48 protein-coding genes (2 of these 48 running past the window's edge) are annotated in these 57,671 nt (G+C 65.9%); 27 read left to right on the plus strand and 21 right to left on the minus strand.

Translation table 11 applies throughout. The features are described 5' to 3' along the window. Positions 1–2,033, minus strand: the 5' portion of a protein-coding gene (locus tag A8950_RS16700) for a YhdP family protein (RefSeq protein ID WP_133614818.1). Its footprint begins 1,210 nt before the window's first position; the window shows 2,033 of its 3,243 coding nt (coding positions 1–2,033); it begins with the start codon at positions 2,031–2,033; its stop codon lies off the left edge, out of view. Positions 2,034–2,205: 172 nt separating this feature from the next. Between A8950_RS16700 and A8950_RS16705 the strand changes: the two genes are divergently transcribed. From A8950_RS16705 to A8950_RS16715, 3 genes are read left to right on the plus strand one after another with little or no spacing between them, the layout of a single operon-like run. Continuing rightward, a complete protein-coding gene (locus A8950_RS16705; protein WP_133614819.1) occupies positions 2,206–5,211 on the plus strand; it encodes a bifunctional [glutamine synthetase] adenylyltransferase/[glutamine synthetase]-adenylyl-L-tyrosine phosphorylase in 3,006 nt (1,001 codons plus the stop codon). Then, positions 5,186–5,668, plus strand: coding sequence for a thioredoxin-dependent thiol peroxidase (bcp, locus tag A8950_RS16710; RefSeq protein WP_243735682.1), 483 nt, complete (start codon positions 5,186–5,188; stop codon positions 5,666–5,668). The genes A8950_RS16705 and bcp overlap by 26 nt, the downstream gene beginning before the upstream one ends. Beyond that, positions 5,668–6,471: a ferritin-like domain-containing protein gene (locus A8950_RS16715; protein ID WP_133614820.1), complete on the plus strand. Its 804-nt coding sequence runs from the start codon at positions 5,668–5,670 to the stop codon at positions 6,469–6,471. Before bcp ends, A8950_RS16715 begins: the two co-directional genes overlap by 1 nt. Here A8950_RS16715 and dapB read toward each other — a convergent pair. After that, a complete protein-coding gene (gene dapB, locus A8950_RS16720) occupies positions 6,465–7,280 on the minus strand; it encodes a 4-hydroxy-tetrahydrodipicolinate reductase (protein WP_133614821.1) in 816 nt (271 codons plus the stop codon). The genes A8950_RS16715 and dapB overlap by 7 nt on opposite strands. A gap of 169 nt (positions 7,281–7,449) precedes the next feature. Between dapB and A8950_RS16725 the strand changes: the two genes are divergently transcribed. From A8950_RS16725 to A8950_RS16760, 8 genes are all read left to right on the plus strand, one after another. Continuing rightward, entirely contained in the window at positions 7,450–8,835 is a 1,386-nt protein-coding gene (locus A8950_RS16725) for an aspartate aminotransferase family protein (RefSeq protein ID WP_133614822.1), read from the plus strand. A gap of 1 nt (position 8,836) precedes the next feature. After that, positions 8,837–10,060: a 5-aminolevulinate synthase gene (hemA, locus tag A8950_RS16730; RefSeq protein ID WP_133614823.1), complete on the plus strand. Its 1,224-nt coding sequence runs from the start codon at positions 8,837–8,839 to the stop codon at positions 10,058–10,060. Between the two features lie 241 nt (positions 10,061–10,301). Next, positions 10,302–11,396, plus strand: a complete 1,095-nt coding sequence (locus A8950_RS16735; protein WP_133614824.1) for an ABC transporter ATP-binding protein — start codon at positions 10,302–10,304, stop codon at positions 11,394–11,396. A gap of 192 nt (positions 11,397–11,588) precedes the next feature. Then, positions 11,589–12,626 carry an ABC transporter substrate-binding protein gene (locus tag A8950_RS16740; protein WP_208109905.1) on the plus strand — a complete coding sequence of 346 codons (1,038 nt, stop codon included), beginning with the start codon at positions 11,589–11,591 and terminating at the stop codon, positions 12,624–12,626. A gap of 87 nt (positions 12,627–12,713) precedes the next feature. After that, entirely contained in the window at positions 12,714–13,952 is a 1,239-nt protein-coding gene (locus A8950_RS16745) for an ABC transporter permease (RefSeq protein WP_133614825.1), read from the plus strand. Between the two features lie 7 nt (positions 13,953–13,959). After that, positions 13,960–14,790: an ABC transporter permease gene (locus A8950_RS16750; RefSeq protein ID WP_166645240.1), complete on the plus strand. Its 831-nt coding sequence runs from the start codon at positions 13,960–13,962 to the stop codon at positions 14,788–14,790. Between the two features lie 74 nt (positions 14,791–14,864). Next, positions 14,865–16,673, plus strand: a complete 1,809-nt coding sequence (ggt, locus tag A8950_RS16755; RefSeq protein ID WP_133614826.1) for a gamma-glutamyltransferase — start codon at positions 14,865–14,867, stop codon at positions 16,671–16,673. A gap of 26 nt (positions 16,674–16,699) precedes the next feature. Continuing rightward, on the plus strand, positions 16,700–17,887 hold the full coding sequence (locus tag A8950_RS16760) for a class I SAM-dependent rRNA methyltransferase (protein WP_133614827.1): 1,188 nt from the start codon (positions 16,700–16,702) through the stop codon (positions 17,885–17,887). A gap of 3 nt (positions 17,888–17,890) precedes the next feature. Here the strand turns inward: A8950_RS16760 and A8950_RS16765 are convergent, their stop codons facing one another. The 3 genes from A8950_RS16765 to A8950_RS16775 all read right to left on the minus strand — a co-directional run bounded on the left by A8950_RS16765 (position 17,891) and on the right by A8950_RS16775 (position 21,958). Then, positions 17,891–19,279, minus strand: coding sequence for a sensor histidine kinase (locus tag A8950_RS16765; protein ID WP_133614828.1), 1,389 nt, complete (start codon positions 19,277–19,279; stop codon positions 17,891–17,893). 69 nt (positions 19,280–19,348) lie between these two features. Further along, entirely contained in the window at positions 19,349–21,289 is a 1,941-nt protein-coding gene (locus tag A8950_RS16770) for a CHASE2 domain-containing protein (RefSeq protein WP_133614829.1), read from the minus strand. A 24-nt stretch (positions 21,290–21,313) separates the two neighbouring features. Then, entirely contained in the window at positions 21,314–21,958 is a 645-nt protein-coding gene (locus tag A8950_RS16775; protein WP_166645241.1) for a FecR family protein, read from the minus strand. A 376-nt stretch (positions 21,959–22,334) separates the two neighbouring features. Between A8950_RS16775 and A8950_RS16780 the strand changes: the two genes are divergently transcribed. From A8950_RS16780 to A8950_RS16790, 3 genes are all read left to right on the plus strand, one after another. Next, positions 22,335–22,859, plus strand: coding sequence for a PAS domain-containing protein (locus tag A8950_RS16780; protein ID WP_133614831.1), 525 nt, complete (start codon positions 22,335–22,337; stop codon positions 22,857–22,859). Further along, positions 22,834–24,141, plus strand: coding sequence for a methyl-accepting chemotaxis protein (locus A8950_RS16785; protein WP_133614832.1), 1,308 nt, complete (start codon positions 22,834–22,836; stop codon positions 24,139–24,141). The genes A8950_RS16780 and A8950_RS16785 overlap by 26 nt, the downstream gene beginning before the upstream one ends. Positions 24,142–24,308: 167 nt before the next feature. Continuing rightward, entirely contained in the window at positions 24,309–25,019 is a 711-nt protein-coding gene (locus tag A8950_RS16790; protein WP_133614833.1) for a hypothetical protein, read from the plus strand. 3 nt (positions 25,020–25,022) lie between these two features. Here A8950_RS16790 and A8950_RS16795 read toward each other — a convergent pair whose 3' ends face one another. Further along, positions 25,023–25,784: an SDR family NAD(P)-dependent oxidoreductase gene (locus A8950_RS16795; RefSeq protein WP_133614834.1), complete on the minus strand. Its 762-nt coding sequence runs from the start codon at positions 25,782–25,784 to the stop codon at positions 25,023–25,025. A gap of 116 nt (positions 25,785–25,900) precedes the next feature. On the opposite strand from A8950_RS16795, the gene A8950_RS16800 reads away from it, so the two are divergent. Beyond that, positions 25,901–26,773 carry a YicC/YloC family endoribonuclease gene (locus A8950_RS16800; RefSeq protein WP_208109906.1) on the plus strand — a complete coding sequence of 291 codons (873 nt, stop codon included), beginning with the start codon at positions 25,901–25,903 and terminating at the stop codon, positions 26,771–26,773. Positions 26,774–26,839: 66 nt separating this feature from the next. After that, positions 26,840–27,445: a guanylate kinase gene (gmk, locus tag A8950_RS16805; RefSeq protein WP_133614898.1), complete on the plus strand. Its 606-nt coding sequence runs from the start codon at positions 26,840–26,842 to the stop codon at positions 27,443–27,445. A 5-nt stretch (positions 27,446–27,450) separates the two neighbouring features. On the opposite strand, the gene rsmA is transcribed toward gmk, so the two are convergent. Continuing rightward, positions 27,451–28,296 carry a 16S rRNA (adenine(1518)-N(6)/adenine(1519)-N(6))-dimethyltransferase RsmA gene (rsmA, locus tag A8950_RS16810; RefSeq protein ID WP_133614836.1) on the minus strand — a complete coding sequence of 282 codons (846 nt, stop codon included), beginning with the start codon at positions 28,294–28,296 and terminating at the stop codon, positions 27,451–27,453. Beyond that, positions 28,293–29,597: a peptidylprolyl isomerase gene (locus tag A8950_RS16815; RefSeq protein ID WP_133614837.1), complete on the minus strand. Its 1,305-nt coding sequence runs from the start codon at positions 29,595–29,597 to the stop codon at positions 28,293–28,295. Before A8950_RS16815 ends, rsmA begins: the two co-directional genes overlap by 4 nt. Positions 29,598–29,988: 391 nt before the next feature. On the opposite strand from A8950_RS16815, the gene A8950_RS16820 reads away from it, so the two are divergent. The 4 genes from A8950_RS16820 to A8950_RS16835 all read left to right on the plus strand — a co-directional run bounded on the left by A8950_RS16820 (position 29,989) and on the right by A8950_RS16835 (position 33,412). Further along, entirely contained in the window at positions 29,989–31,488 is a 1,500-nt protein-coding gene (locus tag A8950_RS16820) for a leucyl aminopeptidase (protein WP_133614838.1), read from the plus strand. 28 nt (positions 31,489–31,516) lie between these two features. After that, entirely contained in the window at positions 31,517–31,987 is a 471-nt protein-coding gene (locus A8950_RS16825) for a DNA polymerase III subunit chi (RefSeq protein WP_133614839.1), read from the plus strand. A gap of 217 nt (positions 31,988–32,204) precedes the next feature. Further along, positions 32,205–32,825: a TadE/TadG family type IV pilus assembly protein gene (locus tag A8950_RS16830; RefSeq protein ID WP_166645242.1), complete on the plus strand. Its 621-nt coding sequence runs from the start codon at positions 32,205–32,207 to the stop codon at positions 32,823–32,825. Between the two features lie 5 nt (positions 32,826–32,830). After that, the gene (locus tag A8950_RS16835) at positions 32,831–33,412 is read left to right on the plus strand and encodes a TadE/TadG family type IV pilus assembly protein (RefSeq protein ID WP_133614841.1); all 582 of its coding nucleotides are present in this window, start codon (positions 32,831–32,833) and stop codon (positions 33,410–33,412) included. A 311-nt stretch (positions 33,413–33,723) separates the two neighbouring features. Here A8950_RS16835 and A8950_RS16840 read toward each other — a convergent pair whose 3' ends face one another. Continuing rightward, entirely contained in the window at positions 33,724–35,526 is a 1,803-nt protein-coding gene (locus A8950_RS16840; protein ID WP_166645243.1) for a TadE/TadG family type IV pilus assembly protein, read from the minus strand. Positions 35,527–35,677: 151 nt separating this feature from the next. After that, a complete protein-coding gene (locus A8950_RS16845) occupies positions 35,678–36,256 on the minus strand; it encodes a pilus assembly protein N-terminal domain-containing protein (RefSeq protein ID WP_166645244.1) in 579 nt (192 codons plus the stop codon). A gap of 164 nt (positions 36,257–36,420) precedes the next feature. Between A8950_RS16845 and A8950_RS16850 the strand changes: the two genes are divergently transcribed. Next, the gene (locus A8950_RS16850; RefSeq protein WP_133614844.1) at positions 36,421–37,200 is read left to right on the plus strand and encodes a tetratricopeptide repeat protein; all 780 of its coding nucleotides are present in this window, start codon (positions 36,421–36,423) and stop codon (positions 37,198–37,200) included. Between the two features lie 19 nt (positions 37,201–37,219). Here A8950_RS16850 and A8950_RS16855 read toward each other — a convergent pair whose 3' ends face one another. From A8950_RS16855 to A8950_RS16895, 9 genes are all read right to left on the minus strand, one after another. Then, positions 37,220–38,188: a type II secretion system F family protein gene (locus A8950_RS16855; RefSeq protein ID WP_133614845.1), complete on the minus strand. Its 969-nt coding sequence runs from the start codon at positions 38,186–38,188 to the stop codon at positions 37,220–37,222. A 10-nt stretch (positions 38,189–38,198) separates the two neighbouring features. Then, positions 38,199–39,212 carry a type II secretion system F family protein gene (locus A8950_RS16860; RefSeq protein WP_133614846.1) on the minus strand — a complete coding sequence of 338 codons (1,014 nt, stop codon included), beginning with the start codon at positions 39,210–39,212 and terminating at the stop codon, positions 38,199–38,201. Next, positions 39,205–40,635, minus strand: coding sequence for a CpaF family protein (locus tag A8950_RS16865; RefSeq protein ID WP_133614847.1), 1,431 nt, complete (start codon positions 40,633–40,635; stop codon positions 39,205–39,207). The genes A8950_RS16860 and A8950_RS16865 overlap by 8 nt, the downstream gene beginning before the upstream one ends. A gap of 66 nt (positions 40,636–40,701) precedes the next feature. Next, positions 40,702–41,907, minus strand: coding sequence for an AAA family ATPase (locus A8950_RS16870; RefSeq protein ID WP_133614848.1), 1,206 nt, complete (start codon positions 41,905–41,907; stop codon positions 40,702–40,704). Beyond that, positions 41,908–42,582: a CpaD family pilus assembly protein gene (locus tag A8950_RS16875; protein ID WP_133614849.1), complete on the minus strand. Its 675-nt coding sequence runs from the start codon at positions 42,580–42,582 to the stop codon at positions 41,908–41,910. It lies immediately after the preceding gene. A gap of 11 nt (positions 42,583–42,593) precedes the next feature. Beyond that, the gene (locus A8950_RS16880) at positions 42,594–44,063 is read right to left on the minus strand and encodes a type II and III secretion system protein family protein (protein ID WP_133614850.1); all 1,470 of its coding nucleotides are present in this window, start codon (positions 44,061–44,063) and stop codon (positions 42,594–42,596) included. A 33-nt stretch (positions 44,064–44,096) separates the two neighbouring features. Beyond that, positions 44,097–45,065: a Flp pilus assembly protein CpaB gene (gene cpaB, locus A8950_RS16885; RefSeq protein WP_166645245.1), complete on the minus strand. Its 969-nt coding sequence runs from the start codon at positions 45,063–45,065 to the stop codon at positions 44,097–44,099. Between the two features lie 304 nt (positions 45,066–45,369). Continuing rightward, positions 45,370–45,852 (minus strand): A24 family peptidase, encoded by a 483-nt coding sequence (locus A8950_RS16890; RefSeq protein ID WP_166645246.1) that lies wholly within the window; start codon positions 45,850–45,852, stop codon positions 45,370–45,372. Between the two features lie 85 nt (positions 45,853–45,937). Beyond that, a complete protein-coding gene (locus A8950_RS16895) occupies positions 45,938–46,123 on the minus strand; it encodes a Flp family type IVb pilin (protein WP_133614853.1) in 186 nt (61 codons plus the stop codon). 307 nt (positions 46,124–46,430) lie between these two features. Between A8950_RS16895 and A8950_RS16900 the strand changes: the two genes are divergently transcribed. After that, positions 46,431–48,248 (plus strand): hypothetical protein, encoded by a 1,818-nt coding sequence (locus tag A8950_RS16900; protein WP_133614854.1) that lies wholly within the window; start codon positions 46,431–46,433, stop codon positions 48,246–48,248. A 110-nt stretch (positions 48,249–48,358) separates the two neighbouring features. Then, positions 48,359–49,288: a diguanylate cyclase domain-containing protein gene (locus A8950_RS16905; RefSeq protein WP_133614855.1), complete on the plus strand. Its 930-nt coding sequence runs from the start codon at positions 48,359–48,361 to the stop codon at positions 49,286–49,288. Here the strand turns inward: A8950_RS16905 and A8950_RS16910 are convergent. Further along, a complete protein-coding gene (locus tag A8950_RS16910; protein WP_133614856.1) occupies positions 49,285–50,226 on the minus strand; it encodes a LysR substrate-binding domain-containing protein in 942 nt (313 codons plus the stop codon). The two genes, A8950_RS16905 and A8950_RS16910, sit on opposite strands and share 4 nt — an antisense overlap. Positions 50,227–50,341: 115 nt before the next feature. On the opposite strand from A8950_RS16910, the gene A8950_RS16915 reads away from it, so the two are divergent. The 4 genes from A8950_RS16915 (at position 50,342) to A8950_RS16930 (ending at position 57,036) form a co-directional block, all read left to right on the plus strand. Then, complete coding sequence (locus A8950_RS16915; RefSeq protein ID WP_133614857.1) at positions 50,342–51,880, plus strand: trimethylamine methyltransferase family protein; 1,539 nt, start codon at positions 50,342–50,344, stop codon at positions 51,878–51,880. 15 nt (positions 51,881–51,895) lie between these two features. Further along, entirely contained in the window at positions 51,896–54,310 is a 2,415-nt protein-coding gene (locus A8950_RS16920; RefSeq protein ID WP_133614858.1) for a GcvT family protein, read from the plus strand. A gap of 14 nt (positions 54,311–54,324) precedes the next feature. Next, positions 54,325–56,364: an oxidoreductase gene (locus tag A8950_RS16925; protein ID WP_133614859.1), complete on the plus strand. Its 2,040-nt coding sequence runs from the start codon at positions 54,325–54,327 to the stop codon at positions 56,362–56,364. 177 nt (positions 56,365–56,541) lie between these two features. Beyond that, complete coding sequence (locus tag A8950_RS16930; protein WP_133614860.1) at positions 56,542–57,036, plus strand: Hsp20/alpha crystallin family protein; 495 nt, start codon at positions 56,542–56,544, stop codon at positions 57,034–57,036. A gap of 70 nt (positions 57,037–57,106) precedes the next feature. Here A8950_RS16930 and A8950_RS16935 read toward each other — a convergent pair whose 3' ends face one another. Then, positions 57,107–57,671: the 3' portion of an alkene reductase gene (locus A8950_RS16935; RefSeq protein ID WP_133614861.1), read on the minus strand. Its footprint extends 506 nt past the window's final position; 565 of the gene's 1,071 nt are visible here — the last part of the coding sequence; the start codon falls outside the window, past its right edge — the gene reads right to left on this strand; it ends in the stop codon at positions 57,107–57,109.

Below are 57,671 nucleotides of genomic sequence, written 5' to 3' on the forward strand. Positions count from 1 at the left end.
GGCAGTTCGAGCCTTGCCTGGGCTAGGTCAAGCTTGCCTTCCAGCCGCGCCTTGCCATCGGCAAAGGTTGTATAGAGGAAATCGCACATGCACTGGCCGGTGACCCAGGTGCGATAATCGAAGCCGAGCAGGGCCAGCTGGTCGGCGTCGATCGTCCCTACCGCATGCAGCCTCTCATCGAAGGCGGCGCTGTCGGTGAAGGTCTGTGTCCAGTCCAGCTGCAACGGCGCCCCGGCAAAGACGATTGGTCCGGTGATGTTCATCCCGCTCTCGTCCAGCGAGATATCGAGCGTGCCGTCGGTGACATCCTGGTCGAAGCGCATCTTGCGGATCGCCACCTTCTCCAGCCGGGCGTCGACCTTCAGCTTTACGTCATCGAAAGCGAGGTTCTTTGCAGCCGGAAAGTCGAACAGGATGCTCGCCTTGGCGTCGCCGGCGGTCGTTTTTGGATCGATGCCGAGTTTCGCCGCATAACCCAGGCGCGGGTGGTCGAGCAGCACCAGCGCGTCCGAAAGCGGCGCTTCCAGATCGCCGCCGACCTTGATGAACTGGTCCTCGACATCAAGACCGGTTATTTCCAGCGCGCCCTTGGTGACCTTCACATTGCCGACCGCGCCGCCCGAGATCGTCGCCCGGAAGGTCTTGGCGTCGAACTCGGCCGTTGCCACGCCATTCTCGATGGGGGGCATCGGCCGCAGGTAATGGACGGTCAGGCCGGTGGTCGACAGGGTGCCGCTGACCGATTGCAGGGCGATCCCGGACCCGCCGATCGGCAGGCGCATCAAGAGGTCTGCGCTCGCCTCCTCGACCATCCCCGCCGGGATGTTCGGCACCACCCAGGCGCGCGTGTCGGCGGCGACTTCTTCCGGCCAGAAGGGATCCAGCCGGTCCGCCGGCAGTTTCGTCACCTGCAAGTCGGCGGCCAGAAGCGGCGCGCCGCCGTCCCAGGCCTGGCCGGTGAAGGCTCCCTGCCATTGCGCGTTTGCCTCGATTCGCGGCCCGCCGAGATCGATGTTGAGCGAGCTCAGCATGATGTCGCTGCGCCGGTCGAGCCGACCTTCGGCTGCGAGGCTCATGATCGGCAGCGGTTCCTTGAACCAGCGCGGCAGGTCGAGTTCGCCGGCACCGCCCGACAGGCTGAAATCGATGACGCCGACATCGCCGACATGATCCTCCGAGACCGTGATCGCAGTGGTGACCTTGGCCGAGACCGCGAGGTCAACGGTCGACAATTCCGAGAGCGCCGGCTCGATCAGGCCGAGGGCCGACAATTGCAGTGCGCCGACGCTGGATTCCAGGCGCAGCACGCGGGTATCGCGGTTGTAGGACAGGCTGGCGCTGAGAATCGCCGGATCGCCCAATTGCGGCAGTGCCGCAAACATGTCGCCCACCAGGCCGTCGACGTCGCGCCTGGCCTCGGCACCAAAGCCCTCCGCCTGCCAGGTCAGGCCGGTGACGTGGTCGATCATCTGCACCGATCCGTTGAGGATCGCCGCCGAGGTCAGATATCCGGTCGGGCGGTTGTAATCGGGCGGCCCCAGCATATCGTTGGCGAAGAGGAACAGCGCCTCGAAGCTGCCGTCGCCGCCGGCTGTCACCGCTTCCGGCGCCAGAATACCGCCCGGGCCGAAGGCGATCGACCCGTCGGCATTGCGTACCAGGGTCAGGCGGGGCCCGATGATCTCGATCTTCGACGGTGCGACCAGGCCCTTCAGCATGGCCCGCGCGCTGAAGGTGAATGAAACTTCGGGCAGTGTTGCCAGTTCGCGGCCGTCGCGGTCACGCACCCGCAGATTGATGGCACGCACGTCGAGATTGCGGTCCCAGCCGGCCCAGGTCAGTACCGTGTCTTCGATCGAGATCAGATAGGGCTGATCGGCACGCGCCAGCGCCTGCTCGACATAGCCTGACAGGAAGCGCAGGTGGATCGGGCCTTCCTGGGTCAGTCGCCAGGTCAGGAAGGCAAAAAGGATCGCCGCGCCGGCAAGCACCGCGCCCAGCACTTCGAAGGTCAGCCGGACCGTGCGGCGCATCAACGCGACACCGCCCCGGCACCTTCTGCCGTGCAACCGGTTGGCCCGGCCTCCCGTTCCGGCCGGCGATTCGCCGTCTCCGGCCGAAGCGCAGCACCATGCATGTGCTTGACCGGAACGCTCAGCCTCATCACTCTCTCGCCAGTCCTTGCCCGTTCCAGAAGCGCCATCCGTGACGATATCGCCGCTTGCCGCACTTGATCCTTCCAGTCTGCCACGACCCAGCGACCCGCGTCAGGTGGAGTTGCACCGCGACATGCTGCGGCAGAACCTGTCGGCTGAGGACAACGCGACGCTGGCCGCTTCGCCGATCGCCGCCTCGCTCCTGGCGGCATTGTGCGGAAATTCGCCCTTCCTCGGCCGATGCCTGCTGGCTGAAACCGGAACCTTCCTCGAACTTTTAGCCCAGGATCCCGATTCTGTCTTTAACAATGTCGTGACCGCTGTCACACCCAAGTCATTGGAAGGGCTGGCAGAAACGGAACTGATGAGTGCCCTGCGTCGCGCCCGGCGGCAGGTGGCGCTGATCGTCGCCACCGGTGATGTGAGCGGCCTCTGGCCGCTCGAGAAGGTGACGGCGGCCCTCACCAGATTTGCCGAAACCGCCCTCTCGGCGACGCTCTGCCACCTCCTGCGCCAGCTCGCCGCCAGCGGCGAAATCGAACTGCCGCATCCCGACGACCCGGAGCTGGATTCCGGCTTTATCATCCTCGGCCTCGGCAAGCTGGGGGCCCGGGAACTCAACTATTCTAGCGACATCGACCTTATCCTGTTGTTCGAACGGGAAAAGGTCCGTTACACCGGGCGCAAGACGGCGCAGGAGTGCTTCGTTCGCCTCGCCCGCAACATGGTCCGCATCCTCCAGGACAGTACCGCCGACGGCTATGTCTTCCGGATTGATCTCCGCTTGCGGCCAGACCCCGCTTCCACACCTTTGGTGATCTCGACGCTCGCCGCCGAGACCTATTACGAGGGCATGGGGCAGAACTGGGAGCGTGCCGCTATGATCAAGGCTCGCGTCGTTGCCGGCGACCAGGAGGCGGGCTCGCTCTTTCTCTATCGCTTGCGCCCCTTCATCTGGCGCAAGCACCTCGATTTCGCCGCCATCCAGGACATCCACTCGATCAAGCGGCAGATCCACGCGGTCAAGGGTCATCGCCAGGTCGCGGTCGGCGGCCATAACATCAAGCTGGGGCGCGGCGGCATCCGCGAGATCGAGTTCTTCGCCCAGACGCAGCAGCTGATCTGGGGTCGACGTGCCAAGGAACTGCGCAACCGCACCACCTGCGGGGCCATCGAGGGCCTGGTCCAGGTCGGCAAGTGCAGCCGCACCGTCGCCGACGAACTTATCCGCGCCTATCGCTATCTGCGCCAGGTCGAGCACCGCCTGCAGATGATCGACGACCAGCAGACGCAAACTCTGCCGGATTATGGACCGGCTCTCGACCGTGTCGCCATCTTCAACGGTCACAGCGACACGGCCGAGTTCGAGGCGACCCTGCGCTATCATCTGGGTCGCGTCGAAGATCACTACGCCGAATTGTTCGAGGAAGCGCCGAGCCTCGGGGCTGCCGAAGCCGGCATTGCCGGCAGCCTGGTTTTCACCGGCACCGAGGACGACCCGGAGACGGTCAACACCCTGCAACGCATGGGCTTCGGCGACGGCAGCGCCATCTCGGCCCAGATCCGCGCCTGGCATCACGGCCGCTATCGCGCCACCCGAAGCGCCCGGGCGCGCGAATTGCTGACGGAACTGATGCCGCGCCTGCTGGCCGCCCTGGCCAACAGCGCCGATCCCGACATTGCTTTCCGTCGCTTCGACGATTTCCTGCGCGCCCTGCCGGCCGGGGTGCAGTTCTTCGCCCTGCTTTACTCCAATCCGGCGCTGCTCGACCTCATCGCCGAGGCCATGGGCATGGCGCCGTTCCTCGCCGAACAATTGGCGCGCCGCCCCGCTCTGCTGGACGGGGTGCTGGCGGCCGGGCTCTATGATGTCAGCAGCGACAAGGACGCCCTCGTCGCCGACCTCGATCGGCAGCTCGAACTGGCGGCCGACTTCCAGGACGCGCTTGACGTGCTGCGGCGCTGGACCAAGGACCAGCAATTCCAGATCGGCGTCAGGTTGCTGCGCGGCCTGATCGATGGCGATGCCGCAGGCCCGCGACTTTCCGATGTCGCCGATTGTGCCCTGCAAGCCCTGTTCCCGCGCGTCATGGCTGAATTCCTGCAGCCGCACGGCCGGCTTCCCGGTCGCGGCCTGGCCCTGCTGGCTCTTGGCAAGCTCGGCAGCCGCGAGATGACCGTGACGTCTGACCTCGACCTTGTCTTTCTCTACGACGTCCCCGGTGACGTCGAGAACTGGGACACCCTGCTGTCGAGCGGCGCCAAGCCGTTGCCGCCGATCCAGTACTATGCCCGCCTCGCGCAGCGCCTGATCAGTGCGATCACGGCGGCGACCGGCGAGGGACGCCTGTTCGAGGTGGATATGCGCCTGCGCCCCAGCGGAAATTCCGGGCCGATCGCCAGCGGCCTCGCCTCGTTCGAGAAATACCAGGCCACCGAAGCCTGGACCTGGGAGCACATGGCCCTGACGCGGGCCCGGGTGATCGCCGGCGATGCCGGTTTTGCGGCCGATGTCCGGGCGGCGCTAGACCGCATCATCTGCCGGGAACGCGACCCGGAGAAACTGCGCCTCGACATCCTCGACATGCGCCGGCGCATGGCACAGCAGCATCGCACCGACGATGTCTGGGACCTGAAGCATTGCCGCGGCGGCCAGGTCGACATCGACTTCATTGCGCAATACCTGATCCTGCGCCATGCCCGGGGCGATGCCGCGATCATCGCCGGAGATCCGGTGGTGGCTCTGACCCGTATCCGCGACCAGGGTTTGCTGGAGCCCGGCATCGCCAATACGCTGATCGAGACGGCAAGGCTCTGGCATTGCCTGCAGCAGATCATCCGCCTGGTGGTGGAGGGCAGGCTGGTAGAGGCGAAGTTGTCGGAGCCGACGCGTCGGCAACTCGCACAGAGCGCCAGCGAGCCGGATTTCAATGCCCTGAAGGCCATGGTGATGGACCGGCAGGCACAGGTATTCGCCCTGTTCAACAAGATTTTCGACGTGGATTCCAGCGAGGAGGGAGACAGACAAGATGGCAGCCAGGACCGCGATGCTTGAGATCGGCGACAAGGCCCCCGCCTTCAACCTGAAGACCGATGGCGGTGGCAAGGTTTCCTTGAGTGGACTCAAGGGCAAGAACGTCGTGCTGTATTTTTATCCCAAGGACGATACCAGCGGCTGCACCGCCGAGGCCTGCGGTTTCCGCGACAAGCAACCCGCCTTCAAGAAGCTGGATGCAGTCGTGATCGGCGTTTCGCGGGATTCGGTCGAGAGCCACGACAAGTTCAAGAAGAAGTACGACCTCAACTTCACGCTGGGGGCCGATGACACCGGCAAGGTGACCGAGGATTACGGCGTCTGGGTGGAAAAGAGCATGTACGGCAAGAAGTATATGGGCATCGAACGCGCCACCTATCTGATCGACGCCAAGGGCGTCATCCGCGGCATCTGGCGCAAGGTCAAGGTCCCCGGCCATGTCGAGGAGGTCGCCAAGGCGATCAAGGAACTGGATTGATGGACGATCTTGCCGGCGCGGCGATCGCCGTCCTTGCAACGGCGGATGCCGCTGCAAAGGCCGCGCTGGCACGTCAAGCAGCCGCCGCCTGGCGCGCCGGCGCGCTTGCCATGCCGCTGGCAGTGACGCCGCCGGACCGTCCGGCGCGGCCGGTTCGGCCGGCCCTCTGCCGGCCGGGCGACATGCCGCGCCGCAAGGGCGGCGGCAATGCGGAAAAGCGCATCGCCCTGCTGCATGCCCTGGCCCATATCGAGTTGAACGCGATCGATCTTGCCTGGGACATGGTAGCGCGCTTCGGCGCCACGGATATGCCGCGCGCCTTTCTCGACGATTGGGTCCGCGTCGGCGACGAGGAGGGCCTGCATTTTTCGCTGCTGCAGGCGCGGCTCGGCGATCTTGGCGCCGCCTATGGCGATCTCCCCGCCCATGACGGGTTGTGGCAAGCCGCAACCGAGACCGCGCATGATCTGCTGGCGCGCCTCGCCATCGTGCCGCTGGTGCTGGAGGCGCGCGGCCTCGACGTGACCCCGGCGACGGTCGCCAGCCTGCGCCGTGGCGGCGACGACGCCAGTGCCGACATCCTCGGTATCATCTATCGCGACGAGATCGGCCATGTCGCCATCGGCAAGAGATGGTTCGATCACGTGGCGAACGCGCGCGGCCTGGAGCCGCGTGCTGTCTGGCAGGACCTGGTCCGCACCCATTTCAAGGGCCGCCTGAAGCCGCCCTTCAACACGGAGGCCCGCGACGCCGCCGGCTTTTCCGCGGCGTTCTACGGACCGCTCGCCGAGATCACCTACTGAGGCAGCGGGCCGAAGAGCAGGTTGTCGAGCCCGCGCACCAGACCCTTCAGCGCAACGACGCGCCGTGCCGCCAACAGGGTGCCGGCGACATAGGGGCCGGCCGAGGTGCCGGCATCATGGCGGATCGTGAGGCGCTCGCCCTCTTTGCCGAAGATGGTTTCGACCGCCAGCACATAGCTGGGCAGCCGCACCGCATGGACGCGGCCGCCGCCGACATCGGCGCCGCGTGTTTCCTTCGGTCCGATGATCTCATCGATCGGATGGCCCGGCACACTTTTCTGGATGGCGCCCATGCGCTCGGCCAGTTCCCGCGCCGTCCCCGAGGGCACGTCGGGCTTGCTCGCCTTGGCGTAGTCGATGATCTCGTAATCGGCGACGTGTTGCGCCGCCAGCAGGGAGAAGCGCGTCAGCAGGCTGGCGGTGATCGAGAAATTGCCGCTGGCTACCACACCCAGCCCCTGGCGCTCGGCCGCGTTTGCAATCTCGGCATAATCCTCGGCGCCGAGGCCCGATGTGCCGACCACTGCGGGGACACCCAGTGCAAGCGCTGTCAGCACATTCGCTTTTACCGCCGACGGATGCGTGTAATCGATATAGACGTCGGTGGGCTCGGCCTTCAGCGCCGCCGCCACATCGCCGGCGACGGCCAGACCAAGGGGCTCCAGCCCGGCCACTGTTCCGGCATCGGCGCCGGCCGCCTTGCGCGCGACAGCGCCCGCCAGCGCCAGATCCGGCGCTGCCACCACGCCCGCCACCAGCGCCTTGCCGGTCCAGCCAGTGGCACCCCCGATACAGATTCGCAACGACATCGCTAACCCTTCCCCAGTCCAAATGAGTTCTGCCCGGGTGCGACGGCTTGCCCCATCTGGGGTGCCGACCCGGCTTTGACTTGCATCATCCGACATAGGATATTGCGCCTTGATCCCCAGAGCCAGCCGCCAGGGATGCGCGGCAGGCATGCCTGACCGGAAAGAAATCATGTCCGCGAGACCGAATTCGCTTGCCGCACGCGACGGCGCCTATCATTTCCACGGCTATACCAACGCCCTCAAGAACGAGCAGGAAGGCGGCTTCGTCGTCACCCGCGGCGATGGGCCCTTCATCTATACCGAGGAAGGCAAGGAGTATTTCGACGGCCTCTCTGGCCTGTGGTGCTGCGCCCTCGGCTTCGGGCCGCAGCCGCGCCTGATCGAGGCGGCGAGGCGGCAGATGGAGATCCTGCCCTACTACCACACCTTCACCCAGAAGGTGGCGACGCCGACGGTGGAACTGGCCGAAAAGCTGGTCGGCCTCGCTCCGGTCCCGATGTCGAAGGCCTATTTCTGCAATTCGGGTTCCGAGGCCAACGATACCGCGATCAAGATGGTCTGGTATTTCAACAATGCTCTCGGCCGCCCGCAGAAGAAAAAGATCATCGCCCGCAACAAGGCCTATCACGGCGTCACCATTGCCTCGGGATCACTCACCGGCCTGCCCGCCGTCCACGCCGATTTCGACTTGCCGGTTCCCGGCATCCTGCGCACCGACTGCCCGCATCATTACCGCTTTGCCGAGCCGGGCGAGAGCGAGGCGGATTTCGCCACGCGCTGTGCCGAGAACCTGGAGAAGCTGATCCTCGCGGAAGGGCCGGAAACGATCGCGGCCATGTTCGCGGAACCGGTTCAGGGTGCGGGCGGCGTCATCATCCCGCCCGCGACCTATTGGGCCAAGGTGATGCCCATCCTCAGGAAGTACGAAATTCTGCTGGTCGCCGACGAGGTCATCTGCGGCTTCGGCCGTACCGGCAATTGGTGGGGCAGCCAGACCTACGGCATGACGCCCGACCTCGTCACCAGCGCCAAGCAATTGTCAGCCGGCCAGGCGCCGATCGCGGCCATTCTCATCAACCAGCCGGTCTACGAGACCCTGCGCGACCATTCCAATCGCCTTGGCAGCTTCGCCCACGGCCTGACCTATTCCGGCCACCCGCTCGCGGCCGCGGTAGCCCTGGAAACGCTCCGCATCTACGAGGATCTCGACATTGTCGCCCGCGTCCGCGCGCTCGCCCCGCACTTTGCCCGCGGCATGCAGGCCTTTGCCGGACACCCGCTGGTGGGCGAGGTGCGCCAGATCGGCCTGGTCGGCGCCATCGAACTGGTGCGCGACAAGGCAAGCCACGCCAGCTTCGATTCCAAGCTCGCCGTTGGGCCGAATCTGGTCCGGATTGCCCACGATCATGGCCTGATCGTTCGGCCGGTGGTGGATTCGATCTGCTTCTGCCCGCCGCTAGTCTCGACCGAGCAGCAGCTTGACGAAATGTTCGCGCGCTTCGGCAAGGCGCTGGAGGAGACCCACGCCTGGCTCCGGCGCGAGGGCCAAGTCTGACATGTCGGGCCGTTTCGACAGCCTGTTTGCTGACAGGCTCGGCGCCCTGAAAGACGAAGGGCGCTATCGGGTCTTTGCCGATATCGAGCGCCTCGCCGGCCGCTTCCCTAAGGCGCTCTACCGCGGCAGCCCGGATGCCGCGCCGGTCGAAGTCACGGTCTGGTGCAGCAACGACTATCTCGGCCAGGGCCAGCACCCCGCCATCATCGCCGCCATGCAGGCGTCGGCCGGGCGCTGCGGGGCCGGGGCCGGCGGCACCCGCAACATCTCGGGCAACAGCCATGAACTGGTCGAGCTTGAGCGCGAACTGGCCGCCTGGCACGGCAAGGAAGCAGCCCTCACCTTCACCTCCGGCTTCGTCGCCAACGAAGCCGCACTCAGCGTCCTGGCGCGGCAGATTCCGGGCTGCATCGTCTTCTCGGATGCCGATAACCACGCCTCGATGATCGCCGGCATCCGCAACAGCCGCGCCGAGTATCAGATTTTCCGCCACAATGACGTCGCACATTTGCGATCCCTGCTGGCCGCCGCGCCGGCAGACCGGCCCAAGCTGATCGCCTTCGAGAGCGTCTATTCGATGGATGGCGACATCGCCCCCATCGGCGCCATCTGCGATCTTGCCGACGAATTCGGCGCCCTCACCTATCTCGACGAGGTGCATGCGGTCGGATTGTATGGCCCGCAGGGTGCCGGTGTCGCTGCCCGCGACGGCCAGGCGCATCGCCTCGACATCATCCAGGGAACGCTCGGCAAGGCATTCGGCCTGATCGGCGGCTACATCGCCGGCTCCGCCCTGCTGGTTGATTTCGTGCGCAGCTTCGCCCCCGGCTTCATCTTCACGACTGCCCTGCCGCCAGTCATTGCGGCCGGCGCCCGCGCCAGCCTGGCGCTGCTTTCGGCAGCCGACGATCTGCGCACCGCGCATCAGGCCCAAGCGGGCAAGCTCAAGACGATGCTGGCCAAAGCCGGCCTGCCGGTGCTGCCCAGCGCCAGCCATATCGTGCCGGTCATGGTCGGTGATGCCGATTCCTGCCGCGAGGCTGCCGGATTGCTGTTGCAGCGTCACCGGATTTATGTCCAACCGATCAACTTTCCGACCGTTCCCCGTGGCACGGAAAGGTTGCGCTTCACGCCGAGCCCCTATCACAATGATAGGTTGCTGTCGGAACTGGTGACGGCTCTTGGCGCGGTCTGGCGCGAGCTCTATCTCCCCATAGCGGCCTGAGCGCAGATCGTCGCGCCGTGACGCGTTCTCCGGGCCGCTCGACCCGGAGCGATCCCATGGCTCGCCTCCTGCGCGGCGCTTGGCTGTGCGCCGGGCGTTTTGCGTTGACTCGCTCTGCGCTGGTGCATTAAACGCGGATGGTGGCCGTGAAAATGCCACTGGCGCTGCAGCGCACAAGAAAAAATGTTTCGCATTCACGTGACCTGTCAGGGTTGCTGAGCGGGGGCTGAGTTTGGGAACGATGGGTACGAGCACGGATCCGTTTGTCGTTTTTTCAGATGTACAAAAGACCTATGACGGCGAGATTCTCGTCGTTAAGAACCTCAATCTGACCATTGAGCGCGGCGAATTCCTGACCCTGCTGGGGCCGTCAGGCTCCGGCAAGACCACGACCTTGATGATGCTGGCCGGTTTCGAGGTTCCGACCCATGGCCGCATCGAGATCGACAAGGTCGAGGTCAACAACGTCGCGCCGCACAAGCGCAATATCGGCATGGTGTTCCAGAACTATGCCCTGTTCCCCCACATGACGGTGGAGGAGAACCTCGCCTTCCCGCTGCAGGTGCGCAAGGTTCCGAAAAGTGAAATTGCCGCCAAGGTCGAGCGCGCCCTCGACATGGTGCAGATGCCGGCCATGGGCAAGCGGCGACCGGCCCAGCTCTCGGGCGGACAGCAGCAGCGCGTCGCCTTGGCCCGCGCCCTTGTCTTCGACCCCAAGCTGGTGCTGATGGACGAACCGCTGGGCGCCCTCGACAAGCAGCTGCGCGAGCACATGCAGATCGAGATCAAGCACATCCACGAGCGGCTCGGCGTCACCATCGTCTACGTGACCCATGACCAGTCGGAAGCGCTGACCATGTCCGACCGTGTCGCCGTGTTCAATGACGGCATAATCCAGCAGCTGGCGCGGCCGGCCGACCTCTATGAACGGCCGGAAAACTCCTTCGTCGCCCAGTTCATCGGCGAGAACAACCGCCTCAACGGCAAGGTGACGTCGATCGGCAACGGTGCCTGCACCGTGGCGATCGAAGGTCAGGGCCAGGTCGCGGCGACCCCCATCAGCGTGCGGGATGCAGGCAGCCCGACGACGCTTTCCCTGCGTCCCGAACGCGTGCGGATCAACCCGGAAGCGGGCCAGTATCCCAACCAGTTCGAGGCCGAGGTGCAGGAACTGATCTATCTGGGCGACCATACGCGCTGCCGCGTCTCGGTCCTGGGCAATGCCAACTTCATCGTCAAGGTGCCCAATGCCGAGGGCGTTCCCGCCATGTCGCCGGGCCAGAAGGTCAGGGTGGCGTGGAAGGCCGAGGATTGCCGCGCACTCGACGCGTTCTGACGAATTCGTGTGTGGACCGGGCGTGACGCCAGTCGTCATGATCGGACTGCACCAGCAATTGGCTACCGGGCCCGGGCTTCACACCGCTCCGGCCGGGACCCCGGGAAGGCGAGCGGTAGAAATCGTGTTTCCAAACCGAAAATCCGTTTCGGGTGGCACACGCAGGGAAGGTTCAGAGACATGAAAAAGCAGATGATGATTAAGGGGTCCGTCGCGGCATTGGTCGCGGCCGGCGTCCTGGCCACGGCGGCCTACGCCTCCGGCAGCCTGACTGTGGTCTCCTGGGGCGGCGCCTATCAGGAAGCGCAGCGCAACACCATCTTCAAGCCCTATGCCGACAAGACCGGCGCCGCGGTGAAGGAAGAGGAATACACCGGCGAAATCGCCAAGATCCGCGCCATGGTCGAGAGCGGCACGGTCAGCTGGGACGTGATCAGCGTCGACACCCCGACCGCCCTGCAGGGCTGCGACGAGGGTGTGCTGGAGGAACTCGACTATTCCCGCATCGTCGACAAGTCCAAGATCCTGCCCGGCGCCGCCCTGGATTGCGCCATCGGTTCGGACGTCTATGCCACCATCTTCGCCTACAACACGACCAAGTTCCAGGAAGGGCCGAAGACGATTGCCGACTTCTTCGATCTCGAGAAGTTCCCGGGCAAGCGCGGCATGCAGAAGAACCCGATGAACAACCTGGAATGGGCCCTGATCGCCGACGGCGTCGAGAAGGACAAGGTGTATGAAGTGCTCGGCACGCCGGAGGGCGTCGACCGCGCCTTCGCCAAGCTCGACACCATCAAGAGCCAGGTTGTCTGGTGGGAAGCCGGCGCCCAGCCGCCGCAATGGCTTGCCGATGGCGAAGTGGTGATGAGCACGGCCTGGAACGGCCGTATCGCCAATGCGATCAAGGAAGGCGCACCGCTCCAGATCGTCTGGGACGCCCAGGCGCCCGACCTCGACATGTGGGCCATCGCCAAGGGCACGCCCAACATCGACGCGGCCTATGACTTCATCGCCTTTGCCAGCACGCCGGAAGTCCAGTCGGCCCTGGCGCCGTCGATCCCCTATGGCCCGACCCATCTCGACGCGGTCGCGCTGGTCGAGCCGGAACTGGCCAAGACCCTGCCGACGCATCCGGACAACCTGGCCCTGGCCTATCCGTTCAGCGCCGAGTTCTGGGGCGACAACATGGAAGAACTGCGCGCCCGCCTCAACACCTGGCTGGCCCAGTAACGCAGATCGTCACGGCCGGCGGGAAGCCAACTTCCCGCCGGTTCCTTTTTTTAGTCCTTGCTTCAATCTCGAGCGTCGGCCCGCAGCATGAGTGTTACCACCTTCGATCTAGTGCAATCCTCGCTGAAGGCGAGGCTGCGTCGCGCCGAACGCATGCAGCGCTTGCGCGCCGGTCTGCTGGTCTTGCCGCTCTTCCTGTTCGTCCTCCTCGTCTTCCTGGTGCCGATCGTCATCCTGATGACGCGCGCCGTGGACAATCCGGAAATCGCCGACAACCTTCCCCGGACCATCGAAGCTCTCGCTGAGTGGGACGGCACCGATCTTCCCGGCGAGCCCGTCTTCGCCGCCTTTGCCGAGGATCTGCGCGAGACCCAGAAAACCAAGAATACCGGCCTCGTCGGCAAGCGGCTCAACTACGAAATCTCGGGCGCCCGCAGCAAGTCATTGCAGGCCGGCCGCGCCGCCGAGAAGATGGAAAGCGGCCCCTACAAGGAGGCCTTCCTCGCCCTCGACCCGCTTTGGGGCAAGACCGAGACCTGGAGCGCCATCAAGCGCGCCGGCAGCCCCACCACCAGCTTCTATCTGCTGAAGGCGGTCGACCTGCAATGGAGCCCGGCCGGCGAGATCGAGCAGGTGCCGCCCGACCAGCGCCTGTTCGTCGACATCTTCATCCGCACGCTCGGCATCAGCACGCTGGTAACGCTCGCGACCCTGCTGCTCGGCTTTCCGCTCGCCTATATCCTGGCGACGCTGCCGCCCAGGCACAGCAATATCCTGCTCATCTTCGTGCTGCTGCCGTTCTGGACCTCGCTGCTGGTCCGCACCACGGCCTGGGTGGTGGTGCTGCAGACGGAAGGCCCGATCAACAACCTGCTGCTCTGGCTGGGGCTGACCGACGAGCCCCTGCAGCTGATTTTCAGCCGCTTCGGTACCGTGGTCGCGATGACCCATATCCAGCTGCCCTTTACCCTGCTGCCGATCTACAGCGTCATGAAGACGATCTCGCCCAGCTATGTGCGCGCGGCGCGCTCGCTCGGCGCCGGTCCGTTCCGCGCTTTCTGGACAGTCTATTTTCCACAGACCGTCCCCGGCATCGCCGCGGGCTGCCTGCTCACCTTCATCCTCTGCCTCGGCTATTACATCACGCCGGCCCTGGTTGGCGGCCCGTCCGACCAGATGATCAGCTATTTCGTGGCCCTCTACACCAACCGCGAACTCAACTGGGGCCAGGCATCGGCCCTGGGTGCCGTGCTGCTCTGCGCCACCCTCATCCTCTATGCCGTCTACAACCGCCTTGTCGGTATCGACAAGATGAAGCTCGGGTGATCGCGCCATGCTGAACCTGCCACCCTACGCCTCGCCCCTGGAGCGCCTCTGGCGCGTGGCGCTCATTCTGCTTTGCGCGATGGTGCTGCTGTACCTGATCTCGCCGATCATCGCGATCATGCCGCTGAGCTTCAATTCCGAGCCCTATTTCACCTATCCGATGCCGGGCCTCTCGATGCGCTGGTATGAGGATTTCTTCACCGATCCGCGTTGGCTTGATGCGCTGAAATCCTCGCTCATCATTGCCATTTCGGCGACCGCTCTCTCGATGGTGCTGGGGACGCTGGCAGCACTCGGCCTTGCCAAGGCGAATTTTCCCTATCGCGCCTGGGTAATGGCCTTTCTGATCTCGCCGATGATCGTGCCCGTGGTGATCACCGCGGTCGGCATGTATTTCTTCTTCGCCAATCTCGGCCTCAACAATACCTATTTCGGCATCATCCTGGCGCATACCGCATTGGCGACACCCTTCGTGGTCATCACCGTGACGGCGACGCTGATCGGTTTCGACCAATCGCTCAACCGCGCCGGGGCCAGCCTTGGCGCACCGCCGCTGACCGTCTTCCGCAAGATCACCCTGCCGCTGATCCTGCCCGGCATGATCTCCGGCGCCCTCTTTGCCTTTATCACCTCCTTCGACGAGGTGGTGGTGGTGCTGTTCATCGCCAGCCCCGACCAGCGTACCCTGCCCCGGCAGATGTTCAGCGGCATCCGCGAGCAGATCAGCCCGACCATTACGGCTGCCGCCACCATGCTGGTCCTGACTGCCGCGGCAATGCTGGTGACGGTCGAATTGTTGCGCCGCCGCTCCGAACGCCTGCGCGGTATCCGCAGCTAGGAATACCGCCCGCGGTCCGCCCCTCCGGCGGCCGGGGCTTGCGGAGGCCGGGTTCGGCGGCTAAGACAGCCCCCATGTCCCGATCCTTTCCTCTCGCTTCCCCGCGGGCCCTGCGCGGCACCCTTGCAGCCTTTGCCGGTCTGGCAGCGGCGGCCCTGGCGGCCTGCCAGAGTCCCGAACCGGTACGCCCAGCGATGCTGGCAGAACTGCCGGCACTGGCGGAGCAGGTCGCGGCCGGTCGCGTTACCGCCGGGGAAAGGCAGATGGTCGTGGCCGCGCATCCGCTGGCAGCGGCCGCCGGGCGCGACATCCTGCGGCGCGGCGGCAGCGCCATCGACGCCGCCATCGCCGTGCAGATGGTGCTTACCCTGGTGGAACCGCAATCCTCCGGCATCGGCGGCGGCGGCTATCTGCTGCATTACGGCATCGAGGACGGCCGCATCGACAGCTATGACGGCCGCGAAACGGCGCCCGCCGCCGCGCGGACAGATCGATTCCTGCAGCCGGACGGCCAGCCGATGCCGTTTCGCGAGGCGATGGCCGGTGGGCGATCTGTCGGCGTGCCGGGCGTGCTGCGCATGCTGGAACTGGCGCACCAGGATCACGGCCGCCTGCCCTGGCGCGACCTGTTCGCAGCGGCGATCGCCCATGCCGAACAGGGCTTCCCGGTTTCGCCGCGCCTGTCCGGCAGGATCGCCGGGGACGCATTGTTGGCCACACAGCCGACAACGCGCGGCTATTTCTTCACGCCGGACGGCAAGCCGCTGGCGCCGGGCGCCATGCTGCGCAACCCGGAATTGGCCAGGAGTCTGCGCGAAATCGCTGATGGCGGTGCCGACGCCTTTTACCGCGGACGCATTGCCCGCGAGATCGTGGACGCCGTCAACGCGGCTGTGCCGCAGCCGGGCGATATCACACTTGCCGACCTCGCCGGCTATCGCCCGGAACGCCGCGCCGCGCTCTGCCTTGATTACCGGGCGCGCCACGTCTGCAGCATGGGCCCGTCCAGTTCCGGCGGCCTCGCCGTGCTGCAGATCCTCGGCATCCTGCGCCAGTTCGATCTGGCGCCACTCGACCCTGGCGGAATCGATGCGGCGCATCTCTTTGCCGAGGCAAGCCGCCTCGCTTTTGCCGATCGCGATCGCTATGTCGCCGACCCCGCCTTTGCCACCATACCGGTGGCGCGCCTGCTCAGCGGCGACTACCTCGCCATGCGCGCCGCCGAGATCGACCCGACCGATGCCATGGACGAGGCCGAACCCGGCCAACCTTCGGATTCGGCCCAGATCGGCGCCCTGCCACCCACGCCGCCGCTGCTGCCGGAACTGCCATCCACCAGCCATATGTCGATCGTCGACGCGACCGGGAACGCCGTCAGCTTCACCAGTTCGATCGAAGGGCCATTCGGCAGCCATGTCATGGCGGCGGGCTTCCTGCTCAACAACCAGCTGACCGACTTTGCCTTCCTGCCGGCCAGTCGTGGTCGCGCAACGGCCAATCGGGTAGAGCCGGGCAAGCGGCCGCGCTCCTCGATGTCGCCGACGCTGGTGTTCGACCGGGTCGACGGCAATCTCATGGCCGTCGTCGGTTCGCCGGGCGGCGCCAACATCATCGGCTATGTGGCACAAGCCCTGCAACGCCTCATTGACTGGCATCAGGACCCCTACACCGCGATCGCCGCGGCGCATGTCATCAACCGCAACGGCGCCACCGTCATCGAGGCCAGTCCCGGCGGCGAGGCGCTGTTCGAGTTGCTGCGGGGGCGCGGCCATCAAGTCCAGACCCAGGCGCTGGAAAGCGGACTCAACGTCATCCTGCTGCAGGACGGTCGCCTCTACGGCGCCAGCGACCCGCGGCGCGAGGGCGTCGCCCTGGCTGATTGACGCCGACGGCCCGCGGGGACAGAACCATGAGCAAGCGACCAACCATCCACCTCAAATCCGGCGAGGATCGCCGCATCCTCGGCGGGCATCCCTGGGTCTATTCCAACGAACTCCAGATGACGCCGGAGGCGAAGGCGATACCGGCCGGCAGCATCGTCACCCTGCGCCATGCCGACGGCAGGCCGCTGGCCCTCGCCTTATTTAATCCTCGATCGCTGATCGCCGGTCGCATCATCACCCGCGATTGCGGCGCCGTCATCGACAGCACCTTCTGGCAGGCACGGCTGGAGAGGGCGCTGGCCTTGCGCGAGCGGCTGATCGGGGTGCCGCACTACCGTCTGGTTCACGCCGAGGCCGATGGCTTCCCCGGCTGCGTCATCGACCGCTATGACGACGTCTTCGTGATCGAGGCGTCGAGCGCCGGCATGGACCGGGAGGCGAGCGAGATCGCCGCCGCCCTAGACGCCCTGTTCCAGCCGCGTGTCATCCTGCTGCGCGGCGATGGCCCGGCACGCGAGCTGGAGGGATTGCCGCCTCGCCAGGAATATCTGAAGGGGTCGCTTGCCGAGGCGGTCGCCGTAAGCGAGAACGATTGCCGCTTCGTGGCCGACCCGGCTGCCGGGCAGAAGACCGGCTGGTTCTTCGACCAGCGCGACAACCGGGCGCTGGTGGCGCGCCTCGCCCGTGGCCGCAGCCTGCTCGATGCGTATTGCTATATGGGCGGGTTCGCGGTCACCGCGCTCAAGGGTGGCGCTGCTTCCGCCCTCGCCCTCGATCGCAGCGCGCCGGCACTCGAACGAGCCGGCGAGGCGGCCCGCCTCAACGGCGTCGCCGCGGCTTTCACGGCACGCCAGGGCGAAGCCTTCGACGTGCTGGAGGAACTGGCACGGGCCGGCCGGCGGTTCGACGTCGTGGTCGCCGACCCGCCCGCCTTCGTCAAGTCGCGCAAGGATTTCCATCAGGGCGCGCGCGCCTATCGCAAGCTGGCGCGCCTCGCCGCCGCCTGCGTGGCGCCCGACGGCATCCTGATGCTGTGCTCCTGCTCGCACAACATGCCGGCGGACGAATTGCTGCGCCAGGCCCAGCGCGGCATCCATGAGACCGGCCGCCATGCGCGCCTGCTCTACCAGACCGGTGCGGCGCCGGATCATCCGGTCCATCCCGGCCTGCCGGAAAGCGCCTATCTGAAGGCACTCACCTTCGCCATCGAGTGACTGTCAGGCCGCTGGCAGGTCGAGGGCAAAGACCGCACCCTCGGCGTCGCTGCGCGAAAGGCGCAGCTCACCGCCCTGGCCGCGGACGAGTTCGCGCGCGATGGCCAGACCAAGCCCCGTCCCGCCGGCCCGCGCCGAGCCCCTGAAGGGTTCGAACAGGTTCTCGACCGCCTTGGGTGGCAGACCGGGCCCGTCATCGCCGACCTCGACGACCACCCGCCCCTCGTCATGCCGCGCCGTGACGGTCACCTTGCCGGCACCGGCCAGCAGGGCGTTGTCGCCGAGATTATGGAGCACGCGGAACAGCTGGCCGTGATCGGCCAGCAATCGGCAATCCGGCGCCACCTCGTTCCGCCAGACGCCCGCGCGACCGGCGCCGAGGCTTTCGCCGACCTCCTCCACCAGGGCATGCAGGTCGACCGCCTCCAGGTTGGGTTTCGGCGGGCCCTCGCGGGTGAAGTTGAGCGTATCGGAGCAGAGTTCGGCGGCTCGGTCGAGCGAGCGCAGCAGGGCCGGGGCGGCCTTCTTGATCTCCGGGTTGTCGCTTTCGGCGAGGCGATCGGTGACGAGCCGCGCCGTGGAAAGGATGCCGCGCAGATCATGGTTGATCTTGCTGACCGCGGTGCCGAGTGCCGCCAGCCGCGCCTTCTGCACCAGCGCCTGTCGCACCCTTTCCTGCATCTCGGCAAATTCGCGCTCGGCCAGGCCGATCTCGTCGCTTCGCTTCGTGCGGCCAAAGTTGAGGGATACCTGTTCCGGATCGCGGCGGAAGGCGACCATGCCGCCGGTCAGGCGACGCATCGGCCGGATGATCAGCCATTGCAGCGAGGCAAAGACCAGCCCCGCGGTGGTCAGCGAGATGACGACCGAAATGCCGAGGATGCGCCAGGAATAGGCGATCATCGCCTGCCGCAGCGGCCATTCGTCCAGCACCATGTCAACGACGATATCGGCAGCCCGCGGCGAGAATCCCTTGGCGCGCAGGACGCGGTTGCGCGGCTGGCGCAATGTGTCGAAGGCATCCTCGGCCAGTTGCAGGAAACTGCGCTCGCCGAGGTCGAAGCTGGCCTGCACCAGCAACGGTGGCGATGTGCCGCGCAGCAGGAGGTTCTTTCCGTCGGAGCTGCGCAGCGCGATCAGCCTGGCCCCGACATGGCTCAGCAGGCGCACCTCCAGTTCGGGGTCGATCATGTAGTCGGGCGTCGCCTCGAGGGCCAACACGGCCAGATGGGCCATGTTGAGCTTTTCCTCCAGCCATTCCACGCGGAACCGCACGATCGACGGGGCATAGATCAGGACGGCGCTCACCATCACGAACAGGATGGTGAGGGCAAGGACACGCGCCGACAGGCCGCGGCCGAATCCGGGCAGCTTGACGTCCTTATCTCTCATCGGCCTTCCGCGACACTGGCATATGCCACCACTATGGACAGCCTGCCCGGCAAGGCAAGCAGGTTTGCCCTAGGCGAGGTCGGCGATGCGGCTGGCCGACCAGAAGCCCAGCAACTGGTCGCGCCCGCGCACCCGCCGCGCCGGCTGGGCTGCAAGCCCGGCGAGGAGGTCATGCCGGCCGAGGGCCCGCAATGCGTTTGCCATGTCGTCGGACAGGGTAAGGATGGCACCTACTTCCTTGGCGATCGCCTCCAGCCGGCTGGCGACATTGACCGTATCGCCGGCAGCGGTCAGTTGCAGTTGGTTCTGCCCGCCCAGCTGCGCCATCGCGACCGGCCCGAAATGCACGCCGATTCGTGCCGTCATGTCCGGCTGCCAGTTGCCCAACCGGCACAGCATGTCGCGGGCGCAGGCAACCGCGCGGGCGGGGTCGTCCGGCGTGGGTTGCGGCAATCCCCACAGGATGAAGGCGCCGTCGCCCAGGAACTGGGCGATGACGCCGCCATGCCGCGACACCACCATCTCGAGCTGGGCGTGGAAGTCTTTCAGGAAATGCGCCGTTTCCGAAGGCGAGCGGATTTCGCTGGCGCTGGTGAAACCCTGCAGGTCGACGAACAGGATGGCTGCCATCTGCTCGCGGCCGTCAAATGCGTCCCCGGCCCGCTCGGCCAGTGCGTCCGCCAGGCTTGGCGGCACGTAGCGGGCAAGATTGCCGCGTTGCCGTTCCGCCTCGGCGCGGAGGCGCCGCTCGCGCACCATTCGGCTGGCTACACCCAGGGCTGCCCCCAAGATGATGGCAATGCCGGGCGCGCCCACAGCCAGCCAGCGCAGGGGCCAGATGAACAACGCCTGGGCGAGCAGAAACCACGCCAGCAGCAGGGCAAGGTTCAGCCAGAGGCCGAGGCGCGGGCCCGGCGCCTGGCCCAACAGCCAGGCCAGCAGGGCAAGGCCGACCACAACGGCCGTTTCGAGCAGGATCTGATCGGCCGATCGTCTGAGAAAACTGTCATCCATCAGGTTGGCGACCGCGGTCGCCAGGATCTCGACGCCCGGCAGGGCGGGGTCGAACGGCGTCACGAAATCGTCGCCGAGTGCCGTCGCCGTGCCGCCGATGAGGACGATGCGCCCGGCGAGTGCAGCCGGCGGAACCTTGCCGTCGATGAGATCCGTCATGGAATGACTGTCGATCGTGCCGCGCCCGCCGAAAAAATTGAGCGGAATGCCGAGACGGGGACCAAGCCCGATCCGCTGCATCGCCGCGGCGGCATCGCCCGGCAGGCGCAATTCACCCTTCAGCGACAAGGCCAGCGAATCGCGGCCGAACCCGCGCTGCGCCGCCGCCAGCAACAGCGGAAAGGAGGGCAGCATCTGCCCGCCGACTTCCACGGCCGGAAAGTGCTCCCGCGGGGTGCCGCCGGCGTCGCGCAGGAGATTGACGTGGCCGATGCGCGCCACGTCGACGAATTCCGGTATCGGCAGTAGCAGGGTCTGGAACTGCGGCGGTGTCAACGCCCCGGTCGCGGGTCTTGCGACGGCCGGCAGGGCAAGCTGCCCCATGACCGCTTCATCGGGCGTCGGCAGCGTATCATCCGGCAACGCCGCCATCGCCAGCACCGTGTTGTCCCGCTGCGCCAGCGCCCGGCGCAGCACAGCATCGCCATCGGGCGCCGCAGCGTTCTCCGGCTCCACCATCAGGATGTCGATGCCGATGGCGCCGGCTCCGGCAGCCTGGAGCCGGTCGATCGCGCCGGCGATGGTGGCGCGCGGCAGCGGCCAGCGGCCGCGCGCGGCGAGGGTCCGGTCGTCGATCCTGATGATGGCCAGATTGTCCGGGGCGGCCAGCGGCCCGCGCAGGCCGAAGCGCCAATCCAGGGTGATGCCTTCGATCCTTTCCAGCACGGGGTTGCCGGCAAGATGCAGCAACGCGACGAGCCCGCCCAGCAGGCCCGCCAGAACCGGACCGAGCCAGCCGCGCGGCGCCCGCCCCTTCCCCGCCATATCCGATGCCATGTCGTGATTACCGTGCGGGGTCGATTACGGGAACGTGACCCGCGCCAATGCGGCGTCACGCCGCTTGGCACCCCAGACCCTGACCGCCAGCGGCGTGTATTCGGCCGTGACGTCAACCCCCTGCCCTTCGCGGATGACGACCGTGCCGGCGCCGACCCGGCTGGACACCGCGACCCGACCTTCCGCCACGAAGACGGCACTGGCCGCACCCGTATTCTCCACCAGATAGTCCGTGCCGCGCACCGAGGCGACGGCGGTGGTGGTGCGGACCTCGAAGCGTTTCCACCCGGTAGCCGAATTCACCGTGGCTCGGACGATGCCGGATAGCAGTTCGAGGACCGCATTGGATTCCTCCGGATTGGGCGCAAAGGCGATGACGGCGATGTCGCTGTCCGGTCCCACCGTCAGGACCGAGCCGTCGCTGAAGGTCACCTCGACGCGGCTGTCCGCCCCGGTGCGGATGCGGTCCTCCGGCATGACCGGCAGTTCCGGCACGACCGCTATTGCGGCGCCGGCACGCAGGATCGTGGCCGTTCCGGCGAGACGGCTGATCTGGCCGGCGGCAGTCCCGGCCATGGCGCGGCCGGCGCCCCCGAGGCCGGCACCGATCGCGGCCAGCAGGGCCGCCCCTGAGTTGGTCAGGAAATCACGTCGGTAGATGCTGATCATGTCATTCTCCGTGTCAGATTGGACCCGGTCCAATCGACACCGCGCGGACCGGCCGTTTATTCCGAGGATGGAAGACATTTGGCCGCGCCCGGCTGCGCGCGTTGTGAACCGGTTCACGGAATTCGCGACTGCAATCTCAACCTGCTGATTTGCCTGCTTTCTTGTGCCAACCGCAGAGCCGCGGCCCACGGCCTGCGCCGCCCGGCGACCATGCTCGGCACGCCCCCGCCGGTCGATTGGGAAAATCTATCATGTTCGGATTGAATATTTGTCAATCTTTCGTAAACCGCTTTTGGATAGGTTGCACCCGAGAAGCCAGTGATGCGGATTCGGCACTGAAACCGCGTCAGCGACGTTAAATTACATCGGATTGCACATGAAACCGCAGAGTTCACTCACCGGCCACGAACGCAGTTTTCCGGCCGACGATGTGATCGTCACCAAGACGGACCTCAAGGGTCGCATCACCTACGCCAACCAGACCTTCCTCCGGATCTCCAGCCTGACGTCGGCGCAGGCCCTTGGCGCGTCGCACAGTATCATCCGGCATCCCGACATGCCGCGCTGCATCTTCAAGCTGCTGTGGGAATACATCGAGTCCGGCCGCGAGATATTCGCCTATGTGGTCAACCGGGCCACCAATGGCGACCACTACTGGGTACTGGCGCATGTGACGCCGTCCTTTGGCCCGGACGGCAAGATCGTCGGCTATCACTCGAGCCGTCGCGTGCCGAAAAAATCGACCGTCGATCAGGTGATCAAGCCGCTCTACGACCAGCTGCGGCAGATCGAATCGCTGGAGGCCGACCGCAAGGCCGGCATGAACCGCGCCTATGACGCCCTGCAGGAAAAACTCAAAAGCCAACGGATGACCTATGACCAGTTTGTTTTCTCGATTTAGCCTGGCCCTGCCGATCATCCTCGCGATCCTAGCCGGCGCTGTCGCGGGTGCCGCCAGCCTCGCCGGCCTGCCCGCCTGGGTCGGCCTGGCCGCGGCGGCTGTTGCGATCCTGGCAGGGCTCGGCGCGCTTGCCATGCATGCCCGCCAGAAGAGCGCGATTGAGGCCACCACCACCGTGCTCAAACGCCTGCAGGCAGGCGATTTCGAGGCGCGGCTGACCCGTATCGAGTTGGGCGGGGAGATCGGCGAGCTGATGTGGGCGGTCAACGATTTTGCCGACCGCGCCGATGCCTACGTACGCGAATCGCGCGCCTCGCTCGATGCCGTGACCCAGCGCATCTATTACCGGCATGTCATGGAGACCGGCATGCTGGGCGCCTTCCGCCAGGCGGCGCAGACCATCAACAACGCGACCGGCGCCATGGAAGCCAAGGTCAAGGATTTCGGCGCCGCAACCGATCGGTTCGAGGGCATGGCTGCGGCCGTGGTCGAGCGGGTGCGCGCGGCGGCGGAGCGCCTCAAGGCCACTGTCTCCCAGCTGACGAATGCGACCACCCAGACCAACCAGCGCGCGGCGGCGGTCGCCACGGCCTCGGCCCAGGCCTCGGCCAGCCTGCAATCGGTGGCGGCGGCGACCGAGGAACTCACAACCTCGATCGGCGAGATCAACCGCCAGGCGCGTCATTCGGTCGAGATCGTCAAGACTGCCACGACCAGCACGGATTCGGGCCACCGCCAGGTCGAGGGCCTTGTCACCAGCGCCGACAAGATCGGCGAGGTGGTGCGCCTCATCCGCGAGATCGCCGAGCAGACCAATCTGCTGGCCCTCAACGCCACCATCGAGGCGGCGCGGGCCGGCGAAGCCGGCAAGGGCTTCGCCGTCGTGGCCAACGAGGTGAAAAGCCTCGCCAACCAGACGGCGGGTGCCACCGACGACATCACCGGCCAGGTCGGTTCCATCCAGAGCGCGGTCGACCATGTCGCGACGGCGATCCGTACGGTGAAGGAGATCATGGGCAGCATCAACGACGCCTCGGCCGCGATCGCCTCGTCGCTGACCGAGCAATCCTCCGCCACGGGCGAGATCGCGCGCAATGTCGAGCAGGCCTCGGCCGGCGCCAGCGAGGTCGCCCACAACGTCGCCGACGTGCGCCAAGCCATGGGCGAGATCGACCTTTCCACCCAGGAGTTGCTGGCGGCGACGCGCGATCTGGAGGCGCAATCCGACCATCTCGGCGCCGAGCTTGGCAGTTTCCTGGTTGAACTGAAGAAGGTCGTTTGAACGCCACCCCGGCCAACTAGCGATTTTTCCACAGAAATTCGCCTGCCCGCCCGGACGAATCACGCGTTCGCCGCTTCTCATGGCCGGAATCGCTCGCTACACTGGCGCCCGGCCGGGCAAGTCAGGATGACCCTCGGCTCGTTTGACGGATTCCCGGGGGGTTTCAGATGATTCGACGCGGCCTGCTCATCCCGGTGCTGATGGGCGCCCTTCTGCTGTCCGGGTGCGCCTGGGAAGGCGGCGCCAGCCAGCCGGTGCAGCCGGGTGGGACACCGCAGAAACAAGGGGGTACGCCGCCCAAGCCGGCACCGGCCCATGGCACCATCCCGGCGCCCAAGGCGGCCACGCCGGCCGCCACCATGCCGGCCGCAACCACGCCGGCGGCACCGCCTGCGGCGCCAGGCGCGGCCCTGATGAACCCGGCCCAGCCCGGCGACGTGATCGGCTCCTGGCAGATGGTGCAACTGCCGCCCAATTTCATGCAGCCGACGCGACCCACCGCCCCCTTCAGCAACCCCTGGCAGTGGTTCATCTTCAGCCCGGTGGATGGAACCGGCACCGGACGCATCGGCATCGTCTCGCGCGCCGACCCGCCGCGCGGCGTCGTCACCGACGTCGCCCTGGCCGATGCCTGGGCGGAACATCCGTCCTTTGACACCTACAACATCGCGCCGGGAATCGTTTCGGTGACACCTGTCGCCATTACCGGCTGGTCGGCCCAGGGAACGCAGACCTGGCGGACCTATGTCGTGACCAGCGGCGGCACCATGCTGGGCATGCAGGCCATCCCCGGCGACATGCTGATGGTATTGACCGGCGAGCAGGGCCAGCCACTTTATTACCGCATGCTCCGTCGCGTGCCGCGCGCGCCGCAGTAGCAATCACCTTTTCTTCGGTGCGGCGCGCAGCAGGCGGTCGGTCAGCGCCGGCGAAAGCGCGCCGAGCGCCCAGGCGATGACCGCCATCGGCCACGGGAAGGCGATGCGCGCCCGGTTGGCGGCAAGGCCCTTCCGGATGATGGCGGCGGCACGATCGGCCTGCATCAGGAAGGGCATCGGAAACTCGTTGACCGCCGTCATGGGGGTTACGACGAAGCCCGGCATGATGACGCTGACACCGACATTGCTGGCCGCCATCTCGCCACGCAGCCCCTCGCCCCAGACCTTCACCGCCGCCTTCGACGCGCAATAGGCCGGGGCACCGGGAAAGCCGCGATGCCCGGCCAGCGAGGCCATGATGCCGACCTGGCCGCTCTTGCGTTCGGCAAAGCGCGGCAGCAAGGGAAGAACTGTGTTGAGGACGCCGTCGACATTGACGCGGAGGACGGCACGGGTTTGCGCCGCGCTCTCATGCCCGCCATGGGTACCGCCCGATATGCCGGCATTGGCGATAACCAGATCGAGCGGACGGCCCGAATCGGCCGCCAGCAGCCAGGCCTCCATCGCCGCCGCATCGGTGACGTCGATACTGGCGACGCCCACTTCCGCGCCTCTGGCACGGCATTCGGCGGCAAGCTCTTGCAGCAGATCGCCGCGCCGGGCGCCAAGATGCAGGAACACGCCGGGGGCGGCATAGGCCCGCGCCAGTGCCGCGCCAAGGCCCGAACTCGCCCCCGTGATGAGAATGGAACGGAACGAGCGCATCGCCACCTGCCCAGTTGAATCGCCATAGCCTGCCTTGCCAGCGCGGTGAGCATCCCCGATGATGGCGGCCGGATGCAACGGGGGTTTTCGAGGGGGATGGTTTGTCTATTGCCAGCATGACCGGCTTCGCTCGCGCCAATGGCGCCGTCGGCGAATTCCTGTGGACCTGGGAACTGAAGAGCGTCAACGGCCGCTCGCTCGACGTGCGCTGCCGCGTGCCGCAAGGTTTCGAGGCACTGGACGGCCTGGCGCGGCAGGTGGCGGCCGAATTCCTGAAGCGCGGCAATCTCGCCCTGACACTCGGTGTCGACGATGTCGCGAGCCGCGGCCGCCTCGCCGTCAACCGGCCGGCCCTCGACCAGATCCTGGCCCTGATGAAGGAGTTGGACGGCAACGTCGCGGCGGCCCAACCCAGCCTCGACGGCATTCTCGGCCTCAAAGGCGTGCTCGAGATCGAGGTGCCGCAGGTCGATGCCGAACTGATGGCGACCCGCCAGCGCGCGATCGAGGATGGCCTGCGCCAGGCGATGTGCGAACTGGATGCCATGCGCCGGCGCGAGGGCGGCCGGCTGCGCGAAGTGGTCTTCGCCCATCTCGACGAGATCGAGCGCCTGACCCGGGCGGCGGCGGCCTGTGCCGGCGCGCAACCCGGACAGATCCGGGCGCGCCTGGAATCGCAGGTCAAGGAGTTGATGCCCGATGGCATTGCCGTCGATCCCGATCGTCTGGCGCAGGAGATCGCGCTGCTGGCCGGCCGAGCCGATGTGCGCGAGGAGCTGGACCGCCTGCATGCCCATATCGGTGCCGCGCGCGAGCTCATCGCCGCCGGCGGCGCGGTCGGCCGCAAGCTCGACTTCCTCTGCCAGGAGTTCAACCGCGAGGCCAATACGCTGTGCTCCAAGGCATCCGATCTGGCCTTGACCAATATCGGCATCGAGCTTAAGGCAGCGATCGAGCAATTGCGCGAGCAGATCCAGAACATCGAGTGAGTATCGCCCTTGAACGCCCCTAGCAGCGAATCCTCCGGCTTCATCGAGATCCGCCGTCGCGGGCTGATGCTGGTGCTCTCCTCGCCTTCCGGTGCCGGCAAGACCACGATTTCGCGCCGCCTGCTTGAACTCGAGCCGCAGCTGGCCTTGTCTGTCTCGGCGACGACGCGGGCCAAGCGGCCGGGCGAGGTGGCCGGCAGCGACTATCATTTCGTCGATTTGACCGAATTCAACCTGATGATCAATCGCGGCGAATTCCTGGAATACGCCAAGGTGTTCGACAACTACTACGGCACGCCGAAGGCGCAGGTCGCCAGGGAGATCAATGCCGGGCGCGACATCCTGTTCGACATCGACTGGCAGGGAACCCAGCAGCTGGCCCACAACGCGCGCGAGGATCTGGTCAGCGTCTTCGTGCTGCCGCCCTCGACCCGCGAGCTGGAGCGGCGCCTGCATTCGCGCGCCCAGGACAGCGCAGACGTGGTGGCGCGGCGCATGGCCAAGGCCGCCGACGAGATGAGCCACTGGGCGGAATATGACTACATCATCGTCAACCACGACATCGACGCCAGCGTCGAAAGTGTGCGTGCCATCCTGCGCGCCGAGCGCCTGCGTCGCCAGCGCCAGATCGGCCTGACCGATTTCGTGAAGGGCCTGCGCGAGGGGCAATAGGCCCGTCAGCGATTCTTGAATGCGCGCGCCAGTGCGCAGAACTGTTCGATCGACAATTCCTCGCCCCGTGCGGTTGGGGCGATGCCGGCGGCAAGTAGCACCTCTTCCGCCAGCGGCGAGATCTGGCGCAAGGACTGCCGCAGCATCTTGCGGCGCTGGCCGAAGGCGGCGGTGGTGATGCGCTCCAGCATGGCCGGGTCGGCGGGATAGAGCGGCTGCGGACGCGGCACCAGCTGCACCACGGTCGAGGTCACCTTGGGCGGCGGCGTGAAGGCGCGCGGCGGTATGTCGAACAGCCGCCTGACCTCGGCCCGCCACTGCGCCGCGATGGCAAGGCGACCGTAATCCTTGCTGCGCGGCTGCGCGACCAGCCGATCCGCCACTTCCTTCTGGAACATCAATGTCAGGCCGGCAAAGGCGCTGCCCGCCTCCAGCCAGTCCATGAGGAGCGGCGTCGCCACGTTATAGGGCAGGTTGGCGACGATGCGGCGCGGGGCAGTGCCAAGCCTCGCGGCATCCACCTTGAGCGCATCGCCCTCGACGATTTGCAACCGGCCCGGATATGCGGCGGCGATCTCGGCAAGCACCGGCAGGAAGCGGCGATCGCGTTCGATCACGATCACCTCGCGCGCACCGTGGTCGAGCAGCGCCCGGGTCAGGCCGCCGGGGCCGGGGCCCACCTCGATGACGCTGCCCTGGTCGAGGGCCCCCGCCGCACGCGCGATCCGGCCGGTCAGGTTGAGGTCGAGCAGGAAATTCTGGCCCAGCGCCTTGTTGGCGGAAAGGCCGTGCCGGGCGATCACCTCGCGCAATGGCGGCAGGACAATTGCCGCGGCGCCCGTCTCGCTCACAGGCGGATGTCGATGACCGCTGCGCGCCGCAGGTCGGAGAGATAGCCGCGCGCCAGTGTCTCCAGCCGCTCGCGCCCCAGCCGGTCGGCGACGCCGACGCGCGACAGCGCCGCCTCGTCACCACCGCCACGATCACAGACCACGTAGATGCCGACGCCGCGGTTGGTGCGGATCGGCGGTGTCGGCACGCCGATCGGCTGGTTGAGCGCATAGGGCTGGAGGTTCTCGGGCAGATCGCTGACCGGCACGTTGCCCAGATTGCGATAGACGCCGGGACTGGCTTCCGGCGCCAGGCGAGACATGTCGGCACAGGACTGGATCCGCGGCGACAGCGTGCTGGCCTGGGAAACGGCCTTGTTGACCTCGGATTCGGCTGCGTTCTCCGGCATCGACCACAGGATCTGCTCGAGCGACACCGTACCCGCCGCAACCGCACGCACGTCGATCACCCGCGTCGCGCGCACCAGCGCGATGTAATAGCCGCCGGTACCGCGAACCGGACCGCCGACCTGGCCGGGCGGCAACGACGCCACCAGTTCGGCAACCTTGGGATCCAGCATATCGAGGCGCACCCAGCCCCAGTCGCCGCCGCGGATGGCTCCCTGGTCCTGCGAAAACTCGGCGGCAATGGCAGCAAAATTGGCCCCCTGCTCGATCTGCTCCTTGAGCCGCCGCGCCGCCTGCGAAAGGGTTGCCTCGTCCTCCATGCTGCCCGAGGCCAGGAAGATCTGCGACAGGCGGTATTCCGTCTGGCCCTGCGCGGCCTGGATCTGCGCCAAGGCCGCATCTATTTCCTCGTCGGTGATGTTGACCTGCGGCCGCAGGCGGCGCTGGACCAGACGCGCCCAGGCAAGTTCGGTCTGGATCTGGTCGCGCAATATGTCGATCGAGATGCCGTTGCCGGCCAGCGCCTGAGCCAGTTGGTCCGGCGTCAGGTCGCTGCGACGGGCCATCTGCCCGATGCGCATATTCACTTCGTCGTCGGCGACCTGGATATTCTGCCGCGCCGCCTCCTGTCCGCGCAGGCGCTCGTCGATCATGGTCCGGAGCAATGTCGGCAGCAGGCGCTGGCGCGTCTCTGGCGTGTCGTTGAGCCGTGCCGTTACCATGGCGAGGCGCAGGCGCATGTAGAGATCAAGCTCGGTGATCACCTCTTCGTTGACCACGGCGACGATCTTCAGCGCATCCTGCGCAAGCGCGGGACGACCCGGGGCGAAGGCCAGCAGGGCAAACAGAAACAAGGCAAGGCAGGTGGCAAGACGCCGAAGGTCGACCCGCGGAGAAATCACTCGATAGCTCATCGTCACATCAAAAACCCCAAGCACCTGGACCAGCGACGGCAGCGCGCCGGCCGCGACGGGCGGTTTGTGTTTCCGTTGCCGGCGGCAATGCCAGCCGGCCTGCCCACTGGCAAACCTCCAGTGGAAAGCCTCTCGTGGCAAGCCTCCCGCCCCTTCTCTTGCGCGAGCCGAGCACGGCTCCCGACAGGGGGCTAAACTATCACGCTGCGCCCATTCGTCTACATTTTTCAGTGGGTTGGCTCCATGTCGATGCACTTTGGCGTGAATGGCGGAAGGAATTTCTTTGTGCTAAGCCTTGGCCAGTCCGGCAGGCGCCGATTCCAGGACCGGCCGGCCGGATCCTCCGCGCGGCCCAACCCCGCCTCGCGCAAAATATTCGGGAGAAATCAAGATGAAGGTTACCTTTGCCAAGAGTGACGTGCCGAGCCAGGGCGCCTATGCCGTCGCCGTGCTCGAAGGTCGCAAGCTCTCGGCGGCCGCCACCCAGGCGGAAAAGGCCAGCCGGGGCGCCGTCGCCCGCGCCCTCAATGCCAGCCGGTTCAAGGGCAACAAGGACGAACAACTGGTGATCCTGGCCCCGCAGGGGCTCGAAGTCTCACGCCTGGTCCTGGTCGGCTTCGGCAACCCGGCCAAACTGACGGCCCTTGATTGCGAGGCGATCGGCGGCCGTCTGGTCGCCGCCCTCAATCAGGCCGGCGACCGCGAAGGCACCATCGCCGTCGAGGCTCCTGCCGGCGCAGCGCTGGGCGAGGCCGAAATCGCCGCCAGGATTGCCGCTGGCGCCCGCCTGCGCTCCTATCGCTTCGACAAGTACCGCACCAAGGAAAAGCCCGAGCAGAAGCCCAGCCTGAAGAAGCTCACCATCACCCTTGCCGACCCCAATGCGGCGAAGAAGCTGTTCGACCCGCTCGACAAGGTGGTGGATTCGGTCGTCGTAACGCGCGACCTCGTCTCGGAACCGGCCAATGTGATCTACCCCGAGACGCTGGCGCGGGAAGCCGGCGAGTTGGCCGGCCTCGGCGTCAAGGTCGAGGTACTGGGCGAAAAGGAAATGAAGCGTCTCGGCATGGGGGCGCTCCTCGGCGTCGGCCAGGGTTCCGAGCGGGAAAGCCAGCTCGTCACCATGCAGTGGAACGGCGCCGGGAGCGCGAAGTCGAAGCCGATCTGCTTTGTCGGCAAGGGCGTCACCTTCGATACCGGCGGCATCTCGATCAAGCCGGCCGCCGGCATGGAGGACATGAAGTGGGACATGGGCGGCTCGGCCGTCGTCATCGGCGTCATGCGGGCCCTCGCCGCGCGCAAGGCCAAGGTGAATGCCGTCGGCGTCATCGGCCTGGTCGAGAACATGCCCTCCGGCACGGCGCAGCGCCCCGGCGACATCGTTACCTCGATGTCGGGACAGACCATCGAGGTGCTCAACACCGATGCCGAAGGCCGTCTGGTGCTGGCCGATGCGCTCTGGTACGCGCAGGAGAAATTCGGCCCCGGCGCCATTGTAGACCTTGCCACACTGACCGGTGCCATCATGGTGGCGCTGGGCACCGAACACGCTGGCCTCTTCGCCAATGACGATACGCTTGCCGACCAGCTGGCTGCATCCGGCAAGGCGGTGGGCGAGTTGGTCTGGCGCATGCCGCTGGCCCCGGCCTATGACCGGCTGATCGATTCACCCGCGGCGGACATGAAGAATATCGGCGGTCGCTATGGCGGCTCGATCACCGCCGCGCAGTTCCTGCAGCGCTTCATCCAGAAGGGCATCCCCTGGGCGCATCTGGATATCGCCGGCGTCACCTGGAGCGACAAGGACCGCCCGACCATCCCGAAAGGCGCCACTGCCTTCGGCGTGCGGCTGCTGGAGAACCTGGTCGCGCAGCATTACGAGGACAAGTAGGGAACCGCCTGCAAAAGGGTCCCCCGCGATGGCGGAGATCCGCTTCTACCATCTCACCCGTTCCCGGCTGGAGGAGGCACTCGTGCGCCTGCTTCAGCGGGTGCTGGAGCGTGGCGATCGGGCTGTCGTCCTTGCGGGTAGTGGCGAGCGGGTGGAGGCGCTGAACGCGCATCTCTGGACCTTTGACGCGGCCAGCTTCCTGCCGCACGGCACCGCCCGGGACGGCAACAGCGCCGAGCAGCCAGTCTTTCTTACCAGCAGCCTCGAAAACCCCAACGGCGCCCGCCTGCTGATGCTGTGCGACGGGGCCGACGCCCCCAATGCCGAGACGCTGGCAGCCCAGGGTTTCGACCTCGTCTGCGAACTCTTCAACGGTCAGGACGAAGCGGCGCTTGCCGCGGCCCGGGAGCATTGGCGGCGCTATCGTGATTCCGGGCAAAATATCGCGTATTTTCAACAAAATGAAACAGGCGGCTGGGTAGAGAAGGCGCGGCAATAAACCTCGTCGCACCCCCATTTTTCGACATATAATAGTGTGATTAGATGCGATCTGTGATGGCGCGCATCTGGACTTGCGCGCTGGTTGTCTTAAGCTTTTATCGATGTATCCGGCGCAGAATGCGCAGCCCGGGAACCGTGCTGGAAATGCAGCCGGCGATCCGCCGCGGAAGACCATGCGGCCCACCCGGCAGGACAGAAAGTTGCCGACCAGGACCATGCGACACTTTTTGGATATTCGCTCGAGACTTTCCGGCGCCCGGCGGCGCCGGCTCGCCGCCCTGCCGCGCGACGAACGCGGTGCGGCCGCGGTCGAGTTCGCCATGGTGCTGCCGATGCTCTGCCTGCTCACCTTCGGTGTCATCGAGATGGGCATGATCATGGCGACGCTGACCAGCCTCGAGGGCGGCCTCAAGGAGGCTTCGCGCTACGGCATCACCGGTCAGTCTCCGGACGATCAGACCCGCATCGATAAGATCCGAGCCATTCTCGACCACCACACCTTCCATCTGGTCGATTTCGACGAGGCCGAGTTCTCGGTCAAGACCTATCCCAGTTTCTCGGGTGTCGGCCAGCCGGAACCCTTTACCGACCTCAACTCCAACGACAGCTATGACGAGGGCGAGCCCTATAGCGACATCAACCAGGACGGCTCGTGGAGCGCCGACCAGGGCGCCAACGGCGCCGGCATGGGCGGCGAGGTCGTCTCCTATACGGTGATCATACCCTGGCACATCCTGACCCCCTTCGCCGGTACGCTGATTGCCGGTGATGACGGCGTATTGCCGCTGAAGGCAACCATCGTCGTGCGCAACGAACCCAATCTCTACAAGGAATAGCGCGAATGAAACGGCTCGCTGTCCTTGTCGCCGGGACGTCGCTGAGAGGGATGCGGGACGACCGTGGCGTCACCGCCATCGAGATGGCCTGCGTCCTGTTCTTCCTTACCGTCCTCATCCTCGGCACCTTCGAACTGCCGCGCATGCTGCTGCTGGCGCAGAAGCTGGAACGCGCCTCGGCCTCGATGGCCGATCTGGTGGCCCAGATCGATCCGGCCGACGGCAACGTCCAGAACAAGATCGATGACCTGATGCTGGCCGCCTCGGGATTGCTCTCGCCCTATGACCTCGGCACCAATGGTCGCGTCATCATCTCCTCGGTCGGCAATCCCAGCGGCAGCCAGGAGACAATCCTGTGGCAGCAGACCACCGGCACCATCGCCGCGGTCAGCAAGGTCGGCGTGGCCGGCAGTGCGCCCACCATGCCCGGCGGCCTCATTGTGCGCGAAGGCGAGAACATCATCGTTGCCGAGGTCGCCTACCATTACGAGCCCCTGTTCGGGTCGCTGATCTATGACGAGAAGACGCTCTACAGCAGCGCCTTCACCCGCCCCCGCTTCAGCAATCTGACGGCGGCCCCGAACTGATCGCCAGGCCGCTCCGGACCTGGTCCGCATTCAAGGAAGGCGCGGCCGCGCCGGCTGGCGCCAAGGAATAGCCGGGCCGCCCAGCACCCGTCGCTGCAGTTATGTCTCGCTGCCTGGGGGTCGCCGGAACCGGCGCGGCAGGGTCGAGCCTGGCCGGACTGAATAGGGCCGACAGCGGCAATCACGGCAGGTCATATCCCAAAGGCCCGGGCCACGCCGATGCCTGCTGGCAGGCGCCGGCGGACGCAGGATGCGGGGTGGCGTCGGGCGCAGACGCTTGCCTGCAAAGGCTCCCCGGAACCGCCAACGCCCTAATTGGCGAGGCGCAGGACCGAGAGGCTGGCTGCGATCTGCTTGAAGGCGTCTTCCAGTTCGGCGTCGCCCGGGGCGTAGAAGTAATAGGGCGCGTTGGGCTCGGTCGCCACCTGCTTCAGCAGGGTGGCGAGCGAGTTGTCGTTGATGTTGTACTGCACGACGAAGATCTTGACGCCCTGAGCCGGGTTCGAGCCCTTGATGTTCTTGGCGAGCTGCAGCAGGCGGTTGTCGAGGTTGTTGTTCTGGCCGTTGGGCAGCGTGCCGTTCTGCGAGTTGGTGCGCGCCGCCGTATCCCAGCCAAAGACGCCCTTATAGGCGTCGCCATTGCTGCCGAAATTGGCGCCGTCGGTCAGCAGCACGATCGCCTGGGTGCGCTTGAACGGCACCGACACCTTGGCCTGGTTGAAGGGTTCCCCCGGCATCAGCACTTCCCAGGCCCAATAGAGGCCCTGCGGCACATTGGTGCCACCGACCGGGAAGTTGGACCCGGCATAGAGGTCGTCGATGGAATCGGTGACGACGGATTTGCTGGCGGCGTCCTTCACGCCGGTCAGCGGCACGATGCCCACCGACAGGGTATCGACGCATTCCGAATGCAGGCTCTGCGTCGGGGTCGAGCGCTTCCAATAGCTCGGCGCCAGCGGCACGATCGGCTGGCCGGCTAGGGCATGGCCCACCGGATAGACGCCGTCGGGCCGGTAGGGGTCGTTACGGCTGTCGTTCCAATAAGCCTCGTGGCAGGCGCGGCTCTGGTTCTGCCAGTTGTAGGGCGAGGTAGTCGGCGCCTCGCCGGACGTCCAGCGGCCGCTGTTGTTGGAAAAGGGCGGGTTGTTGGTGCGCGATTCGCCCTGCAGGGTCGGAATCGCCTCGAAGGCCTGCCATTGCTTGTTGCCGACCGAGGCATAGCCCAGCGTCATGTCGGCGTCGTTGGTCTGGTCGTTGTCGCCGATATAGCGGGCATAGACGCCGCCCCTCCAATCGGAATCCGGCGGATCCATGAAGCGGACATGCGAGACATTGGTCTTGTAGACGACGCTGCGCGCCTCGCCGGTCAGCGGGTGGGTGAAGGCGACCGGTTCGGTCGTGGTCAGGGCCGGATTGTAGGTCGTGGAATCGACGATCTTGTTGGTGGTCACGTTGACCTTGCTGTTCCACGGCACCATGCCGATGTTCAGGAGGTCATAGGTGATGTTGTTGATCTCGACCGTCTTCGGGTTGGGATCGTTGTAGAGCGTGTCGACCATGGTATTGGCCGCGTTGATCGCCGCCTGGATCTTGGTGCAGGGGTTGCACATCGAACCCGACATGTCGATCGAGATGACCACGTCGAGGCCGTTGATGGCCCTGATCGCGGTCGCCTGGGCCGCCACCTTCATGTCCTTGAAGCCCAGCACGCTCATCAGCGTGGTATCCAGCGTCGCCACGGCCGAAACCTTGACCGTGTTCTTCTCGGTATCGGCCTCGATCACCGGGCCGGCCACCGTGGCGCCGAATGAACTGGCGTCGAAATTGGCCGCGAAGAACATGTTGATGTCGGCATCGCGGCTGTCCGACAGCAGCGACTTGGCGCCGGCCAGCGCCGCGGCATCGAGCGCCTGGGACATGCGCGCCTTCACCATGTAGCCGCGGGCGGTGTCGATCGCCATGCCGGCGCAGCCGACGAACATGATCAGCGACAGGCCGACCCAGATTGCGACCGAGCCGCGCTCGTCACTGACAAGGCGGGCAAGCGGGCCGGCCGCGGCCACTGGGCCGGCCGGGAAACGCGATGTGGCATGACGCCAAAATGACTTGCGCATGATCCGGATCCTTCGCAGGAAATCCATCCGCCGTCGCGGCTGTGGCCGGGCCGGAAGGTGCCCGGCGCCGCTCGGGCAAAAAACGTCCCGGGCGGAACCTGTCCCGGGCCAACCCCCAATAGGGCAGACCCCCGTCAGGGCAGCCCCCCCGTCAGGGTAGACCCAGGGCACCCGATGCGCCGACGGCACTGGCCCCCTTGGCTGCATCCTGGTTCATCGTCTGCACGCCGCCGGCGGTCTGTGCCGCCCCTGCGGCAGCTGCCGCATTGGCGCCGCCGGGTGTGGCACCGGCGCTGGCGGGCGCTGCCTTCGGCGCCTTGTAGTCGATGGTGCCGGGGCCAACCACCTGGACGCAGCGGCCGGAACAATTCCAGGTGCGCTCGGTATAGGCCGTGGCCGAAGGCGAGATGACCGAGACATGGCGCTCGTCCTGCGGCGTCACCACCACGGCCGTGTCGAGCAGGACCTCGCCATTGGCCGCGAGCACGGTCAGGCTGGTTTCACCCGGTACCTTGCCGAAGATGATGATCTTGCCGTCGCCCTCGATCGAGACGTCGGTGACGCCCGGATCGCCGATGATGATGCTGGCCGGTTCACCCGGCACCGGCAGGAACTGCGCCTTGCGCCAGATGACCTTGATGAAATCCTCGGCACTGGCCGGACCTGCCAGCACGCCCAGGGCGAGCGCCGACAGCAGGAACGACCGGGCAATCACAGAAATCGCGCGCATGGCGCACCTCGCGATCATGAAATGGCGGCAAATCCGAGGAAGCATGGTATCGTTTGTCCGTCAGGCCGACAATCAATTTTTCCAAGTACTATTTGGATTTAGCTAATTTTTATGCGAAACTGGTTTAGATTGATTCGGGCTGTGTCGATGAAGGGAGCTACCAGATGTTGACGGGCCGAAAGTGGGTATATGCGATTGCTGCGATTGCCCTGGTGTCGGGGCTTGGCGCCTGCGGGTCCTCGGGTCCCGGCGACCACGCGGTACCGGCGGAAGCGGCCTCGAAGCAGTTCGATCCGCAGCTCTATGAAGCGGCAAGGCGCGCCGAATCGCAGCACAATTACCTCGAGGCGGCGCAGCATTATCAAAGCCTGCTGGCGCGGGACGGCGAGAACACCGAACTGGCCCTCGCCTTGGTCCGCAACCTGCGCTACGGCGGCAGCGGCCAGCAGGCGGCCGAGATCGTCAATTCGCTGATCGCGCGTGAGGGCCGGACGGCCCCGCTCCTGGTCGAACTGGCCAAGGCCTATGTCGCCGGCGACCAGATGAATCTCGCCGTCCCCGTGCTCGAGGAGGCGGCCGGCCTTGCCCCGGACCAGTGGGACATACCGGCGACGCTGGGGGTCGCCCTCGACTACCAGGACCGCTATCCCGAGGCACAGCAGGCTTATGCCAGGGCGCTGCAATTGTCGCCGCAGAATCCGGACGTGCTCAACAACATGGCCTTGTCCCAGGCGCAAGCGGGCGACCTTGACGGCGCCATTGCGACGCTGAAACAGGCCGTCGACCAGCCCAGCGCCACGCCGCAGGTGCGCCAGAACATGGCCCTGCTGCTGGCCTTCCAGGGCGACGTCGAGGGCGCCGAGCGCTGGGCCAGGAAGGATTTGCCGCGCGAGGTCGCCGACGAGAACGGCAAGTTCTATCGCTACGTCGCCGGCGCCTATTGAGCCCTGCGACCGGGCACCCTCAGCCGAAGATATCCTGCGAGACCTTGATCCAGATCGGTCCGATGATGACGATGAAGAGGACCGGCAGGAAGAACACGATCATCGGCACGGTCAGCTTGGCCGGCAACGAGGCCGCCTTCTTCTCGGCCGCCATCATGCGCTCGTCACGGTTCTCCTGGGCGATCACGCGCAGACCGACGGCGATCGGCGTGCCGTATTTCTCGGACTGAACCAGGGTCGTCGCCAGGGACTTGAAGGTGCGCAAGCCGACCCGGTCGGCCAGGTTCTGGAAGGCCTGGGCGCGGTCGCCGAGAAAAGCCAGCTCGGCAGCGGTGAGGCCGATCTCCTCAGCCAGCTGCGGCGCCGATTCCGCCATCTCCTCCGTCACCTTCTGGAACGCGGCCTCGATCGACATGCCGGCCTCGACGCAGATCACCATCAGATCGAGGGTGTCGGGGAAACCGCGGCGCAATGCCTGCTGGCGCTTCTGGATGGTGTTGGCGAGGAGCAGGATCGGCGCGTAATAGCCGATCACGGCCGCCACCAGGGTGACGCCCAGACGAGTCTCCATCGAAGCCTCGGGCTCGCCGACATACATGTAGATGAAGGCACCGAGGGCGAGGCCGATCGGCAGCGCGATACGCGCGAAGATGAACTTGACCGGGGTCGATGGGTGCCGCCAGCCGGCCTGCATCAGCTTCAGGCGCAATTCCCTGGCCTGGAGCAGGTTCTCCATCTTGAAGGTGTTCACGATCGCTCGCATCATCCCTTCGTGCCGGGCCGGCAAAAGGGTGCGGCGCTGCTGGAACTTCTCCTGCTGCTTGGCGCGCAATTCCTGGCGCCGCTCGGCCACCGAGCGCAACCGGTTGGCGAAGCTGTCGCGCATGACGAAGGGCAGCGTCACCGCCATCACCGAAGCAAAGGCCGCCAGGAAGACGACGAGCGCGATCAGCGAGGGAAGGTTGAAGCCGAGTTCGATCTGGTCCATCGCCCGGCCGTCAGAAATCGAAGTTGATCATTTGACGCATCACCAGCATGCCGATGACCATCATGGTGGCGCCGACGCCCAGCAGCATGTGCCCGGTCGGATGCGTGAACAGCAGCATCAGCATGTGCGGCTGGCTGAACGACATGCCGGCCATCATGATGAAGGGCAGCGAGCCGATGATCGCCGCCGAGGCCTTGGCCTCGCTGGACAGCGCCTGCACCTTGTCCTTCATCTTCTTGCGCTGGCGCAGCACGTCGGACAGCTTGGCCAGGGTTTCGGCCAGGTTGCCGCCGGTGCTCTGCTGCGTCGTCAGCACGATCGCGAAAAAGCGCACCTCCGGGGTTGGCACCCGGTCCGAGAGGCGCTGCAGCACCTCCGACGTGGTCATGCCGAGGCGCGTGCCCTCGTTGACCAGGGCGAATTCCGAACCGACCGGCGCCGGGATCTCGCGCGAGACGATGGCGAGGCACTCGCCGACGGTGAGGCCCGAGCGCACGCCACGCACGATCACGTCGATGGCATCGGCGAAATTGGCGGTGAACTTGCCGAGGCGCCGCTTGACCAGAAAGTTCAGCACCAGCTTGGGAATGCCGAAGGCGCCGATCGGGGCGGCTGCCAGCAGGAAGATGCTGGGCATGCCGCTCGCCCATACCAGCGCCGTTAGCACGAGGCCCGAGATCAGGGAGATGATGATGAACTTCCTCGGCTGCATGGTGAGGCCGGCATGAATCAGCGCCTGCTGCAGCATGGCGCCGCGCCGCTTCTTGCCCTCCTGTTCGGCCTCCTTCAGCTTCTCGGCCACCTTGCGCTTGCTGCCCTGCAGCTTCTTGGCATTGCCGGCGGTGGTCGGATCGACCGCCAGGATCGGGCCATGGCCGGCCACGGCGGCGATGCGCTTCTTGAGCCGGGCCCTGGGCGCCCCCAGCGCCATGATGATGGTGACGATGATGATCGCGGCAACCACCGCGACCATGAGCGCCAGCAGCAGGGCTTGCGGTCCCAGCGCCCCCAATTGCTCAAGCACCGCCGGCCTCCATCACTTCCACCAGCTCGCGCTCCTTGCCGAAATAGCGCACCCGGTCGTAGAAGCCGGGGCGCAGGCCGGTGAAGCGATGGCGGCCGACGATGCGTCCCTGGGCATCCTCACCCTGGATCTCGTAGAGGAACAGGTCCTGCAGCGTCACCACATCGCCTTCCATGCCGACGATCTCGGTTACATGGGTGATCTTGCGCGAGCCGTCGCGCAGGCGCGAGGCCTGGACGATGACGTTGATGGCACCGGCGATCTGCTCGCGCACGGTCTTGGCCGGCAGGTTGTAGCCGCCCATGGCGATCATGTTCTCGATGCGCGAGATGCATTCGCGCGGGTTGTTGGCGTGGATGGTGCCCATCGAGCCGTCATGGCCGGTATTCATCGCCTGCAGCAGGTCGAACGCCTCGGGCCCGCGCACCTCGCCGACGATGATGCGCTCGGGCCGCATGCGCAGGCAGTTCCTGACCAGGTCGCGCATGGTCACCTGACCGACGCCTTCGAGGTTGGGCGGCCGCGTTTCCAGTCGCACCACATGGGGCTGCTGCAGCTGCAGTTCGGCCGCGTCCTCGCAGGTGATGACGCGCTCGCCGCGGTCGATATAGTTGGTGAGACAGTTGAGCAGTGTCGTCTTGCCCGAGCCGGTGCCGCCCGAGATGATGACGTTGATGCGGCAATGGCCGATGATCTCAAGAAGCTTGCCGCCGGCGCGCGAGATCGAGCCATAGCCGATCAGCTTGTCAAGAGTCAGGCGGTCGCGCTTGAACTTGCGGATGGTGAGGGCCGGCCCGTCGATCGAGAGCGGCGGGGCGATCACGTTGACGCGCGAGCCGTCAGCCAGGCGCGCGTCGCAGATGGGGCTGGCTTCGTCGACGCGGCGGCCGACCGCCTGCACGATGCGCTGGCAGATGTTCATCAGCTGCTGGTTGTCGCGAAACTTGACATCGGTCAGCTGGATGATGCCGTTGGTCTCGATATAGACCTTGTTGTAGCCGTTGACCATGATGTCGGCGATGTCGTCGCGCGCCAGCAGCGGCTCCAGCGGCCCGAGGCCGAGGATGTCGTTGCAGATCTCGGTGATCAGCGCCTGCTGCTCGGCGGCCGAGAGCATCAGGTTGCGCATGTTGATGATCTCGGCGACGATTTCGCCGATCGCCTCGCGCACCGCCTTGTGGTCGAGCTTGGCGAACTCGCCGAGGTCGACCGTCGCCATCAGGTCGTTGAAAACGCTGATCTTGATGTCGTTGAGGCGCTGGTCCATCTCGGCGCCCTTGGCCGCGCCGGGGGCAGCGCCGGTTGCCGTGGCTGCCACCGCCGGGACGGCAGGTGCCGGCGTGGCCGCGACCACGGCATTGGCCGATGGCGCGGGTGCCGCCTTTTCGCTGGTGCCGATTGGTGTGCTGCGCTTGCCGAACATCACGATTTCCCTGGGCAACTTCCCTGACCGGCCCTTGCCGAAACGGTCCCGAAGACCTGGCCGACGCTACTTCGTCGTGGCCTTTGGACGCTTCAGCCAGGACATCAGATTGAGCCCTTTGCCGGCCCCTTTCGCAACACCCTTCTTGGCGCCCAATTGCCGCGCGAACTGCCGCAATTGCTCGTCCAGCTTGTGGCCCTTGGCGCCCTCGGCGATCATCTGCCCGTTATTCATCAGCTGGGCGAACAGGGTCGCGTCGAAACCGACCGACAGGCTGGGGGCGATGCCCAGCGTATCCTGGAAATCCTTGACCGACAATTGGTTCCGCTTGGCGGCATCGGCCTTGCTCAGCACCAGGCGCAGGCTGGTGCCGCCGCGCTTGGCACGCAACCATTCCACCAGCTGCTTGGCGTCGCGCAGGTTGGCAAGGTCCGGGCTGGCAACGATCACCACTTCGTCGGCCTGCGTCAGCGTGCCGGCAACCCAGGCATTCCAGCGCCGCGGCAGGTCGACCACGACGAAGGGCGCCATGGTGCGGCACATGTCGATCAGGCGCTCGACTGCCTCGGGGCTGGGCTGGGTCAGTTCCTTGAGCGATCCCGCGGTCGACAGCACGGACAGGTTGTCGCCATGCTCAATCATGATGCGCTCGACCAGAACGGTATCGATCCGGTCCGGATCGGTCAGCGCATCCGACACCGATTGCTTGGGATCCAGGTTGAGTGACAGCGCCATGGTGCCGAAATTGAGGTCGAGATCGACGCCGATGACCGCTTCCTGGGTCAGTTCGGCCAGGGTCCAGGCCATGTTGACGGCCAGCGTGGAGACGCCGACGCCGCCGCGCGCGCCGATGAAGGCGATCATGCGGCCGCGCGGCGTGGCGCTCGGATCCTTGACGCAGGCGATGATGGCGGCGGCAACGTCCTCGCTGCTGACCGGCGACACCAGGTATTCGCTCACCCCCTGGCTGATCAGGCGGCGATAGGCCTGCACATCGTTGACCGAGCCGATGACAATGACCTTGCGGCCCGGCTCGACCACCTCGGCCAGCGCTTCGAGGCCCTTCTGGATCTCCTCGGGCCCGCCCGCCTCCTCGACGATAATCACCTGCGGGCTGGGGTTGTCGACATAGTGCTTGACCGCGCGCGCAAGCCCGCCGGCATGAACCGCAACCTTGGCACGCGAGAATTCGCGCTGGCCGGTCAGTCCCTCGAGCGCGGTCTCGGTTTCCTTGCCCAGTGGAAAGGCGTCGATACTGAGCCGGTAGAGCACTTACAACCCTCCGGTCGTCGACTGCGTCGAGAGGGCCGGCGCTTCGCCCGGCGGGCCGGCGCCGATCTTGACGCCGGCGATATACTTGCCAACGACCACGTCGGAACGCGCGGCAAGGCGCCCGGTCGGCGACTGCATGTCGATGAGGTCGCGCGGGTTGACCACCATGGCCGCCAGGTTGCGCTGATTGGCGCAGCCGAAACCCCCGGTGTTCTCGTTGAGCGGGGTGAAGCCCGGCTGGTCCTTGAAGGTCCCGCATTCATGCGCGATCGCCACGTAGATCGGAAACTGCATGATCGCACGGCCGTATTTCGCCGCCGCCGGATCGGTATCGTATTTGAAGGTGATGTGGCTCCGCGGAATGCCGCGCGCGCCGAGAATATCGACGATCTGGCGCCCGAAATTGGTCGCCAGCGGATCGGTGCGCGAATTCGCGCCGATCTCCACCGTGATCGTGCCGGCAGCGCGCTTGCCGTAATCCAGCGAGAATTCGTCAATGGCACCCAGGTCCTGCGACATCACGCTGCCACCGGGTCCGGGGTCGAGGATCAGCAGCGCGGTCCGTTCCTCGACCTTGATCGGATAGCGCTCGCGATAGTCATAGTCCGCGATGTTCGCCTCGCAGGCGGCGAGACCGGCAAGGCAGATGGCGGCAATGGCGAAGCGTCGCAGCATGGGACGGCCTCCTAGCGGATGATATAGCCGATCGGGCCCTGCAGTTGCGGGATCTGGTCCCGTGCCGCGCCCTGTCGGTTGGTATAGATGTTCTGCAGATGGCCGAGCAGATACAAGTCCAGATCGCTGGCCGGCGCGAACCCGTCGGTCGGCAGCGAAAGCGCGCCCGGATCGGTCGGCTGCACCAGGAAGGCGCGCGCGACGATGACCAGTTCCGATTCGTCCTGCTGGAACGAGGTCGAGCGGAACAGGGTACCCAGAATCGGGATGTGCATCAGGCCAGGAACACCGCGCATCGACTGGGTGATGTCGTTGCTGAGCAGGCCGGCCATCATGATGCTGCCGCCGCTGGGCAATTCGACGGTCGAGGTCGCGCGCCGCACCACGAAGCTGGGGATCGAGATGTCCGGGCCAAGCGAAACGGCATCCGATGCCGTCGGCGCGCTGACCTCGGTGGCGATCTTCAGGCTGATGCGCCCCTTGTCGACCACGATCGGCAGGAAGGTCAGTGACACGCCGAAGGGACGGAATTCGATGGTGATGGTATCCGCGTCCTGGTTGACCGGGATCGGCACCTCGCCGCCAGCCAGCATGGTGGCGTATTCGCCCGACACGGCGACCAGGTTGGGCTCCGCCAGCTTGCGGGCAAAACCGTGCTGCTCGAGGATTCGGACCACGGAATCGATGGCACCCGGACCGTCGACAAAAAGGGCGCCGGCCGGGGTCGAGGTAATCGCCGACCCGCTGATCAGGGGGCCGAAGCCGCCGCCGACGATGGCACTGGCTCCGCCGGTGACACCGGCGATGGCAAGGTCGCCGATCGTGGTCGGGCTGATCAGGTTCTCCAGCCCCAGTTCCTTGAGGGCCGATTTCTGCACCTCGGCGACCGATACCTTGATCAGGACCTGCTGCTCGGAATTGATCCGCATGGCGTTGATGATCTGCTCGTCGGTGCCGACGAAGCGGCGCACGATGGTGGTCGCCTGCTGCGACATGGCGTCGGAACTTACCGAACCCTTCATCACCAGCGCATCGCCGGCACCCTCGATGATGATCCGCTCGTCGGGGAAGGCCTTGCGCACTGCGTCCTCGGCGGCCTTGAAATCGGGATGCACCGACAATTGGAAATGGTCGATCATCCTGCCGTCGGCATCGAGCAGGAACAAATTGGTCGAGCCGATCGTCTTCCCGGCCAGGAACAGCTTGGTGGGTGAGCGGATGATGACGTCGGCAATATCGGGGTTGCCGATGATGATGTCGCGGGCGGGCACTCCCAAAGTGTATTCCCGGGTACCGTTGATCGGCACCTCGATGCGCTTTTCGGCGGTCACCAATTCGCCCGCACCGAGGCTGGCCTCGATCTCCTGCGCGAATGCCGCCGCCGGCGCCAGGACCAGGCCGATTGCCACCAGCGCGCTGCGGATGATGTCCAGACGGTCAATGCCGCGCATGCGACCGACCCCTTCCCTGCTCGTACTCATTGCGCTCCGCCAATGCTGTGCATGCGCCCCTGCTCATTGTCCGATGTTCTGGATCGAGACTGCGCCGCCGCGGTTGATGCGGATCGACCGCACCGACATCACCTGCGGCAGACCGGGCGTCTCGACCACATCCTCGGTCTCGACCACCGGCATCTCGTAGATCCCGCTGTCGAGCCCGCCCTGCATCAATTCGTCGAGCACGCGGCTGACTTCGCGATCGGTGACATAGAGCGGCGCCTTGGCATCGGCCTCGGCGGCGACCTCGTCGCGGGCCCAGCCCCTGAGCGACAGCACAATGGAGCCGAGCTGGCTCGCCACCATGATCTTCTGCGCCTGCTCGGCGGTGACCTCGAAGGTGACGGTCTGGCTGTTGATGCCCGGACCGGTGCCGGGTTCCTTCGCCAGCAACTGGTTGACGGCGATCACCTTGACGTCGCGCATGATCGCCTCGGCGGCATAGCGGCTGATGGCGTCGCGCCCGGTCGTCTCCGGCACGCCGGCGAGGTCGCGTGCATTGGTGATCAGCATGATGTCGACATGGTCGCCGGGCAGGATCAGGCCGGCAGCGCCCGAGCGCGCCGAAACTTCGACCGTGACCGAGCGCATGCCGGGCGCCAGCACCGCCGAGGTCATGCCGGCATCGCCCTGCTTGATGACCATCGCCGCTGTGACCGGTTCGCCCAGCATGACGGCGCGGCGGGTCATGGTATCGCGGAAGGGGGCCAGCGGATCCTCGCCGGCCGCGGCTTTCACCGTGAAGCGCTGGTCGATCACCGCCTTCGGCCATTGCTCCCAGCGCAGATCGGCTTCCGCCAGGATCTCGCCGGGACCGATGTCGCGCGCCGCCACCAGCACTTCCTCGACCCCGCCCACCGCTTCGGTCGGCGTCGCCTGCTGCTGTTGCTGAAGCTGCAGGTCGCTCAGGAAGCGCATCGCCAGAAAGGCCGTCAGGCCGGCGGCACCCAGCGCTACCACGATGAGGATAATCACAATCGGACGCATCAGGCCCCTCGCCATCCCGTCGCCGCGGGCCAACTGGCCCAGCCGGAGCGATCAGGAATCTCACAACGACGGCCGCACCCCTTCGCGGATCGAAGTTCGGGTTGCGCCGTCACTATGCCCCGTAAAGCATTATTACCAATTTTTGGTTAAGACTCCAGCCGAAACGCGCAAATGAGTCAGCGATTCATGCCTTTGAGTCAGTAACTTGGACGTGAGTCTGAAGAAAGTAGTTTAAATAAGAATAAAACGGGAACAAATTCTGTGACCAAGTTGTGACTTTTCTTCTCCGCTCCAGCTCGTCGCCTCATCCGGCGAACCAGCCGATCAATTCCTGTCCGAGATGCCCCCGACGGCTCAAAAAATCGAGGCCCGCCGCCGCGATGGCCACGCCATAAGGCAGGTGCATCCGGCCCTCGGCACGCCCGTAATCCGGCCGCAACCGGCCGATGACGAAGATAATCCCGGCCAGGACGCCACCCGCCAGGCCCATGATCAGCAGGAAGCGGACGAAATCGAGGTGCGGCCCGATCCACAGGGCGAGCGCCGCGATCCACTTGATATCGCCGCCGCCCAGCAGGTTGAAATGGAAGGCGGCCAGCCCGGCCAGGAAGACGGCCAGCCCGAAACCGGCATGGGGCAGCAGATGGGAGGGCGCCGACAGCGCCACCAGCACCAGCGCAACTGCGGCGGTGGTCAGCGTCAGCCAATTGGGCAGGCGAAAGCTGAAGACATCCTTCGCGGCCCCCAGCAGCAGCAGCAGAGCGAGGCAGGCTTCGCCGAGGGTCAAGGAAATCATCATGGGCGGAGAGAAAACAAAAGCGCGCTGGCTTTTGCAAGGCCAGCGCGCTTCCAGGGATCAACCCTGAGGTCGATTACTGATTGATGTTGGTGGCGGCTTCGTTCAGCTTGGTGCCGACCGTGTTGAACATCGTGTCGAGGCCGTTACCGGCGACCTGGGCGCCGACATAGATGGCGAGGGCGATGAAAGCGGCGATGAGGCCGTATTCGATCGCGGTCGCACCGGATTCCGACTTCAGCAGCTTGGCAAACTTACGCATGAGCTCTTCTCCACGAAATGAATGATGACGTTGCAACCGTGCGACGGCTCTTTGTCCGCCGCCTCGTTTCTTGGTACATCCGCCGCCTTTCGACGGAGCGGTGCACTGCGGGCGATAATCCACCCCGTGGCCGCACAGCGCAAGCAAAAGGCGGCGGCCCGACAACATGATGGTGTGCGAAAATGATTGAGAAACCTTTAATTTTAGACATCTTTTTCGCATCGCCCTCGATTGAAACCACTTGTTAACCGGTCGAAACGGCAATATCCCAAACCTATTCCGGAACTGCTTCCCATTTCCGCATCGCATGCACCCTGTAAGCCGCACCGCGCATCCTCTCATCGATCTCGCAGCGCTCGCGGTGGCGGCCGGCGCGCTGCATTTCGGCCTCGCCACTCACAACGCGATGCTCGCCGCCGGCGGCCTGCTGGATACCGATTCCTACATGCGGCTCATCCGCGTCGAGGAGTTGTGGCGCTCGGGTGACTGGTTCCAGACGCTGACGCCAAAGCTCGGTGCGCCGGATGCGCTTTCACTGCACTGGACCCGACCGCTCGACGTCATCATCCTGCTGCCGGCGATGTTGCTGCGCCTCTTCGGGTTCGACATGCACCAGGCGATCTACTGGGTCGGCGTGGTGGTGTCGCCGGTCATCCACCTGCTCGCCTGCATCGCCATTGCCTGGGCGGCGCGGCCGCTTTTTCCGCAGCATGGCGCCTGGCGCATCGCGGCCCTGATACTGCTCCTGAGCGGCGCCTCGCTCAGCTATTCTCTGCCCGGCCGGCCGGACCACCATACCCTCAGCATCTTCATTATGGCGGTGGCTGCGGGCTATGCCATTCGCGGCCTTCTGTCGCCCGATGACGCCCGCCCGGCCTGGCTCGCCGGCGGCTGGTCCGGCTTCGGCATCTGGGTGGCTCCCGAGGTGGTTCTTTCGATCGCCCCCTTGCTCGGCACGGCCGGGCTCGCCTGGCTGCTGTCTCGCGACCGCGGCGTCGTCTGGGCGCGGTTCGGCGAGCGCATCGGGCTCGGCATGTTGGGGATCATCGCTCTCGCCATCGCCATCGAGCGCCCCCCGGGCGCTTGGACAATTGTCGAATACGACAAGGTGTCGCTGCTGCACCTTTCGCTGGCCCTTGCCGTCGCCATCGATTTCCGCCTTGCTGTTCTGATCGGCTGGCGCGGCTGGCGCCGCCTCGCCGCGGGCGGCGTCATTGCCGGCGGTTCGTTTGCCATTCTGCTGCTGCTCTTTCCCCGCTTCTATCTCGGCTCGCTCGGCAACATCGATGCCGAGACCTCGGCCGTCTTCATCGACAATGTGGTCGAGATGCAGCCGCTCTGGCCGCGCGATTTCGATTCCGCCATGTTGCTGCTGCGCTTCATCGGAAATACACTGCTGGCGATTCCGGCCGGGCTCTATTTCCTCTGGCGCTACAGGACCGAAGCCCGCGCCATACCGATCGCCTATCTGCTGGCCGCCTATGCCATCGCCCTGGCGGCGGCGCTGCTGCACCTGCGCCTCTCGACCTCGGTCAGCGTGTTCGGCGCCATACTCGGCTGCGGCCTCTTTGCGCTGCTCTGTGATCTGGTCGTCGGTCGCCATCGCCTGGTGATGCTGGCGGTGCGCCTGTGCGGCTATTTCATCGTCGCCATCGGCCTGCAGTTCGTCGGCATGTGGTTCAAGTCGGCCGATGCCAATCTCGGCAAGAACGCCTGCGACGCCATTGCCATCGCCAAATGGCTGCAGGATGCGCGCCCGGCCATCTCGGCCGCCAATCCGGCGCCGATCATCATGACCGATACAATCAACACGTCGCCGGCCATTGCCTATTTCACCGATTATCGCCTGGTGGGCGGGCCGTATCATCGCGGCAACCACGACGTCGCCGACATGGTGGCAACCTTTACCGCCACCTCATTGGCGGATGCGCGCGCGATCATCACGCGGCGGCAGGTCGATCTGGTCGCAATCTGCGTCGACACGACGCTCGAGGCGATCCCGGAATCGGCGGAAGAATCGCTCTACAATCGCCTCATCGATGGCCGCCCGCCCGACTGGCTGCGGCCGATCGCCATCGCGGACGAAAAGATGGCCGCCTTCCGCCTCTTTGCCGTGGTGCAATAGGCGACCCGGCCGCCGCACTTTCCGGCAGCGGCGATCAATGTTAGAAATTGTCCGGGCGAAGGCCGCCACAGCCTTGCCCAATTGCCGCGAGAACAAGGACCTGGGGCCAGATGGCACGCGACAAGGAACGCATCCTGGTGGTCGACGATTCGCCCACCAATATCGCCATCCTCAACGTCCTGCTGCGCGATGCCTACCAGGTCATCACCGCCGGCAACGGCACCGATGCCCTAGCCCTCGCCGCTTCGGAGGAACCCGATCTCATCCTGCTCGACATCATGATGCCAGGGATGGACGGCTACGAGATCTGCGACCGATTGAAGGCCAACCCCTTCACCCGCGAGATCCCGGTCATCTTCGTCACCGCCATGGACCAGGAGCGGCAGGAGGCGAAAGGACTGGCGCTCGGCGCCGTCGACTATATCGCCAAGCCGGTGAGCCCCCCCATCGTGCTCGCGCGGGTACGCAACCAGCTGGAACTGAAGCGCCAACGGGACATGTTGCGTCGCCTCGCCGCGGTCGACGGGCTTACCGGCATCGCCAATCGACGCGCCTTCGAGGAGGATCTCGACCGAGAATGGCGCCGGGTCGTGCGCCTGAAGCAGCCGGTCACCCTGTTCCTGGCCGATATCGACCATTTCAGGGCCTATAACGAGGCCTATGGCCATCTCGCCGGCGATGATTGCCTGCGCCATCTGGCTCAGGCATTGACCAAGGCGCTGATGCGGCCCAGCGATCTGCTGGCGCGCTATAGCGGCGAACAATTCGTCGGCCTGTTGCCGGACACCGATGCGACCGGTGCCGCCATCGTCGGCGAACGCCTGCTCGCCGCCGTGCGCAATCTCGCCCTGCCCCACAGCCATTCCGACGTGGCGCCCATCGTCACCATCTCGATCGGCGCCGCGCAGTGCCGCCCGAATGCGCAGACCGACCGCGCCCAGCTCTTCAAGCTGGCTGGCGATGCGCTCTATGCGGCGAAGAAGGCCGGGCGCAACCAGATCCGCATCTTCGAGATGCCGGAATCGGTATCCGCCCTCTAGCGCGTCCCCCGTTCCTCATATTCCGGCGCCGGAATGGCGGGATTGCCCGCCAGCCAGTCGCGCACGGCGATGACTTCCGGCGTCAGCTCCGCGCCATGCGGCCAGACGATGTGGAAGGCAAGCCCCGTCACCCAGGGCCGGTCCCAGGGATGTACGAGGAGGCCGCGTTCGACCAGATGATCGGTCTGGTGGCGCCAGCCCAGTGCGATGCCCTGGCCCTCGAGTGCTGCACTGATGACGAGGGCGTAGTCATTCATGTGGAGGCCGGGATCCTGGAGCATTGCCGCGCTGCCGCCGGTGGCCTTCAGGTAGTCCCCCCAACCGGGACGCGGCCGGTAGGGCTCGTCCAGATGGATGAGGCGGTGACGGGCGAGATCGGCCAGCGAGGCGACCGGCCCCGTGCGCTGGAGATAGGCCGGGCTGCAGATCGGCAGGATCACCTCCTCGACCAGTTCGACCGCATCGCAGCCGAGATAGCGGCCATTGCCGCGCCGGATGCCGAGCGAGACGTTCTCGGCGGCGAGGTCGAGGTCCCGGTCGGTGGTCTGCAGCCGAAGGTCGATCCCCGGCACCTCGGCCCGGAACCGGGCGAGGCGGGGCAGCATCCACCAGGAGGCGAAGGCGGTCGAGCAGGACAGGGTCACGTGCTGGCCCCGCCGGCGCTGCGTCAGCGCCTCGGTCGAGCGCCTGAGATGTTCCAGTGCCAGGGTGACGTCCTGGTGATAGCGCCGGCCCTCGGCATTGAGACGCACCCGCTGGTGCTCGCGCTGGAACAGTGGCAGCCCGAGGGCGTCTTCGAGTTGCTTGACGGCATAACTCACCGCCGCCTGGGTCATATTGAGTTCCCGCGCCGCCTGCGTGAAGCTGGCGAGCCGGCCGGCCGCCTCGAAGACGACCAGGGCATTGAGGGGCGGCAATTGGTGGCGCAACAGAGTCATAAGTTCAATTTATCAAGTTCCCTACGATTTTCCAGGATTACATGGGATATCCGGCGGATATCATGATCAGGAAAACAGGCATCTGCAAAGCGCATCAGCACAGGGAAAAGCGGCCATGACCCAGCCAGCCGAGAGCAGCCCCCAGCCAGGCCGCCAGCGCAATCGCAGCCGCACGCGGCCTGCCATCGCGGCACCGGCCTTCCTGCGCCGCGAGATCCCGACCTATGAATTGCTGCAGCCGGATGGCCTCGCCCGGCTCCACGCCCAGGCCGAAGAGATCCTGGCCGAGATCGGCGTCGAGTTCCGCGGTGATGACGAGGCGCTGGAATTGTGGCGCCGCGCCGGCGCCAGGGTCGAAGGTGTCCGTGTCCGCTTCGAGAAGGGCCATGTCGAGGAGGTGATCCGCAAGTCGACGCCGAAGACCTTCACCCAGCATGCGCGCGATCCCAAGCATTCGGTCGAGATCGGCGGCAATGCCGTGGTCTTCGCCCCGGCCTATGGCTCGCCCTTCGTCTATGACCGCGACAATGGCCGTCGCTATGGCTCGCTCGAGGATTTCCGGAACTTCGTCAAGATGGCCTGGATGTCGCCCTGGCTGCACCATTCCGGCGGCACGGTCTGCGAACCGGTCGACATTCCGGTCAACAAGCGCCATCTCGACATGGTCTATGCCCATATGAAGCATTCGGCCAAGCCCTTCATGGGCTCGGTGACGGCGCCGGAACGTGCCGAGGATTCGATCGAGATGTGCCGCATCCTGTTCGGCGCCGATTTTGTCGACCAGAACTGCGTCATCCTCGGCAACATCAACACCAACTCGCCCCTCATCTTCGACGGCGTCATGTCGAAGGCGCTCAGGACCTATGCTGCCGCCAACCAGGCCGCTGTGGTGGTGCCCTTCATTCTGGGCGGGGCCATGGGTCCGGTGACGACGGCGGGCGCCATCGCCCAGGCCCATGCCGAGGCGATGGTAGGTGTTGCCCTCACGCAATTGCAGCGGCCGGGCGCCCCGGTGATCTACGGTAATTTCCTCTCCTCCATGTCGCTGCGCTCGGGTGCGCCGACCTTCGGCATGCCGGAGCCGGCGCTGGCCTATCTCGCCATCGGCCAGCTGGCGCAATGGCTGGGTGTGCCGCTGCGTTGCGGCGGCGCCTTGACTGCGTCCAAAGTGGCGGATGCGCAGGCGGCCCAGGAAAGTGCCGATTCCCTCTGGCCGGCCCTGATGGGCGGGGCCAATTTCATCCTGCATGCGGCGGGCTGGCTCGAAGGCGGCCTCGTCATGGGCTATGAGAAATTCGCGCTCGATTGCGACCATCTTGGCATGATGCACAAGCTCCTCGGCGGGCTTAATCTCGATGCGAACCAGATGGCCATGGATGCCTTCCGCGAGGTCGAGCCCGGCAAGCACTTCCTCGGCTGCGCGCACACCATGGCGAACTACCAGACCGCCTTCTACGATGCCGACCTCGCCGACAATGATTCCTTTGAACAATGGCGCGATGCGGGCTCACGCCCCGCCGATCTGCGCGCCGATGCGCGCTGGAAGGCGCTGCTCAAATCCCATAGCGATCCCGCCCTCGCCCCCGCCCTGGACGAGGCGCTGCTCGACTTCATGAATCGCAAGAAACAATCCATGGCGGATGCCTGGTACTGATCTAGGACGGAAAAAATGGAAACCCATGCAAAGGTCGTCATCATCGGTGGTGGCGTCGTCGGCTGCTCGATCCTGTTCCATCTCGCCAAGTTCGGCTGGAAGGACGTCATCCTGCTGGAGCGCAAGGAACTAACCTCGGGCTCCTCCTGGCACGCCGCCGGGCAGATCCACACAATTTCGTCCGATCCCAACATCTCGCGCCTGCAGGGCTATACGATCAACCTCTACAAGGAGATCGAGGCCACCTCCGGCCAGTCGGTCGGCATGCACAACACCGGCGGCTTCTATCTCGCCTCCAACCAGACCTGGTACGACTATCTGAAGCGCGAGCGGTCGAAGGCGCGCTATATGGGCCTCGACCAGGAATTCATCAGCGTCGAGGAAGCGGCGCGCCGCCATCCGCTGATCGATCCCAGCCGCTATATCGCCGCTTTGTGGGACCCACTGGACGGCGACATCGATCCTTCCGGCGTCTGCTATGCCTATGCCAAGGCGGCCAAGGTGCATGGCGGCAAGTACTACACCAACACGCCGGTGATCGAGACGACGCAGCGCAAGGACGGCTCCTGGGACGTGGTGACGCCGGGCGGCACCATCAATGCCGAGATGATCGTCAACGCGGGCGGCCTCTGGGCGCGCGAAGTCGGGCATCTGGCCGGCATCCACCTGCCGGTGCAGCCGATGGAACACCATTACCTCATCACCGAGGCGATCCCGGAGATCGTCGAACGCGGCGAGGAGCGCCTGCCGGCCGGCATCGATTACGAGGGCAACATGTATTTCCGCCAGGAACGGCAGGGCATGCTGCTCGGCACCTATGAGCCCCGCGCCACACCCTGGTCGGTCCGCGGCACGCCGAAGGATTTCGGCCACGAATTGCTGGAGCCCAAGCTCGACAACATCGCCGAGCGGCTGGAACTCGGCTTCCAGCGCATCCCGGCGCTTGGCCGCGCCGGCATCAAGAACGTCATCAACGGCCCGTTCACCTTCGGCCCCGACGGCAACCCGATGATCGGCCCGGTGCCCGGCATGAAGAACTACTGGGTCGCGGTCGGTGTGATGGCGGGCTTCTGCCAGGGCGGTGGTGTGGGCCTCTGCATGGCGGAATGGATGATGGAGGGCGAGCCATCGATCGACGTCTGGGCGATGGATGTGGCGCGCTTCGGCAATTTTGCGACCCCCGATTGGGGCACGGTCAAGTCGTCCGAGAATTACGAGCGGCGCTTCGTCATGACCTTCCCCAACGAGACCCTGCCCAAGGGGCGCCGGCAGAAGACCACGGCGCTTTACGACCGCCTCACCGCCAAGGGCGCCGTCTGGGGCCAGGGCTTCGGCCTCGAGCACGCGCTCTGGTTCGCCGACGGGCCGGCCGATGCGCACGAACAGCCGACCTTCGGCCGCTCGCGCGCGCATGCCTATGTAGCTCGCGAGGTGAAGGCGGTGCGCGAGGCGGTGGGCGCCATCGAGATCGCGAACTACGCCAAGCACGAATTCAAGGGACCGGGTGCAGCCGCCTTCCTCGACCGGGTGCTGGCCGGCCGCCTGCCGAAGCCGGGGCGCCTGACCTTGACGCCGATGCTGACGCCGAAGGGCAAGCTCTATGGCGATCTGACCGTCGCCTGCCTCGGCGAAGAGCACTTCATGCTGTTCGGCTCCGGCGCCATGCAGGAGGCGCACCGTCGGTGGTTCGAACGGATGCTGCCGGAAACCGGCGTTGCCTACCGCAACATGACCGACGATCTCCACGGCATCGCCATCGCGGGGCCGAGATCGCGCGATCTGCTGGCGCGCCTCACCCGCGAGGATGTCTCCAACGAGGCCCTCAAGTTCCGCGACATCCGCCGGACCTTCATCGCCGGCGTGCCGGCGATCATTGCCCGCGTCTCGTTCTCGGGCGAGCTCGGCTACGAGATCTATGTGGCGCCGCCCTATCAACTGCGTCTCGGCGAGGCGATCGAGGAAGCGGGCGCCGATCTGGGTCTGCGCTGGTACGGTGCCCGCGCCCTCATGAGCCTGCGCCTGGAAAAGGCCTGGGGCGCCTGGACCCTCGACTTCCGCCCCGATTTCACGGCGGCCGAAAGCGGCCTCGATGCCTTCATCCACTGGGACAAGGAGTTCATCGGCAAGGAGGCGGCGCTGAAGGAACGCGCCACCGGCCCGAAGAAAAGGCTGGTCACCCTGGTCATCGACACCAAGGATATCGACGTCTCCAATGACGAGGCGGTGCTGCTGGGCGACAAGGCGGTGGGTTACGTCTCCTCCGGCGGCTTCGCCCATCATGTCGGCAAGTCGATGGCCTTCGCCTATGTGCCGACCGAGCTGGCCAAGGCCGGCACCAGGGTCGACGTCGAGATCAACGGCGAGCGCTATCCGGCCGCGATCCAGGGGGCGCCACTCTACGATCCCAATGGCGGCAAGATGCGGAGCTGAGCGGAACACCCATCATGGCCGATCCCCTGCTGCAGCCCTATCATCTCAAGCACCTCAACCTGAAGAACCGCATCTTCTCGACCTCGCACGAACCGGCCTATTCCGAGGGCGGCATGCCGGGCCTGCGCTATCAGCTCTATCACGAGGAGAAGGCCAAGGGCGGGGCGGCCATGACCATGATCGGCGGCTCCTCGGTCATCGCCAAGGATTCGCCGCAGGCCTTCGGCAACCTCTATGTCCACGACAACGCCATCATTCCGCATTTCCGGGAACTGGCGAAGCGCGTCCACGCTTATGACTGCGCCGTCATGTGCCAGATCACGCATCTGGGGCGGCGAACCTCCTGGCACAAGGAGCATTGGCTGCCGATCATCTCGGCCTCGCACGAGCGCGAGCCGGCCCATCGCGGTTTCCCGAAGATGATGGAGGATCACGACATCGCCCGCGTGGTGAAGGCCTATGGCGAAGCCACCGCGCGCTGCCGCGAGGGTGACCTCGATGGGGTCGAGATCGAGGCCTATGGGCATTTATTCGATTCCTTCCTCTCGCCCCGCACCAACAGCCGCACGGACGAGTATGGCGGCAGCCTGGAGAACCGCATGCGCTTCGGCATCGCGGTCCTCACCGAAATGCGCCACGCCGCCGGGCCGGATTTCATCATCGGCCTGCGCATGGCGGTGGACGAAGCGGCCGAGGACGGTTTCGGTTTCCAGGAAGGCGTCGAGATCGCGCGGCGCCTGCGCGATGCGAAGCTGATCGATTTCCTCAACGTCATCGTCGGCACCATCGACAGCGACGAATCCCTGTCCCACATCATCCCGCTGATGGGAACGCCGGCTGGCCCCAATTTCGCCAAGGTGAAGGCGGCCCGAGCCGCCCTGCCGGGCCTGCCGATTTTCCACGCGGCGCGTGTCAATGATCTTGCCACCGCGCGGCACTGGGTGGCGGACGATGCCGTCGACCTCATCGGCATGACCCGCGCCCATATGGCGGACCCGCATATCGTCGCCAAGCTGATGCGTGGCGAGGAGGAGCGCATCCGCCCCTGCGTCGGCGCCGGCTATTGCATCGACCGCATCTATCAGGGTGGCGAGGCGCTCTGCCTGCACAACCCGGCCACGGGGCGCGAGGCAACGATGCCCCATGTCATCCGCCCCGGCGACGGCCCCCGCAGGAAGGTCGTCATCGTCGGCGCTGGACCGGCGGGACTGGAAGCCGCTCGCGTCTCGGCCCTGCGCGGCCATGACGTCGTGCTGTTCGAGGCAACCGACCGCCCCGGCGGCCAGGTCGCCATTGCAGCCAAGGTGAACCGCCGCAAGGAATTGATCGGCATCACCGACTGGCTGTTTGCGGAAGCGACCCGCGCCGGGGTCACGTTTCGCTTCAACACCTATGCCGAGGGCGCCGATATCCTGGCGGAAAGGCCCGACATCGTCGTCATCGCCACCGGCGGCACGCCCAACACCGCCCCCTTCCGCGAGGGCGGCGAGCTTGCCACCTCGACCTGGGACGTGCTGTCGGGCCAGGTGGCGCTTTCCGGTGATGTCCTGCTCTATGACGATGAATCCGGCCACGAGGCGCTCTCGACCGCCGAGTTCCTCACCGACAAGGGCATCAGGTTCGAACTGGTGACACCCGAGCGTGCCATCGGGGTCGAGGTGGGCGGGCTGAACTACCCCGCCTATTACAAGGCGTTCTATCAGGGCGGCGTCACCCTGACGCCCAATCTGCGCATGACCGCGATCCGGCGCGACGGCAACCAGCTGGTCGCCAGCCTGTTCAACGCCTATGACAAATCCAGGCACCAGCGGCGCGCCCAGCAGATCATCGTGGCACACGGCAACCTTGCGGCGGATGCCGTCTATTTCGACTTGAAGGACCAAAGCCGCAACCGCGGCGAGATCGACATCGACGCCTTCATCGAGGGCAGGCCGCAGGTCCTGCGCACGAACCCGGCGGGAACCTTCCAGCTCTTCCGCATCGGCGATGCCGTCGCCACCCGCAACATCCACGCCGCCATCTATGACGGCCTGCGCCTCTGCAAAGCATTCTGATCCGCATTTTCCGATACAGGTTCTTTGGCGCTCAGCGCGGCGTCGCGCCGCATTCTGCCGTCTTGAAATGACGCTGGGCCAATCCCAAAATCTTCAAGCGAACCCCCGTGCCGAGACCGTCGCGATCACCCGCCATCGGCGCGGGGTGAAGCCTGATATCTGGATGGAGGCAACATCATGGCATTTCGCGCATTGACCCCGTTCGGCCGTGGCGGCGTCGCCCCGCGTCCTGAACGCAATGATCCGCTCGCCTGGCGTGGCGAGTTCGACCGCCTGTTCGACGACATGTTCAAGGGCTTCGGCGCCCTGCCTTCGGTCTGGGGTGAAGGGGCCGCGGCGCCGAAGATCGACGTCAAGGAAACGGATGCCGGCATCGAGGTGACCGCCGAACTGCCCGGCGTCGACGAGAAGGACGTCACCGTGGAACTGGCCGACGATCTGCTGACCATCCGCGGCGAGAAGAAGATGGAGCGCAAGGAAGAGGACAAGGAGAAGGGCTATCACCTGATGGAGCGCAGCTATGGCAGCTTCCAGCGCTCGCTCCGCCTGCCCTATGCCTGCCCCGGCGAGAAGGTCGAGGCAGAGTTCAACAAGGGCGTCCTCAGGATCACCTGCCCGCGCCCGGCCGAGGTCGCGGCCAAGACCCGCAAGATCGACATCAAGTCGCGCTGACCGGAAACGCGCCGGCGGGAAAACCGGGCCGGTGACGGATCATCCGCGCCGGCCCGGCCCTGTTGCTTCGTCACGCTTCGACGAGGTCGGCGCCCAGCGCCGGATAATCGGTGTATCCCTCGGCGCCACCGGCATAGAAGGTTTCCGGCCGCGGCGCATTGAGCGGCGCGCCCAGCCGGAAACGCGCCGGCAAGTCGGGGTTGGCGATGAAGGCCTTGCCGAAGGCCACGGCATCGACCTCGCCGGCGGCAAGGGCCGCCTCGGCGCTCTCCTGCGTGAATTTTTCATTGCCGATATAGGTCCCGCCGAAGGCCTTCTTCAGCCGCGGCCCCAGCCAGCCATCGGCCTTGAACTCACGCGCGCAGAGGAACGCGATGCCGCGCCGGCCCAGCTGCTCGGCGACATAGCCGAAGGTGGCGGCGGGGTTGCCGTCACCCATGTCGTGGGAATCGCCGCGCGGCGCCAGATGGACGCCGACGCGGCCGCGGCCGAACACCCGGATCGCGGCGTCGGTCGCCTCCAGCATCAGCCGGGCGCGGTTCTCGACCGGCCCGCCGTAATCATCCGTCCGGCGGTTGGTCTTGTCCTGCAGGAACTGGTCCAGCAGATAGCCGTTGGCGCCATGCAGTTCGACC

The organism is Dongia mobilis, assembly GCF_004363235.1.
In the GTDB taxonomy this organism is placed as follows: Bacteria; Pseudomonadota; Alphaproteobacteria; order Dongiales; family Dongiaceae; genus Dongia; species Dongia mobilis.

Coding starts and splice junctions, on each gene's coding strand:
- A8950_RS16850 (WP_133614844.1), top strand. CDS start 36,421: ATGTTGACGGGCCGAAAGTGGGTATATGCGATTGCTGCGATTGCCCTG.
- A8950_RS16780 (WP_133614831.1), top strand. CDS start 22,335: ATGAAACCGCAGAGTTCACTCACCGGCCACGAACGCAGTTTTCCGGCC.
- A8950_RS16725 (WP_133614822.1), top strand. CDS start 7,450: ATGTCCGCGAGACCGAATTCGCTTGCCGCACGCGACGGCGCCTATCAT.
- A8950_RS16835 (WP_133614841.1), top strand. CDS start 32,831: ATGAAACGGCTCGCTGTCCTTGTCGCCGGGACGTCGCTGAGAGGGATG.
- A8950_RS16830 (WP_166645242.1), top strand. CDS start 32,205: ATGCGACACTTTTTGGATATTCGCTCGAGACTTTCCGGCGCCCGGCGG.
- A8950_RS16820 (WP_133614838.1), top strand. CDS start 29,989: ATGAAGGTTACCTTTGCCAAGAGTGACGTGCCGAGCCAGGGCGCCTAT.
- hemA (WP_133614823.1), top strand. CDS start 8,837: ATGTCGGGCCGTTTCGACAGCCTGTTTGCTGACAGGCTCGGCGCCCTG.
- gmk (WP_133614898.1), top strand. CDS start 26,840: ATGCTGGTGCTCTCCTCGCCTTCCGGTGCCGGCAAGACCACGATTTCG.
- A8950_RS16880 (WP_133614850.1), bottom strand. CDS start 44,063: ATGAGTACGAGCAGGGAAGGGGTCGGTCGCATGCGCGGCATTGACCGT.
- A8950_RS16715 (WP_133614820.1), top strand. CDS start 5,668: ATGGACGATCTTGCCGGCGCGGCGATCGCCGTCCTTGCAACGGCGGAT.
- A8950_RS16815 (WP_133614837.1), bottom strand. CDS start 29,597: ATGAGCTATCGAGTGATTTCTCCGCGGGTCGACCTTCGGCGTCTTGCC.
- A8950_RS16925 (WP_133614859.1), top strand. CDS start 54,325: ATGGCCGATCCCCTGCTGCAGCCCTATCATCTCAAGCACCTCAACCTG.
- A8950_RS16845 (WP_166645244.1), bottom strand. CDS start 36,256: ATGCGCGCGATTTCTGTGATTGCCCGGTCGTTCCTGCTGTCGGCGCTC.
- A8950_RS16760 (WP_133614827.1), top strand. CDS start 16,700: ATGAGCAAGCGACCAACCATCCACCTCAAATCCGGCGAGGATCGCCGC.
- A8950_RS16905 (WP_133614855.1), top strand. CDS start 48,359: ATGGCACGCGACAAGGAACGCATCCTGGTGGTCGACGATTCGCCCACC.
- A8950_RS16745 (WP_133614825.1), top strand. CDS start 12,714: ATGAGTGTTACCACCTTCGATCTAGTGCAATCCTCGCTGAAGGCGAGG.
- A8950_RS16920 (WP_133614858.1), top strand. CDS start 51,896: ATGGAAACCCATGCAAAGGTCGTCATCATCGGTGGTGGCGTCGTCGGC.
- A8950_RS16855 (WP_133614845.1), bottom strand. CDS start 38,188: ATGGACCAGATCGAACTCGGCTTCAACCTTCCCTCGCTGATCGCGCTC.
- A8950_RS16915 (WP_133614857.1), top strand. CDS start 50,342: ATGACCCAGCCAGCCGAGAGCAGCCCCCAGCCAGGCCGCCAGCGCAAT.
- A8950_RS16800 (WP_208109906.1), top strand. CDS start 25,901: ATGACCGGCTTCGCTCGCGCCAATGGCGCCGTCGGCGAATTCCTGTGG.
- A8950_RS16750 (WP_166645240.1), top strand. CDS start 13,960: ATGCTGAACCTGCCACCCTACGCCTCGCCCCTGGAGCGCCTCTGGCGC.
- A8950_RS16770 (WP_133614829.1), bottom strand. CDS start 21,289: ATGGCATCGGATATGGCGGGGAAGGGGCGGGCGCCGCGCGGCTGGCTC.
- A8950_RS16875 (WP_133614849.1), bottom strand. CDS start 42,582: ATGCTGCGACGCTTCGCCATTGCCGCCATCTGCCTTGCCGGTCTCGCC.
- A8950_RS16865 (WP_133614847.1), bottom strand. CDS start 40,635: ATGTTCGGCAAGCGCAGCACACCAATCGGCACCAGCGAAAAGGCGGCA.
- cpaB (WP_166645245.1), bottom strand. CDS start 45,065: ATGCGTCCGATTGTGATTATCCTCATCGTGGTAGCGCTGGGTGCCGCC.
- A8950_RS16775 (WP_166645241.1), bottom strand. CDS start 21,958: ATGATCAGCATCTACCGACGTGATTTCCTGACCAACTCAGGGGCGGCC.
- A8950_RS16895 (WP_133614853.1), bottom strand. CDS start 46,123: ATGCGTAAGTTTGCCAAGCTGCTGAAGTCGGAATCCGGTGCGACCGCG.
- A8950_RS16795 (WP_133614834.1), bottom strand. CDS start 25,784: ATGCGCTCGTTCCGTTCCATTCTCATCACGGGGGCGAGTTCGGGCCTT.
- A8950_RS16930 (WP_133614860.1), top strand. CDS start 56,542: ATGGCATTTCGCGCATTGACCCCGTTCGGCCGTGGCGGCGTCGCCCCG.
- A8950_RS16910 (WP_133614856.1), bottom strand. CDS start 50,226: ATGACTCTGTTGCGCCACCAATTGCCGCCCCTCAATGCCCTGGTCGTC.
- A8950_RS16740 (WP_208109905.1), top strand. CDS start 11,589: ATGATGATTAAGGGGTCCGTCGCGGCATTGGTCGCGGCCGGCGTCCTG.
- A8950_RS16785 (WP_133614832.1), top strand. CDS start 22,834: ATGACCAGTTTGTTTTCTCGATTTAGCCTGGCCCTGCCGATCATCCTC.
- A8950_RS16765 (WP_133614828.1), bottom strand. CDS start 19,279: ATGAGAGATAAGGACGTCAAGCTGCCCGGATTCGGCCGCGGCCTGTCG.
- A8950_RS16900 (WP_133614854.1), top strand. CDS start 46,431: ATGCACCCTGTAAGCCGCACCGCGCATCCTCTCATCGATCTCGCAGCG.
- ggt (WP_133614826.1), top strand. CDS start 14,865: ATGTCCCGATCCTTTCCTCTCGCTTCCCCGCGGGCCCTGCGCGGCACC.
- A8950_RS16840 (WP_166645243.1), bottom strand. CDS start 35,526: ATGCGCAAGTCATTTTGGCGTCATGCCACATCGCGTTTCCCGGCCGGC.
- A8950_RS16790 (WP_133614833.1), top strand. CDS start 24,309: ATGATTCGACGCGGCCTGCTCATCCCGGTGCTGATGGGCGCCCTTCTG.
- dapB (WP_133614821.1), bottom strand. CDS start 7,280: ATGTCGTTGCGAATCTGTATCGGGGGTGCCACTGGCTGGACCGGCAAG.
- bcp (WP_243735682.1), top strand. CDS start 5,186: ATGGCAGCCAGGACCGCGATGCTTGAGATCGGCGACAAGGCCCCCGCC.
- A8950_RS16825 (WP_133614839.1), top strand. CDS start 31,517: ATGGCGGAGATCCGCTTCTACCATCTCACCCGTTCCCGGCTGGAGGAG.
- A8950_RS16735 (WP_133614824.1), top strand. CDS start 10,302: ATGGGTACGAGCACGGATCCGTTTGTCGTTTTTTCAGATGTACAAAAG.